The sequence below is a fragment of the Stenotrophomonas sp. YJH_SMC_43 genome (assembly GCF_059372535.1).
Window position 1 is genome coordinate 114,268 of sequence record NZ_JCAFVQ010000003.1, and the last position, 56,220, is coordinate 170,487.

General features: G+C 65.2%; 51 protein-coding genes, 1 tRNA gene and 1 pseudogene (1 of these 53 only partly in view). 24 read left to right on the plus strand and 29 right to left on the minus strand.

The window, feature by feature from the left end:
* Positions 1–222, minus strand: partial view of a 23S rRNA pseudouridine(1911/1915/1917) synthase RluD gene (gene rluD / locus AC5QAH_RS12740; protein WP_010481528.1) — the start only. It extends 768 nt beyond the left edge of the window; 222 of the gene's 990 nt are visible here — the first part of the coding sequence; it begins with the start codon at positions 220–222; its stop codon lies beyond the left edge, outside the window.
* A gap of 114 nt (positions 223–336) precedes the next feature.
* Here rluD and AC5QAH_RS12745 point away from each other — a divergent pair, with 114 nt between their 5' ends.
* Positions 337–1,224: an outer membrane protein assembly factor BamD gene (locus AC5QAH_RS12745; protein ID WP_029379759.1), complete on the plus strand. Its 888-nt coding sequence runs from the start codon at positions 337–339 to the stop codon at positions 1,222–1,224.
* Between the two features lie 190 nt (positions 1,225–1,414).
* Entirely contained in the window at positions 1,415–2,617 is a 1,203-nt protein-coding gene (locus AC5QAH_RS12750; protein ID WP_019660165.1) for a lipase family protein, read from the plus strand.
* Positions 2,618–2,737: 120 nt separating this feature from the next.
* Here AC5QAH_RS12750 and AC5QAH_RS12755 read toward each other — a convergent pair whose 3' ends face one another.
* From AC5QAH_RS12755 to sucC, 3 genes are all read right to left on the minus strand, one after another.
* Positions 2,738–4,372 carry an NAD+ synthase gene (locus AC5QAH_RS12755; RefSeq protein ID WP_019660166.1) on the minus strand — a complete coding sequence of 545 codons (1,635 nt, stop codon included), beginning with the start codon at positions 4,370–4,372 and terminating at the stop codon, positions 2,738–2,740.
* A gap of 224 nt (positions 4,373–4,596) precedes the next feature.
* On the minus strand, positions 4,597–5,472 hold the full coding sequence (gene sucD / locus AC5QAH_RS12760) for a succinate--CoA ligase subunit alpha (protein WP_005410793.1): 876 nt from the start codon (positions 5,470–5,472) through the stop codon (positions 4,597–4,599).
* A gap of 20 nt (positions 5,473–5,492) precedes the next feature.
* Entirely contained in the window at positions 5,493–6,662 is a 1,170-nt protein-coding gene (sucC, locus tag AC5QAH_RS12765; protein ID WP_004154430.1) for an ADP-forming succinate--CoA ligase subunit beta, read from the minus strand.
* 405 nt (positions 6,663–7,067) lie between these two features.
* On the opposite strand from sucC, the gene AC5QAH_RS12770 reads away from it, so the two are divergent.
* Both AC5QAH_RS12770 and AC5QAH_RS12775 read left to right on the plus strand, forming a co-directional pair.
* Positions 7,068–8,681: a sensor histidine kinase gene (locus AC5QAH_RS12770; RefSeq protein WP_019336430.1), complete on the plus strand. Its 1,614-nt coding sequence runs from the start codon at positions 7,068–7,070 to the stop codon at positions 8,679–8,681.
* Positions 8,682–8,741: 60 nt separating this feature from the next.
* Complete coding sequence (locus AC5QAH_RS12775; RefSeq protein WP_049454795.1) at positions 8,742–10,115, plus strand: sigma 54-interacting transcriptional regulator; 1,374 nt, start codon at positions 8,742–8,744, stop codon at positions 10,113–10,115.
* A 185-nt stretch (positions 10,116–10,300) separates the two neighbouring features.
* Here AC5QAH_RS12775 and pilB read toward each other — a convergent pair whose 3' ends face one another.
* The 3 genes from pilB to AC5QAH_RS12790 all read right to left on the minus strand — a co-directional run bounded on the left by pilB (position 10,301) and on the right by AC5QAH_RS12790 (position 13,883).
* Positions 10,301–12,028, minus strand: coding sequence for a type IV-A pilus assembly ATPase PilB (pilB, locus tag AC5QAH_RS12780; protein WP_049454793.1), 1,728 nt, complete (start codon positions 12,026–12,028; stop codon positions 10,301–10,303).
* Between the two features lie 112 nt (positions 12,029–12,140).
* Complete coding sequence (locus tag AC5QAH_RS12785) at positions 12,141–13,325, minus strand: isoprenylcysteine carboxylmethyltransferase family protein (protein ID WP_160314090.1); 1,185 nt, start codon at positions 13,323–13,325, stop codon at positions 12,141–12,143.
* 90 nt (positions 13,326–13,415) lie between these two features.
* Positions 13,416–13,883 carry a pilin gene (locus AC5QAH_RS12790; RefSeq protein ID WP_049454791.1) on the minus strand — a complete coding sequence of 156 codons (468 nt, stop codon included), beginning with the start codon at positions 13,881–13,883 and terminating at the stop codon, positions 13,416–13,418.
* Positions 13,884–14,243: 360 nt separating this feature from the next.
* On the opposite strand from AC5QAH_RS12790, the gene AC5QAH_RS12795 reads away from it, so the two are divergent.
* Genes AC5QAH_RS12795 through coaE form a run of 3 tightly spaced genes read left to right on the plus strand, consistent with a single transcriptional unit; the run spans position 14,244 to position 16,998 of the window.
* Positions 14,244–15,503 carry a type II secretion system F family protein gene (locus tag AC5QAH_RS12795; RefSeq protein WP_049454789.1) on the plus strand — a complete coding sequence of 420 codons (1,260 nt, stop codon included), beginning with the start codon at positions 14,244–14,246 and terminating at the stop codon, positions 15,501–15,503.
* A gap of 8 nt (positions 15,504–15,511) precedes the next feature.
* Entirely contained in the window at positions 15,512–16,375 is an 864-nt protein-coding gene (locus tag AC5QAH_RS12800) for a prepilin peptidase (RefSeq protein WP_032128827.1), read from the plus strand.
* A gap of 11 nt (positions 16,376–16,386) precedes the next feature.
* Positions 16,387–16,998, plus strand: coding sequence for a dephospho-CoA kinase (gene coaE / locus AC5QAH_RS12805; protein WP_049454787.1), 612 nt, complete (start codon positions 16,387–16,389; stop codon positions 16,996–16,998).
* Between the two features lie 156 nt (positions 16,999–17,154).
* On the opposite strand, the gene AC5QAH_RS12810 is transcribed toward coaE, so the two are convergent.
* From AC5QAH_RS12810 to rimK, 6 genes are all read right to left on the minus strand, one after another.
* On the minus strand, positions 17,155–17,541 hold the full coding sequence (locus AC5QAH_RS12810) for a hypothetical protein (RefSeq protein WP_071306348.1): 387 nt from the start codon (positions 17,539–17,541) through the stop codon (positions 17,155–17,157).
* A gap of 482 nt (positions 17,542–18,023) precedes the next feature.
* Positions 18,024–19,391 carry a sensor histidine kinase gene (locus AC5QAH_RS12815; RefSeq protein ID WP_032952284.1) on the minus strand — a complete coding sequence of 456 codons (1,368 nt, stop codon included), beginning with the start codon at positions 19,389–19,391 and terminating at the stop codon, positions 18,024–18,026.
* Positions 19,354–20,031, minus strand: a complete 678-nt coding sequence (locus tag AC5QAH_RS12820) for a response regulator transcription factor (RefSeq protein ID WP_005410804.1) — start codon at positions 20,029–20,031, stop codon at positions 19,354–19,356. Before AC5QAH_RS12820 ends, AC5QAH_RS12815 begins: the two co-directional genes overlap by 38 nt.
* A gap of 8 nt (positions 20,032–20,039) precedes the next feature.
* Positions 20,040–20,513 (minus strand): hypothetical protein, encoded by a 474-nt coding sequence (locus AC5QAH_RS12825; protein WP_019336437.1) that lies wholly within the window; start codon positions 20,511–20,513, stop codon positions 20,040–20,042.
* 89 nt (positions 20,514–20,602) lie between these two features.
* Positions 20,603–21,079, minus strand: coding sequence for a hypothetical protein (locus AC5QAH_RS12830; protein WP_010481495.1), 477 nt, complete (start codon positions 21,077–21,079; stop codon positions 20,603–20,605).
* 246 nt (positions 21,080–21,325) lie between these two features.
* On the minus strand, positions 21,326–22,204 hold the full coding sequence (rimK, locus tag AC5QAH_RS12835) for a 30S ribosomal protein S6--L-glutamate ligase (protein ID WP_005410807.1): 879 nt from the start codon (positions 22,202–22,204) through the stop codon (positions 21,326–21,328).
* 167 nt (positions 22,205–22,371) lie between these two features.
* Here rimK and AC5QAH_RS12840 point away from each other — a divergent pair, with 167 nt between their 5' ends.
* A complete protein-coding gene (locus AC5QAH_RS12840; RefSeq protein ID WP_239682767.1) occupies positions 22,372–22,737 on the plus strand; it encodes a hypothetical protein in 366 nt (121 codons plus the stop codon).
* 64 nt (positions 22,738–22,801) lie between these two features.
* On the opposite strand, the gene AC5QAH_RS12845 is transcribed toward AC5QAH_RS12840, so the two are convergent.
* Positions 22,802–23,986 carry a hypothetical protein gene (locus tag AC5QAH_RS12845; RefSeq protein WP_239682766.1) on the minus strand — a complete coding sequence of 395 codons (1,185 nt, stop codon included), beginning with the start codon at positions 23,984–23,986 and terminating at the stop codon, positions 22,802–22,804.
* Between the two features lie 106 nt (positions 23,987–24,092).
* Between AC5QAH_RS12845 and AC5QAH_RS12850 the strand changes: the two genes are divergently transcribed.
* The gene (locus AC5QAH_RS12850) at positions 24,093–24,959 is read left to right on the plus strand and encodes a PoNe immunity protein domain-containing protein (RefSeq protein WP_495232385.1); all 867 of its coding nucleotides are present in this window, start codon (positions 24,093–24,095) and stop codon (positions 24,957–24,959) included.
* Position 24,960: 1 nt separating this feature from the next.
* Here AC5QAH_RS12850 and AC5QAH_RS12855 read toward each other — a convergent pair whose 3' ends face one another.
* The gene (locus tag AC5QAH_RS12855) at positions 24,961–25,365 is read right to left on the minus strand and encodes a DUF805 domain-containing protein (protein ID WP_019336442.1); all 405 of its coding nucleotides are present in this window, start codon (positions 25,363–25,365) and stop codon (positions 24,961–24,963) included.
* Between the two features lie 286 nt (positions 25,366–25,651).
* On the opposite strand from AC5QAH_RS12855, the gene AC5QAH_RS12860 reads away from it, so the two are divergent.
* Positions 25,652–26,389, plus strand: a complete 738-nt coding sequence (locus AC5QAH_RS12860) for a hypothetical protein (protein WP_049401607.1) — start codon at positions 25,652–25,654, stop codon at positions 26,387–26,389.
* Between the two features lie 305 nt (positions 26,390–26,694).
* Here the strand turns inward: AC5QAH_RS12860 and AC5QAH_RS12865 are convergent, their stop codons facing one another.
* Together AC5QAH_RS12865 and AC5QAH_RS12870 are read right to left on the minus strand one after the other, a co-directional pair.
* Complete coding sequence (locus tag AC5QAH_RS12865; RefSeq protein WP_049454776.1) at positions 26,695–27,195, minus strand: hypothetical protein; 501 nt, start codon at positions 27,193–27,195, stop codon at positions 26,695–26,697.
* A 99-nt stretch (positions 27,196–27,294) separates the two neighbouring features.
* The gene (locus tag AC5QAH_RS12870; RefSeq protein WP_049454807.1) at positions 27,295–27,768 is read right to left on the minus strand and encodes a hypothetical protein; all 474 of its coding nucleotides are present in this window, start codon (positions 27,766–27,768) and stop codon (positions 27,295–27,297) included.
* Positions 27,769–27,979: 211 nt separating this feature from the next.
* Here AC5QAH_RS12870 and AC5QAH_RS12875 point away from each other — a divergent pair, with 211 nt between their 5' ends.
* The gene (locus AC5QAH_RS12875; RefSeq protein ID WP_049454774.1) at positions 27,980–28,201 is read left to right on the plus strand and encodes a hypothetical protein; all 222 of its coding nucleotides are present in this window, start codon (positions 27,980–27,982) and stop codon (positions 28,199–28,201) included.
* Between the two features lie 989 nt (positions 28,202–29,190).
* On the opposite strand, the gene AC5QAH_RS12880 is transcribed toward AC5QAH_RS12875, so the two are convergent.
* Positions 29,191–29,553: a hypothetical protein gene (locus AC5QAH_RS12880; protein ID WP_152906419.1), complete on the minus strand. Its 363-nt coding sequence runs from the start codon at positions 29,551–29,553 to the stop codon at positions 29,191–29,193.
* Between the two features lie 322 nt (positions 29,554–29,875).
* On the opposite strand from AC5QAH_RS12880, the gene AC5QAH_RS12885 reads away from it, so the two are divergent.
* The 4 genes and pseudogenes from AC5QAH_RS12885 to AC5QAH_RS12900 all read left to right on the plus strand — a co-directional run bounded on the left by AC5QAH_RS12885 (position 29,876) and on the right by AC5QAH_RS12900 (position 33,102).
* Positions 29,876–30,688, plus strand: coding sequence for a hypothetical protein (locus tag AC5QAH_RS12885; RefSeq protein WP_152906418.1), 813 nt, complete (start codon positions 29,876–29,878; stop codon positions 30,686–30,688).
* Between the two features lie 13 nt (positions 30,689–30,701).
* Positions 30,702–31,211, plus strand: coding sequence for a hypothetical protein (locus AC5QAH_RS12890; protein WP_152906417.1), 510 nt, complete (start codon positions 30,702–30,704; stop codon positions 31,209–31,211).
* A gap of 720 nt (positions 31,212–31,931) precedes the next feature.
* A pseudogene (locus AC5QAH_RS12895) lies at positions 31,932–32,147 on the plus strand (tyrosine-type recombinase/integrase); the annotation flags it as partial.
* Positions 32,148–32,364: 217 nt separating this feature from the next.
* Complete coding sequence (locus AC5QAH_RS12900; RefSeq protein ID WP_160314089.1) at positions 32,365–33,102, plus strand: DUF2971 domain-containing protein; 738 nt, start codon at positions 32,365–32,367, stop codon at positions 33,100–33,102.
* A 77-nt stretch (positions 33,103–33,179) separates the two neighbouring features.
* On the opposite strand, the gene AC5QAH_RS12905 is transcribed toward AC5QAH_RS12900, so the two are convergent.
* Both AC5QAH_RS12905 and AC5QAH_RS12910 read right to left on the minus strand, forming a co-directional pair.
* Positions 33,180–33,253 (minus strand) — tRNA-Gly (locus tag AC5QAH_RS12905).
* Between the two features lie 128 nt (positions 33,254–33,381).
* Positions 33,382–35,235, minus strand: coding sequence for an autotransporter domain-containing esterase (locus AC5QAH_RS12910; RefSeq protein ID WP_049454768.1), 1,854 nt, complete (start codon positions 35,233–35,235; stop codon positions 33,382–33,384).
* Between the two features lie 207 nt (positions 35,236–35,442).
* Here AC5QAH_RS12910 and thiS point away from each other — a divergent pair, with 207 nt between their 5' ends.
* The 4 genes from thiS to AC5QAH_RS12930 all read left to right on the plus strand — a co-directional run bounded on the left by thiS (position 35,443) and on the right by AC5QAH_RS12930 (position 39,127).
* Positions 35,443–35,643, plus strand: coding sequence for a sulfur carrier protein ThiS (gene thiS, locus AC5QAH_RS12915; protein WP_049454766.1), 201 nt, complete (start codon positions 35,443–35,445; stop codon positions 35,641–35,643).
* Between the two features lie 80 nt (positions 35,644–35,723).
* Positions 35,724–36,518, plus strand: a complete 795-nt coding sequence (locus tag AC5QAH_RS12920) for a thiazole synthase (protein WP_010481470.1) — start codon at positions 35,724–35,726, stop codon at positions 36,516–36,518.
* A complete protein-coding gene (gene trmB, locus AC5QAH_RS12925; RefSeq protein ID WP_010481468.1) occupies positions 36,518–37,252 on the plus strand; it encodes a tRNA (guanosine(46)-N7)-methyltransferase TrmB in 735 nt (244 codons plus the stop codon). The genes AC5QAH_RS12920 and trmB overlap by 1 nt, the downstream gene beginning before the upstream one ends.
* A gap of 27 nt (positions 37,253–37,279) precedes the next feature.
* A complete protein-coding gene (locus AC5QAH_RS12930; protein ID WP_010481466.1) occupies positions 37,280–39,127 on the plus strand; it encodes an SLC13 family permease in 1,848 nt (615 codons plus the stop codon).
* Positions 39,128–39,464: 337 nt separating this feature from the next.
* On the opposite strand, the gene AC5QAH_RS12935 is transcribed toward AC5QAH_RS12930, so the two are convergent.
* Positions 39,465–39,800 carry a Rieske (2Fe-2S) protein gene (locus tag AC5QAH_RS12935; protein WP_010481464.1) on the minus strand — a complete coding sequence of 112 codons (336 nt, stop codon included), beginning with the start codon at positions 39,798–39,800 and terminating at the stop codon, positions 39,465–39,467.
* Between the two features lie 178 nt (positions 39,801–39,978).
* On the opposite strand from AC5QAH_RS12935, the gene AC5QAH_RS12940 reads away from it, so the two are divergent.
* The 4 genes from AC5QAH_RS12940 (at position 39,979) to AC5QAH_RS12955 (ending at position 43,174) form a co-directional block, all read left to right on the plus strand.
* Positions 39,979–40,260 carry a hypothetical protein gene (locus AC5QAH_RS12940; RefSeq protein WP_010481462.1) on the plus strand — a complete coding sequence of 94 codons (282 nt, stop codon included), beginning with the start codon at positions 39,979–39,981 and terminating at the stop codon, positions 40,258–40,260.
* Between the two features lie 75 nt (positions 40,261–40,335).
* Positions 40,336–41,052 carry a fumarylacetoacetate hydrolase family protein gene (locus AC5QAH_RS12945; protein WP_019660190.1) on the plus strand — a complete coding sequence of 239 codons (717 nt, stop codon included), beginning with the start codon at positions 40,336–40,338 and terminating at the stop codon, positions 41,050–41,052.
* A 55-nt stretch (positions 41,053–41,107) separates the two neighbouring features.
* Entirely contained in the window at positions 41,108–41,512 is a 405-nt protein-coding gene (gene mscL / locus AC5QAH_RS12950) for a large-conductance mechanosensitive channel protein MscL (RefSeq protein WP_010481458.1), read from the plus strand.
* 240 nt (positions 41,513–41,752) lie between these two features.
* Positions 41,753–43,174 carry a M28 family peptidase gene (locus tag AC5QAH_RS12955; protein ID WP_049454765.1) on the plus strand — a complete coding sequence of 474 codons (1,422 nt, stop codon included), beginning with the start codon at positions 41,753–41,755 and terminating at the stop codon, positions 43,172–43,174.
* Between the two features lie 100 nt (positions 43,175–43,274).
* On the opposite strand, the gene AC5QAH_RS12960 is transcribed toward AC5QAH_RS12955, so the two are convergent.
* The 8 genes from AC5QAH_RS12960 to AC5QAH_RS12995 all read right to left on the minus strand — a co-directional run bounded on the left by AC5QAH_RS12960 (position 43,275) and on the right by AC5QAH_RS12995 (position 54,965).
* The gene (locus AC5QAH_RS12960) at positions 43,275–44,108 is read right to left on the minus strand and encodes a TrmH family RNA methyltransferase (RefSeq protein WP_049454763.1); all 834 of its coding nucleotides are present in this window, start codon (positions 44,106–44,108) and stop codon (positions 43,275–43,277) included.
* On the minus strand, positions 44,101–45,618 hold the full coding sequence (locus AC5QAH_RS12965; RefSeq protein WP_049454761.1) for an alanine/glycine:cation symporter family protein: 1,518 nt from the start codon (positions 45,616–45,618) through the stop codon (positions 44,101–44,103). The genes AC5QAH_RS12960 and AC5QAH_RS12965 overlap by 8 nt, the downstream gene beginning before the upstream one ends.
* Before the next feature lie 180 nt (positions 45,619–45,798).
* Entirely contained in the window at positions 45,799–46,338 is a 540-nt protein-coding gene (locus AC5QAH_RS12970; protein WP_029379754.1) for a GNAT family N-acetyltransferase, read from the minus strand.
* On the minus strand, positions 46,331–49,456 hold the full coding sequence (locus AC5QAH_RS12975) for an efflux RND transporter permease subunit (protein ID WP_349744328.1): 3,126 nt from the start codon (positions 49,454–49,456) through the stop codon (positions 46,331–46,333). The genes AC5QAH_RS12970 and AC5QAH_RS12975 overlap by 8 nt, the downstream gene beginning before the upstream one ends.
* Entirely contained in the window at positions 49,453–50,559 is a 1,107-nt protein-coding gene (locus tag AC5QAH_RS12980; RefSeq protein ID WP_010481451.1) for an efflux RND transporter periplasmic adaptor subunit, read from the minus strand. The genes AC5QAH_RS12975 and AC5QAH_RS12980 overlap by 4 nt, the downstream gene beginning before the upstream one ends.
* Positions 50,560–50,832: 273 nt before the next feature.
* Positions 50,833–52,896, minus strand: a complete 2,064-nt coding sequence (locus tag AC5QAH_RS12985; RefSeq protein WP_495232386.1) for a TonB-dependent copper receptor — start codon at positions 52,894–52,896, stop codon at positions 50,833–50,835.
* Positions 52,897–52,967: 71 nt separating this feature from the next.
* Complete coding sequence (locus AC5QAH_RS12990; protein WP_495232387.1) at positions 52,968–53,399, minus strand: DUF2946 domain-containing protein; 432 nt, start codon at positions 53,397–53,399, stop codon at positions 52,968–52,970.
* Between the two features lie 582 nt (positions 53,400–53,981).
* Entirely contained in the window at positions 53,982–54,965 is a 984-nt protein-coding gene (locus AC5QAH_RS12995) for a LysR family transcriptional regulator (RefSeq protein ID WP_010481448.1), read from the minus strand.
* Positions 54,966–55,172: 207 nt separating this feature from the next.
* Here AC5QAH_RS12995 and cysK point away from each other — a divergent pair, with 207 nt between their 5' ends.
* Positions 55,173–56,132, plus strand: a complete 960-nt coding sequence (cysK, locus tag AC5QAH_RS13000) for a cysteine synthase A (RefSeq protein WP_010481445.1) — start codon at positions 55,173–55,175, stop codon at positions 56,130–56,132.
* Positions 56,133–56,220 lie beyond the last annotated feature (88 nt).

Genomic DNA, 56,220 nt, shown 5'->3' on the forward strand with positions numbered 1-56,220 from the left:
TTCCAGCACCACGTTGAGGGTCACCACCTCGCCGCCGCGCAGCGGATCGCGCGGACGCACCTGGGCGCCGTCCAGCAGGACCTCACCGGCTTTGATCCACTCGGTCAGGCGCGACCGCGAGTATTCGGGGAACAGTTCGGCCACGACGGCGTCGAAACGGCGGCCGGCAGCGGTGTCGGGGACGATGGCCTGGCGGGCCGATTCAGAGGGTTGTTCAGACATGGCAGGGGGGCATTCTTTGAAATTTTGGGGTCCCGGCGGCCGGTTTCAGTCGCTGGACAGGACACTAGGCTATCATCGACCCTTCGTATTCCAGCCGCGTCCCGCCTCGACCCCATGATCCGACGCTCCGCCATGCTCTCCGCGCCCGTCCGCCTCACCGCCCTGCTGCTGGTGCTGGTCATCGCCGCCACCGGCTGCCACCGTGGTGCCAAGAAGGGCGATCGCCCCGATGAAGGGACGCCGGTCGAACAGTTGTACGAGAAGAGCCACAAGCTGATGCAGGGTGGCAACTGGAGCGGCGCCGAAGCCAGCTTCCGCCGCCTGGTGGCCCAGTATCCGTACGGCCCGTACACCGAGCAGGCGATGATCGAGACCGCCTACGCCCAGTACAAGGCCGGCAAGCACGATGACGCGGTGTCCAGCATCGACCGCTTCATCCGTACCTACCCGACCCATCGCAACATCGCGTACCTGTACTACCTGCGCGGCCTGGCCAACTCCAATCGCAGTACGGTTTTCCTTCGTCGCGTATGGTCGCTGGATGCCAGCCGGCGCGATCTGTCCACGCCGCACCAGGCGTATTCGGACTTCAACATCGTGGTGGACCGCTACCCGAACAGCCGGTACGCCGCCGATGCGCGCCAGCGCATGCTGGAGCTGCGTGACGTGTTCGCCCAGCACGAGCTCGACAACGCCCTGTACTACATGCGCCGCGGCGCCTGGGTCTCGGCCGCCGGCCGCGCCAACTACCTGCTGGAAACCTACCCGCAGAGCGCGTTCCAGTACGACGCCGTCGCCGTCCTGGCCGATTCCTACACCCACCTGGGCAACAAGACCCTGGCCGACGACGCCCGCCGCGTCCTGCAGCTGAACCAGCCGGACCACCCGTGGCTGGAAGGCAAGTGGCCGAAGTACCCGTGGATGATCCGCAAGCTGAACCCGTTCGCTGGCGAGAAGTCCGCCAGCACCGGCCAGCGCAACGCGCGACTGGAAAAGAAATAAGAAAAAGGCCCCGCAAGGGGCCTTTTCTTTGTCGGTTATCCACGCCATGCGTGGAGGGTTCGTGCGCCCATGGACCACGACACTAGGAATTCTACGAATCCCCGGCGGATGCGACGCCGGTCCCAATCGGCGCGGGCGAGCCCCTCCACACTGCGGCGCAACGGCCATCCCGGCCGTGAAGGAGCGCCTCATGACCCCACCGCCACGCCATTTCCGCCCCCGCGCCTGCCTCCTCGCCACTGCCCTGCTGGCGCTGTCCCCGGGCCCCCTGGCCGCCGCACCGGTTGCACCGGGCGACCTGCTGTCTGCTGCCCCCTATCGCGCGTCATGGGTGCCGTCCAAGGCCGCGCAGGCCTACAAGCTGCACTACCGCACCCCGGATCATCGCGGCCAGCTGGCCGAAGGCACCGGCCTGCTGTATCTGCCCGCCGGCGCGGCGCCTGCAGGCGGCTGGCCGGTGGTGTCCTGGGCACATGGCACCCAGGGCATCGCAGATCGCTGTGCGCCCTCGGTGTCCGGCCCCTACCAACCCCAACGCGACGGGCGCTTCCTCGATCAGTTCCTGGCACAGGGCTATGCGGTGGTCGCCGCGGACTACCAAGGCCTCGGCAGTCCAGGTGACCATGCCTATCTGCATGTGCGCACTGCCGCGCGCAACGCCATCGACCTCGTCAAAGCCAGCCGCCAGTACCTGGGCAACGCAGCGCTGTCGCCGCGCTGGGTCTCGGTCGGCCATTCGCAGGGTGGCGCCGCCGCGCTCACCGCAGGCCACATCGCCCCCACCTATGGAGGGCCGGCGTTGCACTACCGCGGCAGCTTCACCACCGGTACGCCCACGGCAGTGGAGTTGACCGCGCTGGTGATGAAACCGGACAACCGCACCGCCAATCCAGGTGCAGTCAACGCGTATCACGCGTATCTGCTCGATGGCCTGCTGCAGGTCGCGCCGCAGATCGACCGCGTCCTCAGCGACACCGGCCGCGCCCGCGTGGCAGTGGCACGTGAGCAGTGCCTGGGCGAACTGGCCGCCACCCTGGACGGTGCGGATACCGGCAGCATGTTCACTGCACCGCTGACCAGCGTGCCGGGCATCTGGGCGGTGCTGTACGACTATCTCGGCGTACCGCGCCGCGGCTTCAGCCAACCACTGATGCTGGGCCATGGCAGCGCGGACCGCGATGTGCCCTATCTGACCACGCTGCTGTACGCCGCAGGACTGGCCCTGCGAGGCGAGCCGGTCGCGTTTCGACGCTACCCGGTCGACCACCGCGGCACGCTGGATGCGGCGGCGGCGGATGGCCTGGCATTTGTGCGTGCACGGCTTGAGGGCGGCCACTTCAGCGACGCTGCGGAAACCGCCGGCCTTGAACAGCTGCTCGGCGAAGCCCGGTAGATCCACGCCATGCGTGGATGATCTTCGACCATCGTGCGGACCAGGGTCCGCACCCACCGGAGAGGGCCAACGGGTTGCCGGCCATCGGACGGCACTCCCTGTCGTCTGCTGGACCGGGCCTCAGCCCTTGTAGCCGTTGCTGATCGGGTAACGACGCTCACGGCCGAACGCCCGGCGCGAGACCTTCGGCCCGGGCGCGGCCTGATGCCGCTTCCACTCGCTGATGCGCACCAGGCGAAGCACGCGGTCGACCACGGTCGCGTCGTAACCGGCCGCCACGATCTCCGTGCGCGACTGCTCCTGATCGATGTAGCGGTACAGGATGCCATCCAGCACGTCATAGGCCGGCAGCGAATCCTGGTCCAGCTGGTTCTCGCGCAGCTCGGCCGATGGCGGGCGGCTGATCACCGCCGGCGGAATCACAGGCGCGCCGCCCACGGTATTGCGCCATTTGGACAGGCCGAACACCTCGGTCTTGTACAGGTCCTTCAACGGCGCATAGCCACCGCACATGTCGCCGTAGATGGTGGCGTAGCCGACGGCGTACTCGCTCTTGTTGCCGGTGGTCAGCAACAGGCCGCCGAACTTGTTGGCCAGTGCCATCAGGATCACCCCGCGGCTGCGCGACTGCAGGTTCTCTTCGGTCACGTCCGGCGCGGTGCCTTCGAACATCGGCGCCAGCGATTCCATCAGGCCCTTGAACGCCGGCTCGATCGAGACCGCTTCCAGCTTCACGCCCAGTGCCTGGCACTGCTCGGCGGCCAGGTCGTTGGACATGCCGGCGGTATAGCGCGACGGCAGGCGCACGGCGGTAACGTTCTCAGCGCCGAGCGCGTCGACCGCCAGCGCCAGTACCAGCGCCGAATCAATGCCACCGGACAGCCCCAGCCACACCTTCTTGAAGCCGTTCTTGCGGCAGTAGTCCTGGATGCCACGGGTCACGGCACGCCAGGCCAGCGCGTCCATGCTCTCGTCGCCATCGTCCATCCACACGTGCGGCATGAAGCGGCGGGTCTCACCGTCGTACTCCACCACCAGCCACTGGTCGACGAAGGCAGCGGCAGCCGGGTGTACCGTGCCGTCACCATCGGCCACCACCGACGCGCCATCGAACACCAGCGCATCCTGGCCACCGACCACGTTGAGATAGGCGATGGCCGCCCCGCTCTCGCGGGTGCGTGCGGCCAGCACCGCGTCGCGCTGGGCGTGCTTGCCCCGCTCGTACGGCGAAGCATTGGGCACTACCACCAGTTGCGCCCCCGCGCGCACGGTGTCGGCCAGCGGCTCGGCGAACCAAAGGTCCTCGCAGATCAGCAAACCCACCGGAATGCCATTGACCTCGAACACACAGCTGCCGCCGTCCGGATCGACATCGAAGTAGCGACGCTCGTCGAACACCGCGTAGTTGGGCAGCTCGCGCTTGCGGTAGGTCTGCTCCAGCAGGCCATCGCGCAGCACGCTGGCGGCGTTGTAGACCACCGCACCAGCCGCCTGCGGCCAGCCGACCACGGCGGTGATGCCACGGCAGGCAGCAGCGATACGGCCCATCGCCTGCTCGCATTCGTACAGGAAGCCGGGACGCAGCAGCAGGTCCTCCGGCGGATAACCGCTCACTGCCAGCTCGGGGAACATCACCAGCTCGGCGCCATACTCGTCGCGCGCCTGTCCGATCATCTCGATGATGCGCTCGGTGTTGCCGGCGACATCGCCGACCGGGAAATCGAACTGCGCCATCGCGATGCGGATCGAAGCCATGGGAATCCAGCCTGTGGTTGCAATGCGCCCATTGTAGCGCCGCGTCGTGCGCGCGCCGGGGGCGTTCACTGCGTGGACAGCCCTGGCTCAGTAGATCCCCACCATGCGTGGATGGGCCGACCAGGCGGCCGCCAGACGCAGAAAAGCCGCCCGAGGGCGGCTTTTCCAAAGCAAGCCGAGCGTGGGCTCGGCTCTACAGAATCGGCTGCCAGAGGCAGTCGTTCTTATTTCACCAGCTTGGCGATGGCGGCGCCCAGGTCGCCCGGCGAACGGACGGTGACGACGCCAGCAGCTTCCATGGCGGCGAACTTGCCTTCGGCCGTGCCCTTGCCGCCCGAGGCGATCGCACCGGCGTGGCCCATGCGCTTGCCGGCCGGAGCCGACGCACCGGCGATGAAACCGACGACCGGCTTCTTCACGTGGTTCTTGATGTACTCGGCACCGGCTTCCTCGGCGTCACCGCCGATTTCGCCGACCATGATGATGCCTTCGGTCTGCGGGTCTTCGTTGAACAGCTTCAGGCAGTCGACGAAGTTCAGGCCGTTGATCGGGTCACCACCGATGCCGATGCAGGTGGACTGGCCCAGGCCGACTTCGGTGGTCTGCTTGACCGCTTCATAGGTCAGGGTGCCCGAACGCGACACGATGCCGATCTTGCCCGGCTGGTGGATGTGGCCCGGCATGATGCCGATCTTGCACTCACCCGGGGTGATGACGCCCGGGCAGTTCGGCCCGATCAGCACGGTGTCCGGATGCGAACGGGTCAGCACGTTCTTGACGCGCAGCATGTCCAGCACCGGGATGCCTTCGGTGATGCAGACGATGACCTTGATGCCGGCAGCAGCGGCTTCCAGGATCGCGTCGGCCGCGTACGGCGGCGGCACGTAGATGACCGAAGCGTTGGCGCCGGTGCTCTGCACGGCGTCGGCAACGGTGTTGAAGACCGGCAGGTCGATGTGGGTGGTGCCACCCTTGCCCGGGGTCACGCCGCCAACAACCTGGGTGCCGTACTCGATCATCTGAGTGGCGTGGAAGGTGCCCTGCTGGCCGGTGAAGCCCTGCACGATCACCTTGGTGTTCTTGTTAATCAAAACAGACATGGGAATTCCTTGGTGTCGAATCAGGCAGCGTTCTTGACAGCTTCAACGATCTTCTTGGCGCCATCGTTGATGTTGTCAGCCGGGATGATGGCCATGCCGCTGTCGCGCAGCAGCTGCTTGCCTTCTTCCACGTTGGTGCCTTCCAGGCGCACCACGACCGGAACCTTGACGCCCACTTCCTTCACGGCGGCGATGATGCCTTCGGCAATCATGTCGCAGCGGACGATGCCGCCGAAGATGTTGACGAAGATGCCTTCAACCTTGTCCGAGGACAGGATCAGCTTGAACGCTTCGATGACGCGCTGCTTGTTGGCACCGCCGCCCACGTCCAGGAAGTTCGCCGGCTCGCCGCCGTTGAGCTTGATGACGTCCATGGTGGCCATGGCCAGGCCGGCGCCGTTCACCATGCAGCCGATGTTGCCGTCCATGGTGACGTAGTTGATGTCCAGCTCCGAAGCGATCACTTCGGTCGGATCTTCCTGGGTCTTGTCGCGCATGGCGACCAGGGCCTTCTGGCGGAACGCGGCGTTGTCGTCGCTGTCGAACTTGCCGTCCAGCGCGTACAGGTTGCCGTCGTCCAGGATGGCCAGCGGGTTGATTTCAACCAGGGCCAGGTCCTTTTCGTTGAACAGGCGGTACAGGTTCACCATGATGCTGGCGAACTGGCCGGCCTGCTTGGCGGTCAGGCCCAGCTTGAAGCCGAAATCACGGCCGTGGTAACCCTGCACGCCTTCGACGAAGTCGACGTTCAGCGAGTGGATCAGCTCCGGGGTTTCAGCGGCGACCTGCTCGATCTCCACGCCGCCTTCCGAAGAGGCGATGTAGGTGATGGTCTTGGTGCCACGGTCGACCAGCACCGACAGGTACAGTTCCTTGACGATCTCGCCGGCGGTGGTCACCAGCACCAGGTTGACCGGCAGTTCAACGCCTGCGGTCTGGTAGGTGGCCATCTTGGTGCCGAGCATCTTGGCCGCAGCGGCCTTCACGTCGTCGGTGGTCTTGCAGAACTTGACGCCGCCAGCCTTGCCGCGGCCGCCAGCGTGGATCTGCGCCTTGACCATCCAGGGGCCCTGGCCCAGGGAGTTGGCAGCGGCAACCGCTTCGTCCGGGGTCGCAGCGACCTTGCCGGCCGGGACCGGGATGCCGTACTCGGCAAGCAGTTGTTTTGACTGGTATTCGTGGAAATTCATGCGTCACCGTGGGAATAGGAACGACCGCACGCAATTCCTCAGGGCCCCGGCGGGGCGCCGGCATGGACCGCGGCGGGCCCACTATTGTGGCCGAGCCAGCGCCGGGGCGCAAAGAAGTCTGTACAAAACGCCAGACCCGGCCAGATTTCCACCGTCATTCAGGCAGTTGCGCCCGGGCCGCCGTTGGCCACCGGTATCCACGGCGGGCCAAATGCGCGATCCGGGCGGCTCCGGCGGCGCCCTGCCGGGGGCCCTATACTGGTCAACCAAGGTGTGTAGTGCCGGGCCTGCCCGGCTGCTTCCACCGCAGGCCACAGAGAAGCGACGTACCCGCCCGGCTTCAGGGGATGCCAGGCAGGACCGCCGCAGATTCCAGACCCAGGCAGCCAGAAGGGGAGTTCCGGCGTGTCACCCAGTGCTTCATTGATCGACCGCATCGAATCGATTCCGCGGCGTGAGCTGTACTTCTTCGCGCTGTACCGGGTGCTGATCGCCGCGGTCATCGCCGGCCTGCTCTACAGCCCCCTGTCCGGCATGGTCGGCGAGGCCCATCACCCGCGCCTGGCCGATACCGTCGCGGCCATCTATCTGCTGCTGTCGCTGCTGGCCCTGGCGATCGGCCGCAACGAACGCTGGCTGCGCCCGATCGTGGTCAGCAGCGTGCTGGTGGACATCATCGCCGCCACCCTGCTGGCGCATGCCCTGCCCGGTGCCAGCGCCGGCATCTCGATGTCGCTGCTGTTCAACATCGCCGCTGCCGCCACCCTGCTGCCATTGAGCTGGGGCCTGGGCCTGGCAATCGTCGCCAGCCTGGCCACCGGTACCGAATACCTCTGGAAGGTGCTCGAAGGCGGCGACCCCACCCGCACGCTGGCCGAGCTGGCCATGTTCGCCACCAGCTACCTGGCGCTGGCCTTCATCAGCTACCAGGTGGGCAACCGCGCGCGCCGCAACCAGCAGCTGGCCAACCAGCGCGGCGACGAAGTGGCCAACCTGTTCCAGATCAACGAACTGATCATCCGCCGCATGCGCACCGGCGTGCTGGTGGTGGACGCCGACAACCGCATCACCCTGGCCAATGAAGCGGCCTCGATGCTGCTCGGCGACAACGACGGCATCGGTGAGACAGGACGCCTGGATCTGGCCAGCGCCGCGCCGGAACTGGCGCGCCGCCTGCAGCGCTGGCGCAACGGCTGGGCGCAGGACGAACTGCCGCTGCAGCTCAACCCCGACCAGCCGGAAGTGCAACCGCGCTTCGCCCGCCTGCTGGCCGGCAGCGAGCTGGCCCTGGTGTTCCTGGACGATTCCAGCGTGGTCTCCCGGCGCGCCGAATCGCTCACCCTGTCGGCAATGGGCCGCTTCTCGGCCAGCCTCGCCCATGAAATCCGCAACCCGCTGGCGGCAATCAACTACGCCGTGCAGCTGCTGGAGGAAGGCACCGGTTTCAACGAAAGCGACCGCCGCCTGCTGCAGATCATCCGCCAGCAATGCCAGCGCACCAACGGCATCGTCGAGAGCGTGCTGGGGCTGGCACGGCGCGAACGCGCCACGCCCGAGAACGTGGACCTGGTCGCCTTCGTGCGCCGCTTCGTGCTGGAGTACAAGCAGGGCCAGACGCTGGAGACCGACAGCATCGAACCGATCATCAGCGACACGGCGGTGATGGCGCAGGTCGATACCAAGCACCTGTACCAGGTGCTCACCGTGCTGGTGCACAACGCATTGAAGTACGGCCGCATCGGCCAGCAGCCGGCGCGGGTGCGCCTGCGCGTGGCACAACACGAACGCAGCGCGGTGATCGACGTGATGGACCGTGGCCCCGGCATTCCCGAGAGCGTGGCCGCACAGCTGTTCCGTCCGTTCTTCACCACCTCCGAGCACGGCACTGGCTTGGGCCTGTATATCGCCCGCGAGTTGTGCCGCGCCAACCAGGCACGGCTCGACTACATCCCGGTGCCGGCAGGCGGCTCCTGCTTCCGCCTGGTGCTGCCCGGCCCGCACACGCTGCTGCCCACCTGATCCCAAATCTGTGCGTCAAACATTTGTCGCTTCCAGCCCCCTCGTTTATCTTTCACGCCCATGAACGAAACCCGCAGCGCCCTCGTCGTCGACGATGAACGCGACATCCGCGAACTGCTGGTACTGACCCTCGGCCGCATGGGGCTGCGCATCAGTACCGCCGCCAACCTGGCCGAAGCACGCGAGCTGCTGGCCAGCAATCCGTACGACCTGTGCATCACCGACATGCGCCTTCCGGATGGCAACGGCATTGAGCTGGTCAGCGAAATCGCCCAGCACTACCCGCGCACGCCAGTGGCGATGATCACCGCGTTCGGCAGCATGGACCTGGCCGTGGAAGCGCTGAAAGCCGGCGCCTTCGACTTCGTCAGCAAGCCGGTGGACATCTCGGTGCTGCGTGGCCTGGTCAAGCACGCGCTGGAGCTCAACAACACCGAACGCCCTGCGCCCGGCCCCGCCACCGAACAGGCTGCACGCCTGCTGGGCGCTTCGCCGGCCATGGACGTGTTGCGCACCACCATCGGCAAGGTCGCGCGCAGCCAGGCGCCGGTCTACATCCTCGGTGAATCCGGGGTTGGCAAGGAACTGGTCGCTCGCACCATCCACGCCCAGGGCGCGCGTGCGGCCGGCCCGTTCGTGCCGGTCAACTGCGGCGCCATTCCCGGCGAGCTGATGGAGAGCGAATTCTTTGGCCACCGCAAAGGCAGCTTCAGCGGCGCGCATGCCGACAAGCCCGGCCTGTTCCAAGCCGCGCACGGCGGCACCCTGTTCCTGGACGAAGTGGCCGAACTGCCGTTGCAGATGCAGGTCAAGCTGCTGCGCGCGATCCAGGAAAAGTCGGTGCGCGCGGTCGGTGCGCCCAACGAAGAGCCGGTGGACGTGCGCATTCTCTCGGCCACGCACCGTGACCTGGCCGAACTGGTCGAGGACGGGCGCTTCCGCCACGACCTGTACTACCGCATCAACGTGATCGAACTGAAGGTGCCGCCGCTGCGCGAGCGCCGCCAGGACCTGCCGGAGCTGGCGGCCGCCGTGCTGGCGCGGCTGGCCCGCAGCCACGGCCGTGCCACCCCGCTGCTGGCGCCGTCGGCGCTGGAGGCGCTGGCCCACTATGCGTTCCCGGGCAATGTGCGCGAGCTGGAGAACATTCTGGAACGCGCGCTGGCACTGGCCGAAGAAGACCGCATCGGTGCCGACGACCTGCGCCTGCCGCAGCACGCCCCGCGTGCGCCCGGCGGCGCAGCTCCCGCCGAAGCCGTGGCCGACCTGCAGCCGGGCGGCGCCGCCCTGCCCTCGTACATCGAGCAACTGGAACGCAGCGCCATCCAGCGCGCGCTGGAAGAGAACCGCTGGAACAAGACCCGCACCGCCGCGCAGCTGGGCATCACCTTCCGCGCGCTGCGCTACAAGCTGAAGAAGCTGGGAATGGAGTAAGGGCTGAACGGCCCTGGCAGGCGCCAACCTTGGTTGGCGCTGCGCCGCCGCGCCATCCGCGCATGGCTTGGATCTATTATGGGATCCGTGGCCGATCATCCACGCATGGCGTGGATCTACTGTAGAGCCGAGCCCACGCTCGGCTGCTCTTCGGGCCATCAGCCGAGCATAGGCTCGGCTCTACCTCAATCCTTGGTCACGCGATTGATCTCGGCCAGGCTGGTCACGCCCGCGGCGGCCTTCTTCAACGCCGACTGCCGCAGGTCATTCACCCCGATCTGCTGCGCCGCCTCGGCAATCTGCAGCGCATTGCCACCGGCCAGCACGATCGTGGCGATCTCATCGGTCATCGGCATCACCTGGTAGATACCGGTTCGGCCCTTGTAGCCCTCGGTGCACTCATCGCAGCCCACCGCCTCGTACAGCTGGATGCCCGCATCCAGCTGCGCCTGGGTGAAGCCCTCGGCCAGCAGCGCATGCTCCGGCAGGTTGGCCGGGCGCTTGCAGTTGCCGCACAACCGGCGTGCCAGGCGCTGCGCGATCACCAGCGTCACCGAGCTGGTGATGTTGTACGGGGCGATACCCATGTTCATCAGGCGCGCGATGGTCTGCGGCGCATCGTTGGTATGCAGCGTGGACAGCACCATGTGGCCGGTCTGCGCCGCCTTGATCGCAATCTCGGCCGTCTCCAGGTCGCGGATTTCGCCGACCATGATGATGTCCGGATCCTGTCGCAGGAACGAGCGCAGTGCCGCGGCGAAGGTCATGCCGCGCTTGTTGTTCTGCTGCACCTGGTTGACACCGGGCAGTCGGATTTCCACCGGGTCTTCGGCGGTGGAAATGTTGCGCGTCTCATCGTTGAGGATGCCCAGCGCGGTATACAGCGACACGGTCTTGCCCGAACCGGTCGGGCCGGTCACCAGCACCATGCCGTACGGCTTGTGGATGGCGTCGTGGAACAGCTTCTGCTGGTCCGGTTCGTAGCCCAGCTTGTCGATGCCCAGCTTGGCCGCGCTGCCATCGAGGATACGAAGCACCACCTTTTCACCGAACAGGGTCGGCAGCGTGCTCACGCGGAAGTCGATCTGCTTGGTCTTGGACAGGTTCAGCTTGATGCGACCGTCCTGCGGCACGCGCTTCTCGGCGATGTCCAGCTGCGCCATCACCTTCAGGCGCGCAGCGATGCGCTGGTTCAACTTCACCGGCGCACGCGCCACCATCTTCAGCAGGCCGTCGATGCGCAGGCGCACGCGGTAATCGTCTTCGTAGGGCTCGAAGTGGATGTCTGATGCGCCCTTGCGGATGGCATCGACCAGCACCTTGTTGACGAACTTCACCACCGGGGTGTCGTCGCCCTTGGCGTCGATGCCGGAGTCGCCACCCGCGTTGTCTTCGTCGCCCAGGCCAACGTCGAGGTTGGCCATGCCCTCGTCGTCGCCGCTCAGCGCGTCGCCGATGGTGTCATGGCTGGCGTGCCATTGCTCCAACGTGCGGCGGATCTGGTCTTCATCGACCAGGATCGGCTCCACCACCAGATTGGTGTGGAACTTGATCTCATCCAGCGCATGGGTCGGGTTGCTGGTGCCCACGAACAGCTTGCCGCCGCGTTTGAACAGCGGCAGCACGTTGTGTTTGCGCAGCAGCTCTTCGCTGACCAGGCTCATCGCGTTCTGGCTGGCATCGAAGGTGGACACGTCGAACAGGGGCATGCCGAACTCGACCGCATTGGCGGCAGCGAGCTGCGAGGCGCTGACCAGCTTGTTCTGCGCGAACCACGTGGGCAGCGGCTGACGGGCCGCCGTGGCCTTGGCCATGGCGTCGCGGGCAGAGGCCTCATCCAGGGCACCGTCCTGGACCAAGCGGCGGGCCAGGCCTGTGATGCCGACGAGATTGGGGGTGACAGTTGCATTCATGATCAGGACCTTGGAACAAACAGGGAACGATACCTCGGCATCTTCTGCCTCGCCCTTTGCACTTGGAAGGGTCAGGGTAGCCGCCAGAGGTCGCTAGCCGCCAAGCCTTTACTCAGGACTGAGATCGAATCATTTTCAAGCCACATCGTCGCAGAATTGACACGATCCCGTTGTCATCAATCCACTCTGCATAGCGCCTGTAGTCGGCATCCATCAACAAGTGGCGTTCTTCTGTACGAGCACGGACCCAGTAAATTGCATTGACCGCCAGCATAGCCAGACAAGACAACAGAACCCCAGCTGCCCCTCCATTTGAGATGAAAGGCACTGAAACAAGCCACCAGGACAGATTCTTACACATATAGGCTGGATGCTTGGTCCAACGATAAGGCCCATGCGTGATGATTCCGCGGTGGGTCAAATTGGAGAAGCGAGTCCCAAACACAACAGTGGACCATGTGTAGACAGATGTCAGCAGAAGAATGGAAATCGCCCAAATAACCGCAAGCGGACTCCCCTCGGAGAGCCAATTCTTCCAATCATTTGCGTTCCGCGCAATCAACCAAGTATCCAGAACCAGCGCACTCAACGGCGGATAGCATGCCAGTGCCGACAACCATCCAAGCATCGTCGAGTCAACCGATCGAATCTCTCCCCCAAGATGCTTAGAGGTTGAAACATATCCGATTACTCCGAATGCAGTATCGATGGCATAAAGGGCAATCATTCCCAGGGCATACCAGCGAAGTGATCCTGTGGACGGAAGTGCGTACTCAAGACTCGCTAGCCATGTCCATGACCACGCAAGCATCAAGGGCAAGAAAAAGCACTTTACACACCACCCCAAGAGAGCATTTCGCTGAGAATTGTTCGGCCTACCTCCATCAAACCACGCTCGGACAGCATTTCCTGCGTCAGGAATCGTCGAGCCCAACAAGCTTGGGCGGAGTAATCCCAATAGAAGCAAGATGCTACCGGCGACGAGCAAGAAGGGCAGAGCCAGTACAACAGCAGCTCCACTATCTCCCCCAAAAAGGAACTGCAGAAGCAAAATTGCAACCTGCAAAATCGAAATCGTGAATATCCCCCACAGCGCACTTCTTCGATCATGCATCAGTAGCGCATGCGGCAACCGTCTCCATTCGAGCAGCCACATAGGAATCGCTGCACCCAGAACCAGTAGCAACCACAACGTATAGCTACTGCATTCAAGTGATCTGCCAAGTACAAATCCCAACAACGCACCCAAAGCTCCCCAGCTTCCGACGCGCGCCCGCACTGCAGACTCGGGACGCATGCTCATAAAGTCCAGCCTCCCCAGAAAACAAAACGGGGGACCGCACTGGCCCCCCGCTTAATCAAACCCTAAGCACTAAACTAAGCGCAATTAGGTGCCACTCGTGCCGCCACCGCTGGTGCCGCCGCCGCTGGTCGAGGCAGCGCCCTGGCAGGAACCCGGACGGAACTTGGTATTGATGGAGCCCTCGCAGGTCCAGCTCGGAATCACGCCGTTGCTGCCGTTCCCTTCCGGAGTCAGCGTGATCGTCTGACCGTCGATCAGAGTGTCGCCAATAGCGCGAGCAGTAGCGACAATCTTGCCATCCTTCCATTCCAACTTTTCAACGTACTTCGTCGGCTGGAAATCCGGCTTCCAGTCGTTGCCCGGCAGCTTGTTGTTGCTAGCCGCGTACTCCGACACGTCGGTACGCAGCGAAGAAGCCGCAAGGATCACTTCCGAGACCTTGGCCTTCTTGGTGTAGTTCGAGTATGCCGGCAGCGCAATGGCAGCCAGGATGGCGATGATCGCAACAACGATCATCAGTTCGATCAGGGTGAAGCCCTTCTGGTTCTTCATGGTGGTACATCCCCAAGATAAGTGGTGGTTGATGTCGGGGTGGTGGCCGGCCGGTCAGATGACCGGATGAGCAGGCTGCCCGTCCCCGCGGGTGGATCAACGCAGGTTACGTGCCAATCTCCCATGGCAGCGTCTCCCCGATTTCCCCGCGCCAATGATGGCAGCAATTTCGCGGATGGGAACCCCCCAGAAGCGAATCTGCGATGGACGCGGCAATGTGACGCGGTACGTCACCTTTCGTCTCGCCAGGTCGAAAACCCTGCGCGGCGTCACGCCAGCAGGCTCCCCGGACGGCCCTGAACCGGCTACCATCGCCGGTCAGGATGCCCGCCTGGGGATGGCGGGCCTTGGGGAGCCAACATGTCTGTCAGTCGCAGTGCGATCAAGAAAGAGCCCGTGGCGCGTAGCACCATGGAGCTGCAGCCGTTTGTCTGGGAGGGGACCGACAAGCGGGGTATCAAGATGAAGGGCGAGCAGTTGGCCAAGAACGCCAATATGCTGCGCGCCGAACTGCGCAAGCAGGGAATCAACCCCGGCCAGGTCAAGCCGAAGCCGAAGCCGCTGTTCGGCGCAGCCGGCAAGCCGGTGAATGCCAAGGACATCGCCTTCTTCAGCCGGCAGATGGCGACGATGATGAAGTCCGGCGTGCCGATCGTCTCGGCACTGGAGATCATCGGCAGCGGGCACAAGAACCCGCGCATGAAGAAAATGGTGGACGGGATCCGCGCCGACATCGAGGGCGGCTCTTCGCTACATGAAGCGATCAGTCGGCATCCGGTGCAGTTCGACGAGCTCTACCGCAACCTGGTGCGCGCCGGTGAAAGCGCCGGTGTGCTGGAAACGGTGCTGGACACGATCGCCTCCTACAAGGAGAACATCGAAGCACTGAAGGGCAAGATCAAGAAGGCCCTGTTCTACCCGGCCATGGTGCTGGTGGTGGCTTTCCTGGTCAGCACTGTCCTACTGGTCTGGGTAGTGCCGCAGTTCGAGGAGGTCTTCAAGAGCTTCGGTGCGGACCTGCCTGCCTTCACCCAGATGGTGGTGAACCTGTCCCGGTTCATGGTGTCCTGGTGGTGGCTGATGGCCATCGTCATGATCGGATCGGTGGTGGCCATCGCCATGGCCTACCGGCGCTCGGAGAAGATGCAGCATACGGTCGACCGGCTGGTGCTGAAGGTGCCCGTGATCGGCCAGATCATGCATAACAGCGCTATCGCCCGTTTCTCCCGGACCACGGCGGTGACCTTCAAGGCCGGCGTGCCGCTGGTGGAGGCGCTGGGCATCGTGGCTGGCGCAACCGGCAACAAGGTCTATGGCGAGGCTGTGCTGCGGATGCGCGACGACGTCTCGGTGGGCTACCCGGTCAACATGGCCATGAAGCAGCTGAACCTGTTCCCGCACATGGTCATCCAGATGACCGGCATCGGCGAAGAGGCGGGCGCCCTGGACGCCATGCTGTTCAAGGTAGCTGAATACTACGAGCAGGAAGTGAACAATGCCGTGGATGCCTTGAGCAGCCTGCTGGAACCGATGATCATGGTGTTCATTGGTACCATTGTCGGTGGCTTGGTCATCGCGATGTACCTGCCCATCTTCAAACTCGGCGCCGTCGTCGGCTAAAGGTATCAATGGCATTTCTCGACCAGCACCCCGGCCTCGGCTACCCCGCCGCGGCCGCCCTGGGACTGCTGCTGGGCAGTTTCCTGAACGTGGTCATCCTGCGACTGCCCAAGCGGCTGGAGTGGCAGTGGAAGCGCGATGCGCGCGAAGTCCTGGAGGAACCGGACTTCTACGAGCCCCCGCCACCGGGGATCGTGGTGGAGCCGTCGCACTGCCCCCACTGCAAGCACAAGCTGAGCTGGTACGAGAACATCCCGCTGTTCAGCTGGATCATCCAGGGCGGCAAGTGCCGCCACTGCAAGGCGCCGATCTCGCTGCAGTACCCGCTGGTGGAGGCGCTGACCTCGGTACTGGTGCTGGCCTGCGTCTGGCAGTTCGGTTTCGGCTGGCAGGGCTTTGGCGCCATCGTGCTGACCTGCTTCCTGATCGCTTTGTCCGGTATCGACCTGCGCACGCAGCTGCTCCCCGACCAGCTCACCCTGCCGCTGATGTGGCTGGGGCTGATAGGCAGCATCGACAACCTGTACATGCCGGCCAAGCCCGCCCTGGTGGGTGCGGCGGTGGGTTACCTGTCGCTGTGGACGGTCTGGTGGCTGTTCAAGCAGCTGACCGGCAAGGAAGGCATGGGCCACGGCGACTTCAAGCTGCTGGCGGCGCTGGGCGCCTGGTGCGGGCTGAAGGGCATCCTGCCGATCATCCTGTTGTCGTCGGTGCTGGGCGCCATCATCGGCTCGATCTGGCTGTACAGCCGCGGTCGTGACCGGGCCACGCCCATCCCGTTTGGCCCCTATCTGGCCATCGCCGGCTGGCTGTACTTCATGTGGGGTGCGCCGCTGGTGGAGCAGTACCTGGTGATGAGCGGGCTGCGCTGAGGGGAGTCCCCATGAGCCGCTATGTGGTTGGCCTGACCGGGGGCATCGCCTCGGGCAAGAGTGAGGTGACCCGGCGCTTCGAGGCGCTGGGGATCGTGGTGGCCGACGCCGATCTGGCCGCACGGGCCGTGGTGGCCGCCGGCAGCCCCGCCCTGGCCCGCATTGCCGAGCGCTTCGGCGCCGACATGCTGCTGGCCGACGGCAGCCTTGACCGGGGCCGCCTGCGCGCTCACGTGTTCGCCGCCCCGGCCGAGCGGACGGCGCTGGAAGCGATCACCCACCCGGCTATCCGCCTGCTGATGCAGCAGCAGTGCGAGCAGGCCACCAGCGCCTATGCGATTGCGGCCATTCCGCTGCTGACCGAGGTGGGCGGGCGGAAGGCCTACCCATGGCTGGACCGGGTGTTGCTGGTGGATGCGCCCGAAGCCGTGCAGCACGCCCGGCTGATGCAGCGCGATGGTATCGACGCTGCGCTGGCCGACCGGATGATTGCTGCCCAGGCCAGCCGCGCGCAGCGGTTGGCGTTGGCCGATGACGTGGTGGTCAATGATGGGCAGCCGGAGGACCTGCAGGTGCAGGTGGAACAGCTGCATGCGCGGTATCTGGGGTTGGCCGGGGGTTGAGGCCGGGTTGCCGGCCAGCGGCCGGCACTACCAAAGCGTATCCACGCGTGGATCTGGGGATCTGCTGTAGAGCCGAGCCCATGCTCGGCTGCGACCATCAAAGCCGAGCATCGGCTCAGCTCCACAAAGCGCTCTGCATCCACACGTGGCGCGGATCTAGTCCAGCTGCAGGCGGGCGTAGCGGGCGAGTTCACGGGCGCCGAGCAGCAGGCCGTCGACCACATCGGGATTGAGTTGCTGGCGGGCACCGCCCTGCTCCCGCGCGAGTTCGGCGGCGTGCAGCAGCTGGATCAGGGTATGCAGACCGGCAAGCGTGCGGCTGAGGCCGGCCATCATGGCTGCCTGCGCCGGGCTGGCCCCCTGCACGTCCAGCGGCTGGCCGTCGGCGGCGTCGCGGCCATCCATGCGCGCCAGCAGCGCGGGCAGCAGGTCCTTGGGGTCATCCAGCAGAACTTCGACACGCTCGGCGACGTCGGCAGGCAGCAGGTTGGCCGCATCGCCGATCAGGGCGTGCAGCTGGGGGAACAGCGGGCGGTTGGACACGGTGGAACTCCTCGCAGTCGGCAGGCCACCTGCAGATGCAAGGTGGCGGACGGTGCGGGTTGGCGTACCGGAGACCCAACAATCAGCAAAAAGACTCCAGCGGATTCTGACGAATCCCCACGCACCGCCCGCCGAAACAAGGCACGCGGTGCATTTTCCACGACAGGCCGACGCCAGCCGGAAGTTTGCTGAATGTTGGTTTTTTTCAGGACGCCAATCCCGGCCAAGGCACCTGCCCCGGCCAGGTCATCAGGCCATCGCCGCACGCGGCGATCTGTAAGGAAATTCCCAAGTGCGGCGCGGGCTTGCCAATGCGTGCGCTGGAACACGCGCGGGGCGCGGCAGCGATCACGGTGGTGTCGTGTTGGGCCTGAGGCCCGATCATCGCGCGAGGGGAATTCGGTGGCACAAACGACACAGCGCGCGATGCAAGGTCGGCAGGGTTCGTGCCGACCGAGGTCGGCACCACCAAAGCAGGGCCCTTACAACGGCTTCGGCGAGAACGTCAGGGTGGCGATCACGCCACGCTGGCCGCCGGGGCGCACGCTCACCTGCCAGCCGTACAGATCGCACAGGCGGCTGACGATCGACAGGCCGATGCCGCCGCCCTGCGAATGGCCGGCGTGGGTGCCACGGTAGCCACGCTGGAACAGCTTGGCTGCGTCTTCCTCGCTCAGGCCCGGGCCGCTGTCGGTCACCGACACCGAATTGGTGCCGACGAACACGCGTACCTCGCCGTCCTGCGAGTACTTCACGGCATTGCCGATCAGGTTGCCCAGTGCCACCGACAGCGCCGCCTCGGGCGCATCGATCACCAGGTTGCGCTCACCTTCCAGCAGCAGTTCCAGCGGCTTGCCACCCAGCTGCGCACGATGCGCGTCCAGCAGTTGCTCGGCCACGCGGGCGACGTTGCTGGTGCCCTGCCCGCGCTCGTTGCGCGACAGCAGCAGCAGTGCGCCGATCAGGTCGCTGCACTGCTGTTCGGCACGCTGGATGCGCTGCAGGCGCTGCAGCACCTTCTCGTCTAGGCCGGGCCGGGTCAGCAGCAGCTCGGTGGCGCCACGGATCACCGCCAGCGGCGTGCGCAGCTCATGGCTGACGTCTGCATTGAATTCACGGTCGCGCTGCACCACTTCGGTCAGTCGCGAGGAATAGTCGTCCAGCGCCTGTGCCAACTGCCCCACTTCGTCGTCGGGGAAGCGTGGCGCCAGCGGTTCGGGATCGCTGGTGCCGCCGCGATAGGCACGCAGCCGCGCAGCCAGATCCGACACCGGCTTCATCACCTTCGACGCCGACCACCAGCCCAGCACCAGCGACAGCACGCTGAACACCAGCACCGACAGCACCAGCGCGCGGTTGAGCTGCTTGCCGCCGCGCACGCTGTCGGTCATGTCATAGGCAAGGAAGAACCAGGCGTCGGGCGTCTTGCGCACGGCCAGCTTGTAGGAGTACGGCTCGCCGTGCTCGTCACCGCTGACGCTGTGGATGCCATCGGAGAAGCCCGCCCACTGCGCGCGTTCTTCGCGCACCCGGTCGAACTTGTCCTTCGAATAGGCATAGGCCCTGATCTGCAGCACCGGCGCGTCCGGGTTATGCCCGGGGTGCTCGTAATAGCGGCGCGCATACTCGTCGATGTTGCGGTTCATCAGCTCTTCCACCAGCTGGTTTTCCACGCGCAGGCGGGCCCAGTTGGTGGCGAACGCGAACAGTGTCGTCAGGCAGAAGCCCAACAACACGAACGAAACGATGATGCGGCTGCGCAGGCGCCGCCGATAAGGCGTGCGCCGGCGCTCCCCCTTGGTTGCCACCGAATCAGGCTTCCGGGGTGGCGATGCGGTATCCGATGCCATGGCGGGTCTGGATCAGCGGCACTTCAAACGGCTTGTCGACCACCGCACGCAGGCCATGGATGTGCACGCGCAGGGAATCGGAATCGGGCAGTTCTTCGCCCCACACACGGGTTTCCAGTTCCTGGCGGGTCACCACGGCCGGGGCCGCTTCCATCAGCGCCTGCAGGATCTTCAGTGCGGTCGGGTTGAGCTGCAGCAGCTTGCCCTGGCGGCGCACTTCCAGCGTATCCAGGTTGTATTCCAGATCGCCGGTTTCCAGCACGCGGGTCTGCACGCCCTTGCCGCGCCGCGACAGGGCGTTCAGACGCACTTCCACTTCCTGCAGCGCGAACGGCTTGATCAGGTAGTCGTCCGCGCCGGAATCGAAGCCCGCCAGCTTGTTGTCCAGCGAGTCGCGGGCGGTGAGCATCAGTACCGGGGTCTGCTTGCGCGCTTCATTGCGCAACTTGCGGCAGACCTCGATGCCGTCCATGCCTGGCAGATTGAGATCCAGCACGATCGCGTCGAACTCGTGCACCACGGCCAGGTGCAGACCGGTAACCCCGTCAGCCGCGAAGTCCACGGTGTGGCCCCGGTCCTCCAGGTAGTCGCCCAGGTTGGCCGCAATGTCGCTGTTGTCTTCGATTACCAGGATTCTCACTGTCACCTCTAATTGACGAATTTGCCGACGCGCTGGGCCTGGCCCATATCACGCTGTGCCTTGTCCTTCCGCCGGGCGCGCTCGGCAACGGTAGTGCACTGCGTCGTGGCCCGGTTCGAACCCGTGGCCTTTTCACGTTGGCATATTAGACGACTATCTTCACGTGCCTGTGTCAAAACCGTGTTCACGATCTGCTGGTCGTTGAAGACATCGGTTCGTACCTGTTCAGGCATGGAATCGCGGTCAGGGTGCTGCTCGACGGCCGTACGCATGCGCACCAGCGCCTCGCGCACGCGGCTGCGGTCGGTCTGCTTCAGTTCGCTGTAGGTCTCGCCATCGTTGAGTTCGATTTCGATGCGCTCGATCTGCTGTTGCAGCGGCTTGCCGGGGATAAAGACCTCACCGGCCTGGTTCGATGCAGAGGCGGCGGTGGCCAGGGTCAGGCCCGAGACCAGGACCGCCGACATCAGGAGGGACTTCATGACAAACGAATCCTTGTTTGAGTTGAGTGCTGACTGTATTCGCACCACCTTCACGCCAGCAAGTGCCATGCGCAGGGGCATCGGACGGCCTAGTGGTTGGTGGCAGGGTTGAAGTTGTTGAAGGTGCGCTGGTCGTTGAGCAGGGCCTTGCCCTTCTCCTCGATCCGGCGGCGCTCAGCCACGGTCAGGCAGCGGCTTTTAGGCATGTTGCTGCCGGTGGTGCGGGTGTGCTGGCAGATCTGGCGGCTGTCTTCATGGGCGCGGACAAGAACCGTGTTGATCCGCTCCTGGTCGTTGAAGACCTCCGCCTGGACCTGCGGCGGGAGCTCCTGAAGCGTGCGGTGGTCACCCATGCGCTGGGTGATGCGCGCCAGTGCCTGCTGCACCTGGGCACGGTCGTCAGCGGAAATCTCGCTGTATTCGCCGTCATCGAGGGCCTTTTCAACCCGCCGGACCTGCTCGGCCACCGGTGCCTGCCCGTCCATCTGAATGGCGGTTTTCTCCGGCTTGGCGGAGACAGCACCAGACAGCCCCAGCAACAACGCGATCATCGTGATGCGGTACATCGCCAGCCTCCGGATCCATCCAGGAACGATGGGCGCCACTCTACGGCCGTCACGTTGCCTCCACAAGGGACCTGCGGCTGGCATAAAAAAGACCCAGGCGGTGCCCCGCCTGGGTCTGAAGTCGTATCCCGATACCGATCCTGCTGAGAGGCAGAGCTGCGGTTCGCTGAAGGCTACGCCGGCGCCGATTAAAGGCATGTTAAAGCCGGCCTCATTTGCCCATGAGAATTTCAAGCCATTGATTGATCATGGCTTTTTGAGCTTCTCGACGTGCTCGATGATGCGCGTGGCCACATCTACCCCGCAGGCGGCTTCGATGCCCTCCAGCCCTGGCGTGGAGTTGACCTCCAGCACCAGCGGGCCGCGCGCGGAGCGGATCAGGTCCACGCCACAGACCGACAGGCCCAGCGCCTTGGCCGAGCGCACCGCCACCTGCTGTTCGGCGCGGCTGGCCTTGGCCGCCACCGCGGTGCCGCCGGCATGCAGGTTGGAGCGGAAGTCCCCTTCCGGCGCCTGGCGCTGCATCGACGCCACCACCTGGTCACCGACCACGAAGCAGCGCAGGTCGGCGCCCTTGGCTTCGCCGATGAACTCCTGCATCAGGAAGTTGGCGTACAGGCCCCGCAGGGCCTCGACGATGCCACGCGACGCACTGGCCTTCTCGGTGAGGATCACCCCCCGTCCCTGGGTACCTTCGTTGAGCTTCACCACGTGTGGCGGCGGGCCGAGCATGGACAGCAGGTCGACGGTGTCATCCGGGTTGTCGCCGAACACGGTGACCGGCATGTCGATGCCCTTGGCGGCCAGCAGCTGGTGCGCACGCAGCTTGTCGCGCGAACGCAGGATCGCGTCGGAGGGGTTGGGCGTACGCGCCCCCATCAGCTCGAACTGGCGCAGCACGGCGGTGCCATAGCGGGTGATCGAGGCACCGATGCGCGGAATGACCATGTCCACGCCGGTCATCGGCCGGCCCTTGTAGTGCATCGAGAAGCCATCGGCGGCGATGCGCATGTAGCAGCGCAGCGGGTCGAGGATGCGTACGGTGTGGCCGCGCGCGCGGGCCGCCTCGACCAGCCGGCGGGTGGAGTACAGGGAGCTGTTGCGGGACAGGATGGCGAGCTTCATCGCGGCAGGATCGGACGGCAGGCGCGCAGCATAGCGCGGGCGGGTGGCGGGTGGATGATGCCCAGCAGGCCGCCGCATCTGCGTGCCTGCCGGGGCTGTGCGAAGATGCCTTTCGCCGGCTGATGGACAGGACACGACCGGCTTACACACCCCAAGGAGAACCACAGATGCGAATGGGAATTCCGCTGTTGTTGCTGTTTGGCCTGGTGGGAGGTGCCGCAGACGTACAGGCTGCGCCGACCCATGCAGTCTCCCGGCTCTACTTCGATGCCAACAACACGCTGATCGGCCAGGGCCTGCGCTACTGCACAGGCAAGACACAGCACCAGGGCGTTGCCTCACACGCCAATACCCGCTGGATCGATGTTTCCTACGCCTGCCAGGGCGACTCGACCAACGTTTCCTACGGCAGCTGGGTGCCTGCGCAACTTCGGCAGGACTTCTGCACGCTGTATGACGCCTGCACGTCACTGATGCCATGGCCGGAACCCGGCCTGCCCGGCACCCTCGGCAACGGCTTCTACTCTGACTGACGCCCGGTAGCCGCTGCACCGTCTCCGGCGATGGCCGCACCGTCGCCGGGGACATCCTCATGGCTCATCCAAGGGATGCGTGGCGCCGCCGAACCGCGCGGGGCAGGCGCAACGAGAAGTGCCCATCGCGGACACGCACGGCCAGTGCGGTTTCCCGCCATTCCACAGGCAAGGCGAGTGCCGTGTGTGGCGTGGGGATGCGTGTGATCGCGTCGAACGACCAGTGTTCCTCATAGGCGTCGCAGCGAAGCGTACCGTCATCGCCGGCCTCGATCACATCGATCCAGGCCGCACTGCGGGCCTTGCCGCTGCCGCCCGTCGCACGGCGGCCAATGGCCTGCCAACGCCCCTGCCAGTGGACGAGCCATACGCCCTCGATGGGACGCAGATCCCCATCAAGCACGCTGCCCGCCACCACCACGCATTGTCCGGACGGGCTGGTGATCACCGTCTCCAGATCGCAGGCGTGACGGTCACTGGGCTCGCCATCGAGACAGAGCGCGTACGGGCAGATGCGCGCGAACAGGGTCGGATGGGCGGTCAGGCGCAGATCGTCGGGAAGCAGCGGGATGGCCTGCAGCACCCGGGCATCCGGCAGGACATGCCGCAATGCCTGCGGCAACCCGGCGGCCAGCGCCGGATGCTCCGGTTCCAGCCATAGACCCCGGCAGGGGCGCAGCGTGGTCGATCGGCAGGGAAGATCCCGCAACCACATCGCGGCTTCGGCATCCCCGCCAAGCTGCCGGCGCTCGTGCAGTTCCTGCCAGAACAGGCTGGGAACAATCGCCAGCAGGTGCATCACCCTCTTGTCCGCTTCGTCGTAGACAATCACGGCCTCGCTGCGATCAATGTAGCCACTGGCCACACGCAGCGCGCTTCCCGCCAGCGTCTGCCACTCGCCACTGGCATCGCGGCTGCCTCCGGTGGATACGCCCTCGACAATGGCGCCATCGCGCAGCATCTGGGTGCCGTAGGCCGGCCCTCCCATGCCCAACTCGCCCCAATCCAACAGGATGTCATGCGTGGGCGGCCGTGTGGCAAAGGGCAGTGTCGCCCGCGAGCGCAGCAGTGCGCCGCCTACGGCATCGCCGACCAGATCGAAGCGCTGCAGCACGCCACCCACTGCAAGGCACGCGGCCAGGGCGACAACCACGCCCAGCGGCGACCACCAGGCCACGCAGATGGCGACCAGGACCAGGAACGGCAGCCACTGGGTGAAACGGCGGAGGGCGATTCGATCAACGGTCATGCGGGCATGGTGACTGCGATTGCGCACCATTCAAACCTTCAACGCGGTGCCAGGCAATGGGGGTCGAACCGGCATTGCCGCTAGACTTTCCCTGATGATGGAACCGATGACTGCCGTGAACCGCCGGAATCTGCTGCTGGACGTACTACCGCGATGGAGAGCACTGGCCAAGGATCCGGGAGTACCGCGCCGCATGCTTCGCCTGCCGGACTGGCAGGCGGACTGGAACGCGGGCATGGCCCTGCTTGCGCGTCATGCGCGCAATGGCGGTGAACCTGCGGAGGAGCCGCTGCAGGGGTATACGGCGCTGGAACATGCCTACGGCTGGGAAGCGGTTGCCCAGACCGGCAGCAACCTGCTGCTGAAAGGCATCGACCGCGGCTTCGCCCCCACGGCATTGCAGCAGATGCAGGCCGACGTGACAGAGCTGTGGCTGGAACACGCACGTTTGCTGGCGTTAGCCCGGGACAGCCTGCAACAGCAAGGCCACGACATCGCGCTGGCCGCGTCGTTGCAACCGCGTACAACGCAGCACTACGAATACGCACTACAGTTGTTGTCACTGGGCGTGCTGCTGGATGCGCAGGATCGTCTTCCGGCGCTGGTGGAGCAGGTGCTCTGCTTCGAAACCGACCGCGTGCTGGACTACCTCAGCGCGCCGGAACTCGGCCTTGCCGAAGCCAGCGATGCGATATTCCATCCGCGCCCGTTCGCCGAGCTGTTCGCGCCATTGCGCGACGGTGAAGCGTTCGACCCTTCACTGCTGGCCGGCTACCTGCAGGTGCAGTACCGCGACTTCTTCCTGCTGTCGCCCAAAGCTCAGAAGCGGACCCGACGCCTGACCGGACCGAATGCCTGGGGTTACTGGGCGCTTGAGGTAGCAGCGCTGGTGGTCCTGTATGGCGGAGACGATGCCGCGCTGCGCACCTGCCCGCACTACCCTTCCGACCTGGTGGACTTCGCCCGGCGCTGAGTCAGGCGCCCGGCAGACCGGATATGCCGCCGAATCGATTCTCCTCCTCGTTGCCCGGCAGCAGCATGACCGGGAAGAGGACGAATACGCCCAACGGGATGAAGGCGATCACGACGTACCAGCCAGACTCGTCGATGTCATGCAGTCGTCGAACGGCCAGGGCCAGCATCGGCGGAAGGAGGACGATGACCGCGCAGACCGTCATGCCCCACCCCAGCATCCGGAACGGCTCGAAGGCCTCGCCATCGAGCAGCACGGTGCCCGTCAGCCAGTATCCGCCGTCCATCAAGGTGTAGCTCGCTGCCACCACAAGCGCAGCAGACAGGGAGTACGACCAGAACTCTTTCCGGTTGGATCGCCCTGAAAAATCAAAGCAACGCCTGAGGGGCAAAAGTGCGGGGATCATTCGCGCTCCGGGCAGCGGACGATGGGTCGACGGTTAACGATCTTTTAGCATCCCCAAGCCCAGCACCAACTGAACCCTGCGGCCCGACGGGCCCGGCAGACAGCGGAGGTTGCCCCGGGGCGGCCACGCAACCGCAAACAAGGTGCGAACTGCCGCACATTTCCATGGCCGTGAGCATTTTGAATCGAGTCGCTGGCTCGCCGAAGTGACGAACGGGTTCAATTCCCGCTTTCCAGACTCATGCCTCTGCTAGCGTCACGACTCACTCATGGATTCGAGGTTTTGAATGGCTGCGATTTCTTTTTCGCTGATGCTTGCACTGCTTTCCGCGCAGGCCCCGATGGCCGCAAACGCGGAACGTGATTACACCGGACCGGCAGGGGCATCCTCGATCGGGCCGGGCATCTGCGACCCCGGCATGGACATGCTGCCGAACGGCGGAGGCGTGGTGATCCGGCGCTGCGGCAAGAACGGTACGGTCGCGGGCGTTGGCAGCAATATCGATGCTGCGACGGCCAACACCAATGGCTTCCTGGCCGTCGCCGAGGAAGGCCCCGTATGCAGTGTTTTCGCACGCGATCCCTATGTCAGCATCCCGGCACCGGGTGTGGGCATCAAAGGAGAGTGCAGTTCCACTCCGATTTCCGCCTATGGCATGACGACCACCACTGCGGGACAGAACCTGCTTGAGCTGGCCATCACCCTGGCGGCGACGCAGGCGCGGTGCAATGTCGACTACTACTATGGGTCGGCACATGGCTATAAGTATCCCTACAGCTGCACTCGCCCGGGCCAATCCTGGAGCGTTGCCGGCCTTGGCTCCAGCGTCGACGATTCAAACGCGATGGCAATGCGGCTTGTGAAGAAATCATCCAAGACCGGTACGCACTGCTATTTTGACAACGCCGAGTTGAATGGCGTCGTCTTCCGCGCATACCTGCACTGCAACGGATCGACCTATACCGGTTTCGGGAGTTCCGTCACTGCCGCAGCCAAGGACGCGGCTGCGCAAGCGGGCGCATAAGCCACTCGGGCTGTGGTTCGAAGGAGCCACAGCCCGACGCATTGAAGAATGAGGTTTCGGCGCTGCCCCACACACTGGACTCCGGTGTGGTTCAAGGAGTGCGCCGCGTCTGCCTGGGGTGAATACCCTGGAGACATGGAGCGGGCGATGGGAATCGAACCCACGTCAGTAGCTTGGGAAGCTCACAAAGAAATCCTTTCAAATCAACAGCATTATACGGATTTCCGCTCCGCAATCGGCGAACCATCCGCATCGATTTTCGCAGGATTTTTCGCCTTGTTTCAGCAATTGCGGAGCGCTTTTGGCTACAGAATGCGTGGGAGGTAACCGAGCAATACCATCCAGAATAGGACCGTCAGGATCGCCGCAGCGCTCGCGCAAAACCCACTTACCACCATGAGCCACATTACCTGCCGCCCCCTATTATTGACGCCGAGCCGGCATCCCAACCATTGCCAGGCCCGCACTGGCCATGGGGTGGCCCTAGCTAGTGCCGCATCGAAGGCCAGTGGATCTGGCAATTGATCCAGCTTCACCAGCCGATCCAAGGTAGTCATTGACGACTCAATCGCGCCCGCATAGGTGCAGATCAACCCTCCGAGGAACTTCGAGGCGAGCACGAATCCCAACACCGCTAGGAGCAATGGAAGCGCCGCCTTGATGCCAGGCAATGTGACCAATCCCTGCAATCGGTCTAGGTTGGCAGCAGCCAAGCCCAGGGCAGCCGCTGTACCAGTCACGAACCATGTAACAAAGACATCCAGCGACCTAAAGCCGCGGTCCGCGCCGCTGGCGAGCAGGGCCATGACGACTACATCGGCATATCTCGCTTTCGCATCATCCGCCACGGTATCCCCCTCCCTTCGCGCTGCCCAACATCCTCGCAGAATGCTACCCCTGAGCCATCAAACGCGCCGTAGCTGCTGCAGCCCTGCCCTCACCCACGCCTTGCGGGTGTCCTTCAGGCGGGGCTTGGTCTCCTTCGGCGGTCGGCGCGGTTCCAGCGCTTCCTTGATTCGCACCAATTCCACAGCCCCGGCCTCGGCCAGACGCCGGACCTGTTGCTGCTGCTCTCGGGTAGGCGGTAGGCCGGGCAGCGGTTCGAGCGGTTCGCTCGGCTTGGCGTCCCAAAGCCAGGCCTCAGCCGCGCACCAGCGTTCGGCGTAGCGCTTGCCTTGGGCGATGCTGGCGGCGCGCTCGTCCTTGGTCTGCCACATCTTCCGGGCATCGAGGTGAACACGCACGTCACGGTCCTTGGCCGGCATGACCTGGGCAATCTGTCGTCCACTCCACCACAGTACCCAGCTCTCCCCCATCTGGACCCAGCCAGAGGGTGGCGGTGCTGCGCGGAAGCCTTGGTAGCCGTGCGAGGGAAGCATGGCGGAGAGCATACGGCTGGACGCCCCAATCGCTGCGATTCGCTCAATGGTCGGTCTTAACCGCTCAGATTCCCCCTGCCACTCCCCTATACGCCGCTCCATAGGTAAATCCCTACATGCCAGCGAGCGGTTTTCCTATTGCGAGCATCCAAGTCCGTTGAGACTTTCCTGCTGCCCACCGGGCATTTATCAACTTGACAATGGAGTGATCATGAAGATCCAAAGTGTCTTGCTTGGTTTGATCGTTGCGGCTGCCGGAGCAGCCAGTGCTGTAGGTGTCATTCCCACTGCCAATGCCGCATCGTTCCACACGTCTTGTGTCCCGATCGGCGGCGGCGTCGCCCAGTGCACTCAGACCTTCTGCCATGAAGGGCAATGCTGGGTCACCGACACCTGGACGCAGCCCGTACGCGAAGCATTGGTCCTGCAGTAAGGCCCTTGGCGCAGCGGCGTCTGCCGCTGCGACCTTTGGCATGGCATGGACCCCATAAGTCCCGTGTCAGAGAACCCCGAGATCCTTCACGACCGCTTGCCCCTGCTGGAGGAGCCCAATCAGCAGACGGCCGCCGGCGACCTGCCGCCCATCTGCTCGTTGAGGTAGTTCGCCTGAAGCCTTGCCGCAGCCAAGATGTCCTCCCACGCAAAACTGTCTGGACGGCCTCTTAGAAGTTCACCTGGCGAAGCGAGGCCCCCATCGAGCTGCTGCACGACCGCGACAATCGCGCTGTCGTTCTTGGCCTAGGCCGTCGCCAGCATCCGTCCACTCTTCGGCGACCAATCGCCAAGCACAAGCTCCGTACCCAAGCTCTGCTTCGGGAGGCCCGCATCTATGGCAGCGCGCTCATAACTCGGCCGCAGCTTGTCGATCACAAGCCCTAGCTCTTTCGTCAGCTGCTCCATTGTGAAATCTGCCCGGAAGCTCGCTTGGATGGCGAGTTCGTAGATGCGAAGAAAGAACTGAGTGGACCCGCGTGCCGCCAACACCAAGTTGTGCTGCGGGATCAAGAGCACCTTTGCGCCGGACGAATGGGCCCCGGTTAGCGCGTCTTCTGCGAGGGTATCAACCGCAACAAGGAGCTGGTCAGGGCGCAGCAGAACGTTGAGGATGCTTATAGCGGGCTCGTCTAGGCGTCCGCGAACTATCGCCGCCCCCGCCCCACCTGTCGAGACCACAATGAGCGCCGAGATCAATGAAATCCTGGACCGCCTACAAGCATGCGAGGCCGGCCTCGAAATGCACCGCGGTTACCTCAAGGCAATGGAGCATGCACTTCGATGATGCGAAAAGTCACAGCAACCTATTGTTCTTAAAGGAGGTCTAATGGGATTAGTGCCTTCCGTACCAACACCAATACCAACTATTTCAGGCGCCGCGTACCAACACATTGCGTCGGCAAGCCTACTTCCGGCCGTGCCCCAATGCTACCGACGGGAGGGCAGCTGGGCCACGAAGTAATCAGGCCTCCCCGCCGCCGCCCATTGACGGACCGCCTTGCAAACGAACTCTTTTGCGTCCATGGCATCCACCGGGGAGGTGTCGCTGTGAACGTAGTAGTCCACCCATCCGTATTCGTCCACGGGTTCCACATCACAGGACAGGTGTAGCAGGAACTTTGCATCCTCCTGCTCATCATCAACAGGCTCGATCCCGAGCTCTTCCCGCAACTCCTGGGCTAGCCGCTTGGCATGCGACCTGACAGTGTCAACGACGACAATCCCATGAGCCATTACGTCCTCAGCAATCAAGGACGTTGAACGCGAGGTGCTAATAACAGGGATTCTCATGCGACCGCCAGTGCTGGAGATGAGGATGGATCGTGCCGCGATCCTATCGCACCCACTGAGACACAGCAGGCAGGCGTCATCAGGGCCGTCCCGACAGGCTTAATCGCCCCGAGTCGAGTCATAGTCGACCCTGAGCCGGCGCGGCGCTACTCGGCTCTTAGCCAGCTGCTGATTTCGCCTAGGTATCCCGTGATAGCATCTTTGGAATCAGGCACAGCTGGGGAAGGCGATGTCTCAAGGAAGAATCGTAGCGTGGCTTTCTATAGCCGCAATCGCCGGAATAACGGCTTGGTATGGGATCACCTCTGTCCGAAATGACACAGTGTCCAACAGCTCAAATGCAGAGCCCCTTGGCCCACAGCACCTACCGATCTCGCCAGTAGCGAGAGAAAGTACACCCGGCGCACTTGACTCGCAGCTTTGGAGCAATGCCGACTCCCAATCGGTGGCGGCACATTTCAACACCCTGCGCTCACGTGCAGAAGTCGGCGATATGGTGGCGCAACGAGAACTGGCAAAGCTGTACCAACAGTGCTCGGTATTCAGTCTGTCTCCAGCGAATATGTATTCGACCTTGGATGCATATGCGGCTGTTCGTGGCGTCCCTCAAAGCACCTACGACGGAATCAAGAAGCGCTTCTCGACCATTTGTTCCGCAGTAGATGGTGGCCAAGTAATACCGCAAGATGCATACACCAACTGGTTCGAGCGAGCTGCGAACCAAGGTGACGCGTACTCCAAGGTTGCGGTGGCGTCCAAGAACTGGGCAGCGCTAAAAGCAGATGACTATCTATCGCTAGCGCGCGACGTGATCCACTCGGGTGACCCGGAAGCCATCTTCTCTCTCGGTGATCTTCTTGCGCTCGCTCCAGATTCTGGAGATTTCGCAGAGTTCAAGCGCGCCACAACAGGACCATATGCCAATTACGCATGGAGCATAGTGGCATGCCGATTGGGCGCAGATTGCGGCCCCGGATCCTATCGATTGGATTCGCTCTGCATCAATACAGGCATATGTGGAGCAGGAGATTTTGAAGACGCCATTAGGAACAATGTGGTTCCTGCTGGACAGCAAGAATCGCTGGACAGAGCGATAGTAGAAGTACAGAGAGCAGTTGGGAAGAAGCCATCTTAAAAAGGACAACTTCGTGAATCGAATCTCCAGAAAGATGAAGTGGAGCACCGCCGGGCTGGTTTTCTTGGCGTTTGCCGCCATCGCTGCAACAGTATCGATCAATGCCAGCTCGTATCCGTACAACCAAGTTGTGGCAGCGCAAAACATGTCGGCCTACGAAATGGCGGAGCTACGAATCGCCGGTCTTGCCGGTTTGGCGGGCATGTACCGAGTCACGCATGGCATTGCTTCTTTGCCTGTCGGCAGCAGGATCAAGGTGACTTGGGGTGATGGGTCGGTCGAAGAAGCCGCTGTTACTTGCCTCAGTGGAATTCCTTGCGTCCAGCCTCTGCCGGGAACTCAGAAACCGCCGAGTGGCGGCGGTGGTGGTGGTGGCGGCATGGAGGACGGCGGGCCGGGTGGTGGGTTTGGTGGGCCTGATTGCTCTGTCAGGCCCCGTACCGGGACTGCATGTACTGAGGCTAACGGCATCCGCAGATGCGAGACCTTCGACGACACGATGGTGGACTGCGGATTCGGCTGATCCATAGCTCCCACCGACAGCAGTTTTGCCCCCTTGGTTCAAGGGGGCATTTTCTTGCCTGTCGCTCTTGGCGTCCCAGCTTCTCATAGGCGGCGGTGATCTGGGCGGAATAGCACATGGCGCGATCTGACACGCCCCGCCGTTCATTCGCCGTGACGCCGCAGCTTAGTGGCCGGTCACGTCGATCAGCACGAAATGGCCAGATGCGCTGAACTGCGTCGCATTGTCGGACTGGGGGATCAAAGCGGCAGCGCCGGCATAGTAAGTAGAAGCGCCCCGAACCCGCTGCACCCGTCCCATCCCCCTGCGGCCCGGTCAGGCGGGTGTCCACACCACGCTCAATCCACTGGCACGAACGAGACGAGATAACCGCGTAGCGCCGACCGGCCGGCACCTGCATATAGGCGCCCTCTGCCGCCCCGAACGGGGCAGTCGTTACGCCCATGATGCGTAGGGGCTTCGCCCAGGAGGCGAATGCCAGCTCGCCGGTGTGCTCTCGGTAGATCTCGATTCCGGTCTTGCCCGGCGTTCCAGTCACAACCGAGTCGTATACCCACACCGTACCGAAGACAAGCGACGAGCCCGTGTAGGCTGACACCCGCCAGTTGTTGCCGCCGAGATTGGTCAGAATAACGCTGAGTCCGAAGTTGTTGTTCGGACCGGTGACCGCTACCTCGGGGCTTTTGGCCTGGAAGTCACGCGTGACGTATCGCCCGGGCAGCGCTCCGCTACAGGTTCGACAAGGTCAGAGAGGCGGCCGGTATTGCAAAGAGGGAATTCCAGTTCCGAGACCTCCGCGCCAAGGCTGGTACGGACAAGGCCGATTCGGCAAAGGACATTCGCGAAGCGCAGGCGCAGTTGGGGCATTCGTCGGTCATTACAACCGAGATCTACGTGCGGGAAAAGAGAGGATCGAAGGCAACCCCGACTCGATAGCCCTTTAGATTACGGCTGTACCCGGCGCCTGACACATTGCAGAATCGCCGGCGCTTTTACAGAATACGGCCGCCACATCTACTGAACGGAATGAGCAATGACGCTACCGAGGGAGTACCGCCCGAGGACCGACGAACTTCTCTACCACTATTGTTCGCCGGAAACATTCTTGGCGATCTGCAGTGGCAAGAAGATTCGTTTTTGCGACATATTCTCGATGAACGACTATCTCGAGATGCATTGGGGTTACAGCATGTGGCAGGAAGCCGCTACTCAGCTCGCAGACAGCTTAGGACAGGAATTTCTAGATCGAGTGGACGCCGTCATAAGTGGCTCAGGATTTGCCGCCCTTCCACTTGCCTCCTGCTTTTCCACCAATGGCGACACGCTCAGCCAATGGAGAGCATACGCAAGCGATGGCCTCGGCTTCTCTATTGGCTTTGATGCAAGGCGGATTCTTGGGCTACCTGCAAATCCTCTCGCGGTCAGCTACAGCGAAGAGCAACAGGTCTTCGAGATCGCTCAGTACGTCAAAGTCGCTCACTTGGTGATGCAGAAAGAACCAGAGAACGATATAAAGCTGTTCGAGCTTGCGTTCCGGCTGGCAATGGATCTGAGCTCCTACAAAAACCCCGCTTTCGCCGAGGAGAGCGAGGTGCGTCTGGTCCACTTGGCCCGATATGAAGAATCGGCAAACGGCCGAAAATTGATCGATTTCCAGGGAACAGCATTCGGCGAGGAATACGCTCCGCAGCCGATCAAATTCTTCATGAAACAAGGATCGCCAGTGGCATACATCGACCTAGACTTCATTGGACCGGATGGCGAGAACCCCATCCGCAGCGTCATAGTCGGCCCCAAGAATCAAAGCCTGACCACTTCAATTTCTGTCATGCTGGAGACGCTTGGACTGCCTGGAGTAGATGTGGTGAAGTCCAAGGCGTCTTATCGATGACGCCCTCGCCCGCGCGAATTGCGGAGCGGCCAAGATATTGCGGAGCGCTTACATATACCGCAAACCCTTGGGAGACATGGAGCGGGCGATGGGAATCGAACCCACGTCAGTAGCTTGGGAAGCTACAGCTCTACCATTGAGCTACGCCCGCATTACGGGTGAAAGTCTATGCGGAGCGGCCGGTGTTGCGCAATGGTGGCCGCCGCACCCGCCGGGCATCGCCGGGCGCTGCCGTGCAGGCATCCCAGGCACCTTGCGGTGCCCGGGATGTTGCATTCATCAGAAGCTGCCACCCACGGTGGCGAAGATCGTCGCGTCACGGGCACGCTTCTGCGCGGCCGTGGTGCTCAGGCCAACGTTGCCCTGCAGGCCGAACAGGTCCATGCGCGCACCCAGAACAGCGGTGGCGTAGTTCTTGTCGAAGTCCAGGCCCGGCACGCGGTAGCTGCCCAGTTCCGGCAGAGTCTGCAGCCAGGCGCTGGCCTGCTTGGTGTCCTCGAACTCGTGGTCGTAGGTCACCTGCACGTACGGCTTGACGGTGCCGCCATCGAAGCGGGCCTGCCAGCCGACGCGGCCGACGGTCGAGTCGACGTTCTGGCGGTCGTAACCCAGCGCCGTGGCCATGGTGCCAGCGGTGGCGCTTTCGGTGTAGCCGTCGATCTTCACCTTCTGCCAGATCACCGAAGCAATCGGGCCGTGGCGGAAACCACCTTCGGTGCCGAACTCGTAACCGGCATTCAGTGCGGCGGTCAGGTTGCTGCCATCCGGCGAACCACCATGCTCACGGGTGGCCGGACCCAGCTGGACCTTGCGGTTCACGTCATACGACAACCAGGTGTAGCTGACCTGGCCGTTGACCCAGACGCGGTCGCCATACCAGGCAGCGAACAGGCCGGCGGTGGTGTCCTTCTGGGTGAAGTCGCCACGGCTGTTGCCGAAGTCGGCACTCATGCGGCCGAAGCCGGCGAAGCCGCCGACCACCACGCCGTTACGTGCCCAGTCGACACCGAACAGGCCGGCCGGCGCCACGCCGTCGTACAGGTCGGCGTGGTCATAGCGCTGCATGTCACCGCGCACGCCACCCCACCACGACAGGCCATCGGCCGGACGGGCGCCCAGGTGGTTGCTGACCTGGTCGGCACGCGAACGGCCGACCGTCTGTGCCGAGTGGCTCAGCACCTGCTGCAGGCGCGGAGCCTCCAGCACCGAGACGGCGTACTGGCCCAGCAACTGGTGACCGGTCACGGTGGGATGCACGCCATCGGCGAACAGATAGGTCTGGTACGCATCGGGGCTGACGTAGGTCGTCGGGTTGCAGCCGATGATGCTGCCCGTGGTGTTGGCCGGGTTGATCTTGCAGGCGGTGCCGGTGACGTTGGTGAAGCCGTACATGCCCGGGTTGGCGGTTACTTCACGCAGGATGCTGAAGGTATCGAGCGGAATGAACTCGATGCCCGCCTGCTTCAGGCCGCCGTACAGTGCCTTGTTGTAGCCCACCGACATGGCGGTGGCGGCTGCCGCGTTGGGGCCGCGGAACTGCGGGGTGATGCCCACGTCCGGCAGGTTCGGCACCAGCACGTACTGGGCACCGGCCTGCTTCAGGGCGCCGACCAGCGCGATCTGGTCGGTGACCGCCGCGCCGATGATGCCCTGCACCTGGGCCGGCGACGCACCCGCGCCGGCAGCACCGGCCGCGGCGAACAGGTCGTTGGCGCCGCCCCAGACGGTATACAGGGCATTACGATCAGCCTTGCCGCCGTTTGCGGCCAGGTAACGGGCCGCCTGCGACTTCAACGACGGGATCGCGCCAAGGGCACCACCGCCTTCGACCGACACGCGGGCACCGCCGACAGCGTAGTTGTCGCCGTTCTGGCCGTTGCCGTTGGGGTCCTTGTTGAGGCCGTAGTAGTTGGCGACCTGCTGCGACCACACCCAGCCCGGGTTGGTGGTGAACTGGCCGGAGAGCCCCTGGGTGGCCTCAGGCAGCAGCGGGCGGAAATAGCCGGCGTCGGTGAGGCTGTCGCCGAAGAACACCGCCTTGGAATACGGACTTTCGCCTGCCATGGCCGGCAGCGCGGCGAGTGCGATCGCAGCCGCCATCAGGGAGCGGATCGGGTGTTTGCTGAGCTGCATCTAGGAACTCCTGTGGGGTAAATAGGTTGGAATCCGGCGCACGTACGCCGGCGCACGGTCAATGGTTTCACCGCGCCGCCGTTTGCTCACGCTGCGCCGCCGCATGGATTGTCGCCTGATCACGCCGGAACCCGCTGTGCTGGAGCTGGCGCCCGGTTCAAATTGCAAACGTTCCGATCTCGACGGGCTATCAGCGACAATGCAGGGATGAACATCCAGCTCAACGGCGAACCCCGCACCCTGCCCGCCTCGGCGACCCTCCACGACCTGCTCGAGGCCGAGCAGCTGCTGCAGCGCCGGGTGGCGGTGGAGGTCAACGGCGAGATCATCAGCCGCAGCCGCCATGGCGAGCACGTCCTGGCCGAAGGCGACATCGTGGAGATCGTGCACGCGCTGGGCGGGGGCTGAGACCTGCGCGGGTTTGCCGGCCAGCGGCCGGCACGCCATTGCGTGATCCCATCTTCAGGCGGATAGGCGATAATCGCGCCATGAACGTTCATGTCTCCCCCGATTCGCTGGTGATCGCCGGCAAGACCTATGGCTCGCGGCTGCTCACCGGCACCGGCAAGTTCAAGGATCTGGAAGAAACCCGCCTGGCCACCGAGGCTGCAGGCGCCCAGATCGTCACCGTGGCCATCCGCCGCACCAACATCGGGCAGAACCCGGGCGAGCCCAACCTGCTCGACGTGCTGCCGCCGGAGCGCTACACCATCCTGCCCAACACCGCCGGCTGCTACACCGCCGAAGACGCGGTGCGTACCTGCCGGCTGGCACGTGAGCTGCTGGACGGCCACAACCTGACCAAGCTGGAAGTGCTGGGCGACCAGAAGTCGCTGTACCCGGACGTGGTGCAGACCCTCAAGGCCGCCGAACAGCTGGTCAAGGACGGCTTCGAGGTGATGGTCTACACCTCCGACGACCCGATCCTGGCCAAGCGCCTGGAAGAGATCGGCTGCGCTGCGGTGATGCCGCTGGCCGCACCGATCGGTTCGGGCCTGGGCATCCAGAACAAGTACAACCTGCTGCAGATCATCGAAGACGCCAAGGTGCCGATCATCGTCGACGCCGGCGTGGGCACCGCCTCGGACGCGGCAATCGCGATGGAGCTGGGCTGCGACGGCGTGCTGATGAACACCGCCATTGCCGGTGCACGCAGCCCCGTGCTGATGGCCAGTGCGATGCGCAAGGCGGTCGAGGCCGGCCGCGAGGCGTTCCTGGCCGGGCGCATCCCGCGCAAGCGCTACGCCAGCGCCTCCTCTCCGGTGGATGGGCTGATCGGCTGATGACCAATCCTTTCGACAGCGCCGGTTCCAAGGCTCCGCCCAAGCCCTTCACCGTCAGCGAAGGCCGCCGCGAGGTGCGCAGCTTCGTGCTGCGCCAGGGTCGCTTCACCCCCGCCCAGCAGCGCGCGTTCGACGAACGCTGGCCGCGCTTCGGCATCGATTACAACGGCCAGCCGCGTGACCTGGACGCCACCTTCGGCCGCCCGGCGCACAAGGTGCTGGAAATCGGCTTCGGCAACGGTGCCGCGCTGCGCTTTGCCGCCCAGCACGACCCCTCGCGCGACTACATCGGCATCGAAGTGCACGCGCCCGGCGTGGGTCGCCTGCTGAACGCGCTGGCCGACGACAACGCCGACCACGTGCGCCTGTACCACCACGATGCGGTGGAAGTGCTGCAGAACGAGATCGCCGATGGCGCGCTGGATGAAGTGCGCATCTACTTCCCGGACCCGTGGCACAAGAAGCGCCACAACAAACGCCGCCTGCTGCAGCCGGCGTTCGCCGAGCTGCTGGTGCGCAAGCTGCGCCCGGGTGGCCGCCTGCACTGCGCCACCGACTGGGAAGACTACGCCGAGCAGATGTGGGACGTGCTCGATGCCACCGCCGGCCTGGTCAACCGCGCCGGCCCGCGTGGCAGCGTGCCGCGCCCGGACTGGCGCCCGCAGACGCACTTCGAGACCCGCGGCCAGAAGCTCGGCCACGGCGTCTGGGACCTGCTGTACGACCGCACCTGACGATCGCCTGAGGACGCCGCGCCCCACATGGATACCGCGCTGACGCTGACCAACGACATGAAGCTCGTGCTCGGGCTGGTCGGCTTCACGATGGCGATGTTCCTGTTCGAGCGCATCCGCGCCGACGTGGTCGCGCTGGTGGTGCTGGTGGTGCTGGGTGTCACCGGCCTGATCGCGCCGGAGGAAATCTTCGGCGGTTTCTCCGGTAACGCGGTGATGAGCATCATCGCCACCACCATCCTCGGTGCGGGCCTGGACCGCACCGGGGCGCTGAACCGGCTGGCGGCCTGGCTGCTGCGGCGCGGCCATGGCGTCGAGCAGCGCTTGCTGATGATGACCACGGCCATCGCCGGCCTGAACTCGTCCTTCATGCAGAACCCGTCGGTGATGGCGCTGTACCTGCCGGTCGCCTCGCGACTGGCAGCACGCACCGGCCTGACCCTGCAGCGCCTGCTGCTGCCGATCTCGGCGGCGATCGTGATGGGCGGCGCGCTGACCATGGTCGGCAACTCGCCGCTGATCCTGCTGAACGATCTGCTGGCCTCGGCCAACAACAACCTGCCCTCCGGCCTGGCCACCATCGAGCCGCTGCGCATGTTCGCACCGCTGCCGATCGGCGTGGCCCTGCTGATCGCCTCGCTGCTGTATTTCCGCTACTACGGCGACCGCAAGCTGATCGAGGAAGAGAACCTGGTCAACGACGGGGTCACGCCCGCACGCACCGAGAGCTACTTCGCCAAGACCTACGGCATCGAAGGCGATGTGTTCGAGCTGGTGGTCAGTGCCGAAAGCCCGCTGGTGGGCATGACCCTGGGCGAGGCCGAGAACCTGCACGATGCCCCGCTGCTGCTGGCCCTGAAAACCGGCAACGACACCCGCCTGGCGCCGCCAGCGGAAATGCGCATCTGGGTCGGCAGCGTGCTCGGTGCGATGGGCCCGCGCGAGCAGATCAACGATTTCGCGCAGAACCAGTTCCTGCGCATGTCTTCGCGCCTGAAGCACCTGGGCGACCTGTTCAACCCGAGCCGTGCCGGTATTTCCGAGGCGGTGGTGCCGCCGACCTCCAACGTGATCGGCAAGAGCGCCGCCGACCTGCGCCTGCGCAAGGAGCGCGGCATCAGCCTGCTGGCGATCAACCGCGACAAGCAGGTGATCCGCGAGGACGTGCGCGACGTACAGCTGCGCGCCGGCGACATGCTGGTCTTCCACAGCATCTGGACCGATCTGGCGCAGGCCGCGCGCAGCCGTGACTTCGTGGTGGTGACCGACTACCCGACCGGCGAGCAGCGCCCGCACAAGTTCAAGATCGCGATGGCGATCTTCGCGCTGACCATCCTGATCGCGCTGACCAGCAAGCTGCCGGTGGCGCTGACGCTGATGACCGGTGTGGCCGGCATGCTGCTGACCGGCGTGCTGCGCATGGACGAGGCCTATGCCTCGATCAACTGGAAGACGGTGTTCATGATGGCCGGGCTGATTCCACTCGGCTGGGCAATGGATTCCAGTGGTGCGGCGGCATGGGTGGCCGGCCATACCATCGACAAGCTGCCGACCGGCATCCCTGTGTGGGTGCTGGAGGTGGCGCTGGCGCTGCTGACCACGGCGTTCTCGCTGGTGATCAGCCATGTGGGCGCAACCATCGTGATGGTGCCCATTGCGGTGAACCTGGCACTGGCGGCGGGTGGCAACCCGACGGCGTTCGCGCTGATCGTGGCGCTGTCGGCGTCCAACAACCTGATGACGGCCTCCAACCCGGTGATTTCGATGATCACCGGTCCGGCCAACTACACCCCGCGCGAAATGTGGCGGGTCGGCGGACCGTTGTCGCTGATCTACACCTGTGTGGTGGTGTTGATGATCAACCTGATGTTCTGAGGGTTGGGTTTGTTGGCAGGGCTGCGCCCTGCACCCGCCGAAGCCGAAGCAACAGCAACAGCAACAGCAACAGCGTGCATTCCGTGGGATGGCGGGGTGGGTCCGGTTGCGGGGGACGCTGCAAGTACGTCCCTGTAAGCTCGGTCGCCGCATCCATGCGGCTCACGCCCCCGCAACCGGACCCACCCCGCCTTCGACAGTTTTCCGCGAGCTGTCGGCGTTCTGCTCTGGTGGGTGTCGACCTTGGTCGACACGGTGGATCCAAGCCATGCGTGGATGAATCTCTGGATCCCCATTGATCCTGTGAGTGCGAACCTTGGTTCGCGCACCGGTTACATCAGGCCAGGTAAACCTGCCCGTCGCGCACGTCCACCGGTACGGCGCGCAGGCGGTCGCCCTTGCACGGGCCGGCAATGCAGTCGCCGCTGTCCAGCGCGAACGAGGCGCCATGCGCGGCGCACACCAGGTGGCCTTCGCGGCTCTTCAGGAACTGGCCCGGGGCCCAGTCCAGGCGTCGGCCGGCGTGCGGGCAGATGTTCAGGAAGGCACGCACCTGCGCGCCGTCGCGGTACAGCACCAGCGATTCGGCATCGCCATCCACCACCGCTTCGACCTCGGCAAACGCGCCATCGGCAATGGCATCAAGGGCGATCAGGGAAGCAGCGGCAGTCATGGCGAAGGCTCGGACAGTAAACCCGCATTGTCGCATGCCCACTCAGGTGACTGGCTGCGACATGAACACAAGTCATTGATCCGTAATAAGCACAGGCTATATTTAACGAGTTTTTCACTCAATGACAGTGGCGCGTCCCGATACTCTGTTTTCGCTGATCCCAGCCTATCGAGCCGCCATGTTCAATCGCGCATCCGCCTTCAACCAGTTCCGCACCCTGTTCGCGCCGCGCAAGCCGCGTCACCCGCTGGTGCGCGTTGCCGTGGGCCTGCTTGGCCTGGCGATCCTGGCCGCGATGGTGTTCATCGGCGTGTTTGTTGGTGCGGCGATGATCATGGTCGGCCTGGCGTGGAAGCTGCTGGCCTCGCGCAAGCCGGGTGCCGCGCGTCCGGTCGACCCGACCGTGGTCGAGGGCGAGTACCGCGTGGTGCGCAAGCCGGTGTTGCCGGTCTCGCGCTGACTTACGCCATCCGCGCCCGCTGACGGCGGGCGCCATGCGTTCTAGACTGCGGGCACGCCCTTCCTGGATGCCCGCATGTCCGACGTCTCCGATGTGATCCCTGCCGTAGCCCTGCCGCGTGTGCCGGTAGCCGGTGGCGGCAGTTTCCCCGTGCACCGCATCTACTGCGTCGGCCGCAACTTCGCCGACCACGCCCGCGAAATGGGCGCAGCGGTGCCGGCGGCCGATGATCGCGGCCGCCCGATGTTCTTCAGCAAGCCGGCCGATGCGATCGTGGTCGGCCACGACGATGCCATCCCCTACCCGCCGGCGACTGCCAACCTGCACCACGAAGTGGAACTGGTGGTGGCGATCGGCCGCGATGCACCTGCCGGTGAGCTGGCCGTGGCCGATGCCGACGCACTGGTCTACGGCTACGCCGTGGGCCTGGACCTGACCCGCCGCGACCTGCAGGCCGCCGCCAAGGACAAGGGCCACCCGTGGGACGCCGCCAAGGGCTTCGATGCCTCCGCGCCGATCAGCGAAATCGTCCACGCCGAGGAAGTGGGCGACTTGGCCGCGCTGAACCTGTCGCTGGAGGTCAACGGCGAGGTGCGCCAGCAGGCGCTGCTGGACCAGATGATCTGGAATGTGCCGGAGATCCTGCACGAGCTGTCCAAGCTGTGGCAGCTGCGTGCCGGCGACCTGGTGTTCATGGGCACCCCGTCCGGTGTGGCCGCACTGAAGCCCGGCGACCGCTTCAGTGCCCGCCTGGAAAACGTGGCCGAGCGCCACGGTGTGATCGCCGGCTGACATCACCTGCGCTACCCTGCGCGCTGTCCACTTCCCCCACCGGAGAAAAACAACAATGGGAATGCTCACCGAGTTCAAGGAATTCGCGATGCGCGGCAACGTCATCGACCTCGCCGTCGGCGTGGTGATCGGCGCGGCCTTCGGCAAGATCGTGACGGCGCTGGTCGAGAAGATCATCATGCCGCCGCTGGGCATGCTGATCGGCAAGGTGGATTTCTCGCAGCTGGCGTGGACGTTGTCGCCGGCCCGCATCGGGCCGGACGGCAAGGAGATTCCGGCGGTGGTGATCGGCTACGGCGACTTCATCAATACGCTGATCCAGTTCGTGATCGTGGCCTTCGCCATTTTCCTGGTGATCAAGGTGATCAACCGCCTGTCGCGCAAGAAGGAAGCGGCACCGGCAGCGCCGGCCGAGGAAGTGGTGCTGCTGCGGGAGATCCGCGACAGCCTGAAGAAATAAGGGCACCGGGCGCCATCGGCGCCCCTCCCACCTGTAGAGCCGAGCCCACGCTCGGCTGATCTGCAAGGCAGCCGAGCATGGGCTCGGCTCTACAGAAGCAGGCGAAAGCCCCGCTCCGGCGGGGCTTTCGCTTTGCCGGACGTGGCGGAAAACAGCGTTCGCGCCAGCCATGACCTCCCGCCCATGCGCGGGCCTGAACGACTGTTAAGCTCCAAGGCTTGGTCCCTTCCGGAGTTGCCCATGCGTCGCCGCGTCCTTGCCATCGCATCGTCCCTTGCCCTGCTGGCCGCTCCGGCCTTTGCGGCACCGCACACCACCACCCTGCCCCCGGCCTCGCTGGCCACGGCCGCGCAGCTGCGCGACCAGGCGCTGGCCGACGACACCGGCTGGAAGGTAGTCGAATCGCTTACCACCGAAATCGGTCCGCGCATTGCCGGCAGCGAAGCCGACGCCCGTGCGGTGGCCTGGGCCGAAGCCAAGTTCAAGGCGCTGGGCTTCGACAAGGTGTGGAAAGAACCGGTGACCTTCCCGAAGTGGGAGCGCCGCAGTGAACACGCCGCTGTGACCGGCAGGAACCCGCAGCCGCTGCAGATCACCGCACTGGGCGGCAGCCCGGGCGGCACGGTGGAAGCGGAAGTGGTGCGCTTCGCCGACCTGGCCGCACTGCAGGCCGCACCGGCCGGTTCGCTGAAGGGCAAGATTGCCTTCGTCGATTACCAGATGCTGCCGTTCCGCGATGGCCGCGACTATGGCCGTGGCGGCGCGATCCGCAGCAAGGGCCCGTCCGAAGCGATCCGCAAGGGCGCAGTCGGTTTCCTGATGCGCTCGGCCGGTACCGACTCGCACCGCGTGCCGCACACCGGCATCACCCGTTTCGATGACGGCCTGACGCCGGTGCCGTCGGCGGCGCTGTCGGTGCCCGATGCCGACCAGCTGGCGCGCCTGCTGGCCCGTGGCAGCACTACGGTGAAGGTCGCGCTGGACTGCGGCTGGGATGGCACCGCCACCTCGTACAACGTGATCGGTGAGATCACTGGCCGCAGCCTGCCAAAGGAAGTGGTGGTGATCGGTGGTCACCTGGATTCATGGGACCTGGGCACCGGCGCGGTGGATGACGGCGCGGGCGTGGGCATCACCATGGCCGCGGGCCACCTGATCGGCCTGCTCAAGCAGGCACCGAAGCGCACCATCCGCGTGATCGCCTTCGCCAACGAAGAACAGGGCCTGTACGGCGGCAAGGCCTACGCCGAAGCGCACGCCAAGGACGTGGCCCTGCACCAGCTGGCTGCGGAGAGCGACTTCGGCGCCGGCCGCATCTACGCCTTCAATACCGGTTCGCCGAACCCGGAAGGCTCGCGCGAAGCGACGAAGCAGATTGCCGAGGTGATGAAGCCGCTGGGCATCGAGTACCAGGCCGACAAGGGTGGCCCGGGCCCGGACGTCGGCCCGTTGGCCGCCAAGGGCGGCGCGTGGGCTTGGCTGGCGCAGGATGGCTCGGACTACTTCCACCTGCACCACACCGCCGACGACACGCTGGACAAGATCGATCCGAAGGCGCTGGCGCAGAACGTGGCTGCGTATACCGTGTTCGCGTACCTGGCGGCGGAGGCTGATGGCAACTTCGGCAGCGAAGCCAAGGCGACCACGCCACCGAACGAGTGATGCGGTAGCGCCGGGCCATGCCCGGCGAGCGCAGTGGCGGGAGCGGTGCGAACCAAGGTTCGCACCCACCAAGGTAGATTTCGCACCCACCGGGCGCCACTCAGCTGCGGCGGTTTGCCCACTGTGCCAGCAAAACCGCCGTGGCCGAGGCCACGTTGAGGCTTTCCACCGCACCACTGCCGGGAATCGAGACCTGCAGATCGCACTGGCTCGCCAGGCCACGGTCCATGCCTTCGCCTTCGGCGCCCATCACGTACACAAGCCGTTCCGGCAGGGACGCACGGAACACGTCGTCGCCACCATCAACGAGGGTCGCGGCCAGCCCGAAGCCGGCCGCACGCAGCTGTGCCATCGCCTCCGCGGTCTCCGGCAGCTGCACCAGCGGCACCGATTCCGCACCACCTTCTGCCACGCGTGCAGCAGCACCGGACAGCGCCAGCGTGCTGCCGGCCGGCAGCAGCAGCGCCTTGACCCCGAAGTGTGCGGCCGAGCGCAGGATCGCGCCGAAGTTGTGCGGGTTGCCGACACCATCCAGCCACAACGCCAGCGCCGGACCTTCGCCCAGATCCGCCAGCCACTGCGCCAGCGGCACGACCGGCGCGCGCAGCACGTCGGCCACCAGGCCTTCGTGGTGCGTGGTAGCGGCCAGCTTGTTGAGATCGCCCTCTTCCACCACGCGATAGCCCACGCGGTTGGCCACGCACCACTTCAGCACCGGCTGCATGCGCGGAATCAGCGCGTCCACCAGGTACAGCTTGCGCAGCGCCTGCGGGCGCTTGGCGAACAGGGCCTGCACGGCGTTCCAGCCATACAGGCGCAGTTCGTCGTTGCCACGCCCCGGCGGTGGCGGGGTGCCGCCCTCACGCGGTGGCAGCGGGGTGGCCCGCGGCGGTCGCGACGACGGGCGGCGGGCGTTCTTCCAGGGATCATTCACTACGGGACAACTCCAGCTTGCGTTGACGCCAGAAATCGGCGTTCTTGATGCCCAGGGCATCGGGGTCGAAGATCGGATCGAGGCCGAGCTTCTTCTGTCGTTCGTAATCACGCAGGGCCAGCATGGCCGGCTTCTGGATGATGAGGATGGCAATGATGTTCAGCCAGGCCATCAGGCCCACGCCGATGTCACCCAGCGCCCAGGCCAGGGTGGCGTTATGGAACGCGCCGAACACCACCATGCCGATGATGCCCAGGCGCAGCAGCAGCACGGTCAGCGGGCGCTTCTTGTTGTGGTTCACATAGCTGAGGTTGGTCTCGGCCATGTAGTAGTACGCCATGATGGTGGTGAAGGCGAAGAAGAAGATGGCGATGGACACGAACGCCGAGCCCCAGCCCGGCAGCACTGCTTCCACACCGGCCTGCGCGTAACCCGCGCCTTCCGGGATGCCGGCCAGGCCCTGGAAGATCGGCGCGGCGCCGGCCACAGGCGAGTACACGTTGTAGGTGCCACTGGCCAGGATCAGGAACGCGGTGGCGGTGCACACCATCATGGTGTCGAAGTAGATGGCGAAGGCCTGCACGTAGCCCTGCTTGGCCGGGTGCGAGACTTCCGAGGCGGCTGCAGCATGCGGGCCCGAGCCCTGGCCGGCTTCGTTGGCGTAGATGCCGCGCTTGATGCCCCACTCCACTGCCAGGCCCATCATCGCGCCGAACGCGGCGTGGGTGCCGAAGGCGCTCTTGAAGATGATGCCGAACATTTCCGGCACGCGGTCGTAGTTGATGATCATGATGACGATGGCCATCAGGATGAAGCCGGCGGCCATGAACGGCACCACCACTTCGGCGAAGTTGGCGATGCGCTTGACGCCACCGAAGATCACCACGCCCAGCAGCAGCGCGACCACGATGCCGATGCCCAGCTTCAGCGCCTGCACCGACTCCATGCCGAAAGCCTGGCCATCGAGCGGACCGCACAGCGCGGTGCCACGGCAGGCGTTGATGATGCTGTCGGCGATGGCATTGGCCTGCACGCCCGGCATCAGGAAGCCGGCAGCGATGATCGTGGCGATGGCGAAGGCCAGCGCGTACCACTTCAGGCCCATGGCCTTTTCGATGTAATACGCCGGGCCACCGCGGTAGCGGCCTTCGGCGTCCTTGGTCTTGTAGATCTGCGCCAGGGTGCATTCCACATACGACGTGGACGCGCCGAGGAAGCCCATCACCCACATCCAGAAGATGGCACCGGGGCCGCCGAAGGCGATGGCGGTGGCCACGCCGGCGATGTTGCCGATGCCCATGCGGCCGGCCATCGACATGGCCAGGGCCTGGAACGAGGACACGCCGGCGTCGGATTTCTCACCCTTGACGGTGAGGCGGCACATCTCGACGAAACCACGGATCTGCATGAAGCGCGTGCGCAGGCTGAAAAACAGGCCGGCGGCCAGGCACATGAAGATCAGCGCCTTGCTCCAGATGATGCTGTTGATGAAATGTACGGTAGCTTCCACGCGCGCTCTCTCCAGTCGGCGGGTTGTAAGGACGTCCCGTCGGCTGGAGGGGACCGGTCGATTCTCCCTGATCGAAGGCCGCTGCGGTAGCGCTGTTTTGCAGGGCCAAGCCCATCCTCGGCCGCCGTCAGGGGCCCAAGCCGAGCATGGGATCGGCTCTACAGCGGCCAGCCCGCGTGTTCAGGGCAGCTGCGTGCGCACCCGGGCGAAGCGGCGCAGGTCGTGCAGCTCACCCCGCTTGTAGATCGCGCAGCGATCCACGCCCTCTTCCTGGAAGCCGTTCTTTTCCAGCACCCGTGCCGAGCCGAGGTTGAAGTCGACCACCCCGGCCTGCAGCCTGAACAGGCGCAGTTCGTCCATCACCCACGGCGCGAACAGGCCGACCACGCGGGTCATCAGGCCCTGGCCCCAGTAGGCCTGGCCCAGCCAGTAGCCAAGTTCAGCCATATGACCGCGCTCGGCCACGCCCTGCTGGGCGCCGACACTGCCGCAGGCCTGGCCGTCGATCTCGATGGCCAGGTTCAGGGTGCCGGGGGCCAGTACGCGGCCGGCGAGGAAGGCCTCGCCATCCTCGCGCGTGTACGGGTACGGGAAGCGATCACGCAGGCCCCGCGACACCTCGGCGTCGTTGGCATGGCGCAGCAGCGATTCCAGATCATCCGCGCGCCAGGGGCGCAGCTGGAAGCCATCGCCCCGCAGCAACGTGGTCGGATCAGGCATGGCCACCCACCGAGGGCGATTCCGCTTCCTGCTTCTCCAGCTCGCGTTTCACCGCTTCCGGCGAACGGGTGTACGGGGCCAGCCGCGCGTAGAACGCCGGCACCACGAACAGCGACAGGAAGGTCGAAAGGGTCACGCCGAAGATGATCACGATGCCGATCGTGCCACGGCTGGCCGAACCGGGGCCACCGGCCACCACCAGCGGGATCGCGCCGACCACGGTGGCGATCGAGGTCATCAGGATCGGGCGCAGGCGCACCATCGCCGATTCGATGATCGCCTCGCGCACGGTTCTTCCGTCGTCGCGCAGCTGGTTGGCGAATTCGACGATGAGGATGCCGTTCTTCGCGGCCAGGCCGACCAGCATGACGATGCCGATCTGGCTGAACAGGTTCACCGTGCCGCCACTCACCCACAGGCCGACCAGCGCACCGAGCACACCCAGCGGCACGGTCAGCATGATGGTGAGCGGGTGGATGAAGCTTTCGAACTGCGCGGCCAGCACCAGGTACACCACCAGCAGGGCCATCGCGAAGGTCAGCAGCACCGCGCCACCGGCGCTCTGGTACTCGCGCGATTCGCCCTTCCAGTTCACCTGCGCGTACTGCGGCAGCTCTTCGCGGGCCACGTTCTGCGCCCAGGCAATGGCCTCGCCCAGCGGATAGCCCGGCGCCAGGCCGGCGGTGATGGTGATCGAGCGCAGGCGGTTGAAGCGGTTCAGGGTGCCGGCCTCGGCCACTTCGCTCAGCGTGACCAGGTTGGACAGCGGCACCAGCTCACCGGAGGTGGCACGCACGCGGATCGCGGCCAGGTCGGCCGGGCTGGCGCGTCCATCGCGACCGGCCTGCACGAGCACGTCGTACTCCTCGCCGTTGTCGACGAAGGTGGTGACGCGGCGCGAACCCATCATGGTTTCCAGCGCCGATCCGATCGCGGTGACCGGCACGCCGAGGTCGGCCGCGCGCTGGCGGTCGATGTTGACCCGCATCTGCGGCCGCGTTTCCTTGTAGTCCGAGTCCGGACCGACCAGGCCGGGATTGTCGGCCATGCGCAGCAGGATGCGGTCGCGCCACTGCGCGATCTCGGCGTACTCCGGCCCGCCCAGCACGATCTGGAACGGCTGCCCGCCGCTGCGCACCAGGCCACCACCGACCTGGGTACGCACGCGCACGCCGCGGATGGTGTCCAGTTCCTTCTGCAGCTCATTGGCCACATCCGGCGTGCCCTCGCTACGCTGGCGCCACGGCTGCAGGAAGATGCTGACGCGGCCGGTGTGCATTTCCTCGCTGGCGCCCCAGCCGCCCGGCACGCGCGGGTTGGCACGCACGATGGGTTTGTCCGGGCCGACATGCGGTGCCAGCATCGCTTCCACCTGCTGCACCTGCTGCACGGTGTAGTCGTAGCCGGCGCCCTCCGGGCCGTCGATCATGATCTGGAACGAACCGCGGTCTTCGGCTGGCGCCAGCTCCGACGGCAGCAGCTTGAGCAGGCCCCAGCTGGCAGCCAGTGCGGCCACCATCACCAGCAGGTAGATCCAGGTGCGGTCGACATGGTGGTCGAGCACGCGGCCATAGCCCGAGGCCAGGCGCTCCAGATTGCGGTTGATGAAGCCATGCAGGCCACGTGGTGCCTGCCCGGTGTGCGGCTTGAGCAGCTTGGACGCCATCATCGGCGTCAGCGTCAGCGCTACGAATGCGGACAGCGCCACCGCCGCCGCCAGCGCCACCGCCAGTTCGCGGAACAGGCGCCCGGTATTGCCTTCCAGGAAACCGACCGGCAGGAACACCGCCACCAGCACGGCGGTGGTGGCGATCACCGCGAAGGCAACCTGCGTGGTACCGCGTTTGGAGGCCACCAGTGGGGGCTCGCCCAGGTCGATGCGGCGCTGCACGTTTTCCACCACCACGATCGCATCGTCCACCACCAGGCCGATGCACAGCACCAGTGCCAACAGGGTCAGCAGGTTGATCGAGAAGTCGAACGCATACAGTGCGATGAACGCAGCCACCAGGCAGACCGGCACGGTCACCGCCGGAATCAGTGCGGCACGGAAGCTGCCGAGGAACAGCCAGATCACCGCCAGCACCAGGATCATCGCCTCCACCAGCGTGGCGTAGACGCGGTCCACGGCGGCTTCGATGAAGGTGGTGTTGTCGAACGCAACAAAGATCTGCGTGCCCTTGGGCAGCGACAGCGCCACCCGCTCGGCTTCAGCGCGCGCGGTGCGCGCCACGTCCAGCGAGTTGGCGGTGGAGGTCTTGACGATACCCAGGCCGATGCCCGGCTCGCCGTTACTGCGGTAGTAGGCGCGGCGCTCGGCCGAGGCCAGTTCGATCTTCGCCACGTCGCCCATGCGCACCACATAGCCGTCGCGGCCCTTGCCCAGCGGGATGGTCGCGAAGTCTTCCGGCTTGATGTAGTTGCGCTCCACGCGCAGGGTGAAATCGCGGTCGGTCGACTCGATGCGGCCGGCCGGCAGTTCCACGTTCTCGTTGCGCAGCGCGGTTTCCACGTCGCCGGTGGTCAGCCCGCGCGCGGCCAGCTGGTCACGGTCCAGCCAGATGCGCATCGCGTAGCGCTGGCGGCCGCCGATGCGGACCTGGGCCACGCCGTCGAGGCTGGAGAAGCGATCGACCACGTAGCGGTCGGCGTAATCGCTCAGCTCCAGCGTGTCCATGGTCGAGGAGACCATGTTGAACCAGATGATCGGGTCGGCATCGCTTTCGACCTTGGCGATTTCCGGTGGCCGCGCTTCTTCCGGCATGCGATCGGCGACACGGCTGACCGCATCGCGCACGTCATTGGCCGCCGCTTCGATATCGCGGTTGGAAGTGAACTCGATGCTGACCTGCGAGCGGCCGTTGGTGCTGCGCGCATTGATCGTATCGATGCCTTCGATGCCAGCCAGTGCATCTTCCAGAACCTGGGTGATGCGGCTTTCGATGACCGCCGCCGAGGCGCCGGTGTAGTCCACCGACACCGACACGATCGGCGGATCGATGGCGGGCAGTTCGCGCAGGGTCAGGCGGGTGAAGGACATCACGCCCAGCACCAGCAACAGCAGGCTTATCACCACGGCGAACACCGGCCGCTGGATGGAGATGTCGGACAGCTTCATCCGCCGTGGCCCTCGGCCGCGACCGGCGCCGGCGCGTCAGCCGGCTTCGCACCGCTGGCCGGTGCCGCATCCTTGGCCGCGACCTTCAGGCCCGGGCGCAGCTTGCCGGTGCCATCGACCACGATGCGCTGGCCCGCTTCCAGGCCCTGCTTGATCTCGACCACGCCGGCACGGCGTGCGCCGGTGATCACGTCCACGCGCTCGACGCTGTCGTCGGCGGTGATGCGGTACACGAAGGTATCGCGACCGACCTGCACCACGGCGATTTCCGGAATCACCAGCGCCGGGCGCTCGGGGTGGAACAGGCGCACATCCAGCAGCATGCCCGGGCGCAGGGCATGGTCACCGTTGGCGAAGTCGGCGCGCACGGTCACCGCGCGGGTGGCCGGATCGATGCGTGCGTCGATGGTGCTGACCACGCCCTCGAAAGTACGGCCCGGCCACGCCACGCTGGTGGCACTGACCTTGTCACCGACGCCCAGCGCGGCCAGCTCCACTTCCGGCACCTGGAAATCGATATGCATGTGCTCGATGTCATCGAGCGTGGCGATCACCGTGGTCGGCGTCAGCAGCGTGCCCGGGCTGACCTGGCGGATGCCGAGCACACCGGCGAACGGCGCACGCACGCGACGGTCACCGATGTCCGACTGCATCTGCGCCACACGCGCCTCGGCGGCATCGCGGATCGACTTCTGCGTATCCAGCGTGGCGCTGGACACCAGCCGCTGCGCGGCCAGCTCGCGCTGGCGCTTGTACAGCTGGTCGGCCTCATGGAAGGTGGCCTGCGCCTGCACCAGCGCGGCCTCCTGGGCCTGCCCGCGCAGGGTTACGATCGGCGCACCGGCAGCAACATGCTGGCCGCTTTCGAAGTGCACCTTCTCGACGATCTCGCTGACCTTGGCGGTGACGCTGATGGATTCGCGCGCCTTGGCCGTACCCAGTGCCTGCAGCGTGTCGTTCCACTGCGTGGACTGCACGACCTGCGCGGTGACCGGCACCGCTTCTCCCTGCCGACGGGCGGCGGCCTCCTGTTTGCCCGCGCACCCGGCCAGCACGGCCAGGCAGAGGCCAAGGGCCAGGGTCGAAGCGATGCGAGCCAACATGAACGGTCCTGAGTGATCCACGGCCGCCGAGTGTAGGCAAGCGCCCACAGAAGCGATATGTGCCAAGCGTTTACCGGCGTGGAACCGGCGTCGCGATAGCGCCGTGAACCCGTTCCGTGCAAGGCTGGCAGCAGCGGTGTCGGCATGTGTCGAGGTGTATCCAGCCGTGCACCGCAGGCGTTGCCATCGTAGAGTCGAAGCTGCCCGGCAGAGGGCGTCGGGCGGGGACGGATCCTGGCGGGGATCCGGCCCCGGTTTTTTTCACCCGGCGGATCAGTACCGGTAGTTCACCTTCATCCACAGGCTGCGGCCCGGCTCGTTGATGCGCACCGGGTCGGCCGGGAAACCGAAGTCGGCGCTGCCGGCCAGGTTCAGGTGCTCGCTGTAGGCGCGGTCGAACAGGTTGTCGACGCCCGCACTGAGCTGCAGCTGCGAACTGAAGCGGTAGGCTGCGTTGAGCCCGAAGGTGGCGAAGCCGGCACTCGGCCCCAGGTCCTGCGCGACCACATTGCCCTGGCCATCGGCGACGCGATGCTGGTGGGTCACCGCGCGCAGCAGCGCACCGGCACTCCAGCGCTCGCCTTCCCAGTTCGCGCTCAGGCGTGCTTCCAGCGGTGGCATCTGCGGCAACGGACGCTGCTGGTCGCGGTTCTCGCCCCAGGCATAAGCCAGCGTGCCACCCAGCTTCCACTGCTCGGCCAGGCTCACTTCCAGCCCGGCTTCGGCACCGGCGATGCGCGCATCGACGTTGCGGGCCTGGCTCATGCCCATCATGCCGCTGCCGTGGTAGGTGAACAGGATGTAGTCCTGGATCTGCCCGGCGTACGCCGAAACCCACGCCTGCACGCGCGGCCCCTTGTACTGCAGGCCGACGTCGAGCTGGGTGGTGCGCTCGGGCTGCACGCCGGTGAACGCGTTCACTGCACCGGCCGGGCCATGGTTGGGCGAGAACAGCTCCCAGTAGTCGGGCATGCGCTCACTGTGACCGAGGCCGGCGTACCAGGTCAGGCCATCGGCCAGGTCCTGCTCGTAACGCAGAAAACCGCTGCCGAGCCATTCCTTGCGCGTCTGCCCTGCGCTTGGATTGGGCCGGTTGCCCATCATGCCGCGGATCGATTGCCGCTCATCGCGGGCGCTGGCACGGTCGATGCGCAGGCCACTGATCCAGCGCTGGTCGGTGCCGGCGCCCAGGGTCAACTCGGTGAACACGCCGTAGCGGCGGAAGTTGGCATCGGTCTCCCAGGCGGCCTGGCGGTAGGTGTCGCGGCCCATGCCCATGCGGCCACGATGGCGGCTGTCTTCGCCATCCACACCGGCCACCAGCTGCACGTCCTGCCAACGCCACTCGGAACTGACCCGGCCGCCCTGGGTACGGCGGTCCACGTTCGAGGCCATCGGCATCGGCATCATGCTGTGCGGGTTCGGCGTGCGCAGCGTGTAGTTGTCCATCACATGGTCGGCTTCGTTGTAGTACACGTTGGCCTGCAACGTATCCCACGCACCGGGCAGGTTGCGCTTCTCGAAGCGCGCGGCATAACTGGTGCGTTCGAACGCAGCACCGTCCATGCCGCGCCCGGCGTAGCGCGCAATGGCATCGCCGGCACCGGCGGAGATTTCCAGCAGCGTGTCGGCATCCGGCGTCCAGCCGATGGCCACGTCGCCATTCCACTTGCGCCACTTCGATGGCACCACATCACCGTGGCCGTCCTTGTAGTCATCGGCCTCGGAACGGTTGCCGCTGGCGCGCACGTAGCCGGTCGGATTGCCCAGGGTCAGGTCCAGCACCTGGTCATTGCGGTTGCGCGAACCGACCAGCGCACTGGCATCGGCACGCAGCCCCGGTTCCTCGAAGCGCGGCGTATCGCGCTCGAAGCGCACGGTGCCGGCCGAGGCACCCGCACCCCAGCGCACGCTCTGCGGCCCCTTGATGATGGTCAGCCGGTCGAAGCTCTCCGGCGCGATGTAGGACAGCGGATTGTCCATGCGCGACGGGCAGGCACCGATCAGGTTGCCGTCATTGCTGAGGATGTTCAGCCGCGAACCGAACATGCCGCGCAGCACCGGGTCACCGTTGGTGCCGCCGTTGCGGATGGCGGAGAAACCGGGGACGGTCTTCAGGTAATCGGCACCGTCGCTGGCCGGCACAGGCTGCCGCGGCAGGCGCGGATCGGTCACCCAGTGCAGCGGCGAGGACGGTGCGGCGGCGGTGACCACCATCGTGTCGAGGGTGCGTGCCTGCTCGGCAGGCGCAGCGTGGGCCAGTGACGCGGCCACGGCCAGGCCAAGGGCAACCGGCAGGCGCGCGCAGGCGCCCGCGGGGCGGGAAGTCATTTTCATCGGAACAGCTCCAAAGTACGCACGCGCGCACGGCGCCGGTCAGGCGTCGTGCGGCAGATTCGATAGGGACATCAGCGGACGATGGAGGAGCGTGGTGGTCCACGTGCGGCATGCGCCGGCCAGCGCAGTGCCGGCAGCACCTGTTGCGACCACGGGAACACCAGGCGCGGCCGCCACAGCAGCGCCAACTGCAGCACCAGCACCGCCAGCCACGGCAGCAGGCGCATGGCCAGCACGCAGTATTCGCAGACTTCGCCATGCATGGCGTGGGGGTCGGCTGGGCGGTTGGGTGCTGCCTGCGAAGCGCCATGCGGGTCGTGCCCGGCCATGGTCATGTCGTGCATGCCTTGGCCCATGGCGGCGTGGTCCATGCCCGCCATTGCGGCGTGGCCCATCTGCGGCGCCTGCAGCGCGCGGCTGACCAGCGGCGCAAGCACCATCAGCAGCGTCGCCAGGACGGCGAGCTGGAGCAGAAGGCGCTGCGGGCGGGACAGGCGGGTCACCGCGCTAGTGTAGAGGCGGGTCCAGGGTTGCCCGTGCGACGAACCGTCGCAGGAGGGGGTTCATCGGCAGGGCTGCGCCCTGCACCCGCCGAATCAACGTCAACGTCAACGTCAAAAGCGGGCAATCCGTGGGATGGCGGGGCGGGTCCGGTTGCGGGAGACGCCGTAAACCCATCCATGGGGGCTTGGCCGCGGCATCCATGCCCCGGACACTCCCGCAACCGGACCCATCCCGCCTTCGACAGATTTCTGCGATCTGTCGTAGATCCACGCTATGCGTGGATGAATCTCCATCGGAATCGAATATTTCGAATTGGAATCGAAAAGCATCCACGCATGGCGTGGATCTACCGTGTCGACCAAGGTCGACACCTACCAACAGCCATCGGAATCTGTCAGAGGTGGGGCGGTGTCGGAGTGCGGGGTGTCAGCCGCATGGATGCGGCTGCCAAGCCTACATGGACGTACTTGCGGCGTCCCCGCACTCCGACACCGCCCCGCCCCCCTGCGGATAGCCCGCTTTTGACGTTGACGTTGCTCCGGTTTGCAGCAGGTGCAGGGCGCAGCCCTGCTCGACCCACCTCACACCGTGATGGTCTGGGTCAATGACTCCCACGTCGGTGGCACCGGCCACGCCGCCGCCTGGTTGCCATCCAGCACCCGCCGCAGATCGCGCGGATCAATCTGCGGTGCCAGCACATGCACCAGCTCCAGCGCGTAATCACGCAGCACGCGGTCACGCGGCAGCACCGCCCAGGCAATGCACTCGCTGATGGGGTCCGGCGCCGGCCACGAGCGCAGGTCTTCATCGTTGGAACTGACCGCCATCTCAGCCAGCAGGCCTACGCCAAGACCCGTACGCACGTAGGTCTTGATCAGGTCCGCATCGAGCGCGGTCAGTGCCAGGTCGGGCACCAGCCCATTGGCGGCGAAGGCGCGTTGCAGCGACGAGTTCGGACGGGTCGAGGATTCGTAGCTGATCAATGGCTGGCGGGCCAGCGCGGCCAGGTCCGGGGCGCGGCCGGCGCGGTCCAGCGGGTGGCCCTTCGGCACCACCACCAGACGCCGCCAGCGGAACAGCGGCACCGCGATGCCATCGGTGGGCTCACCGCCGGCGGTGCTGATGATGGCGATATCCGCGTCACCCTGGTTCAAGCGGTCCAGCGCGTCGGCTTCGCCGGCCTGCTGCAGGTGCACGCTGACCTGCGGGTAGGCCTGCTTGATCGCTGCCACCGCCGGCGGCAGCACGAAGCGCGCCTGGGTGTGGGTGGTGGTCAGGATCAGCTGGCCCTGGCTCTCGCGGCGCTGGTTGGCCGCGTAGGTGCGGATGTTGTTGGCCTCGGCCAGCACCGCGCGGGCGCGGGCGATGACCTCGGTGCCGGCCGGGGTGACCGACTCCAGGCTGCGGCCCTTGCGCACGAACAACAGGAAGCCGAGCTCGTCTTCCAGCTGCTTGAGCTGCTTGGACAGGCCAGGCTGGGTGGCATGCACGCGCGAGGCGGCGAGCGTGATGTTCAGCTCGGCGTCGGCGATGGCAACCAGGTAGCGCAGCTGGGTCAGCGTCATGGGAGGCAGGCGGCGTGGGGCGGAAGTCCACTCTAGGGTCATTTGCCGTCACCAGCTTATAACCAAAGGTTGTTTAAGAAAGGTATCTGGTCATTTCCGGGCGTCATATGCCGGCGCTACGGTCAGCCGGCAGCCGCTGGCCTGAACAGCCAGCCCTCCCCCTTCGCCCGCCGAAGCCCGGCGCGGCCCCGTTTCCGGAGCGCTTCCATGGCCCTGTACGACTCCATCCTCGATACCGTCGGCAACACCCCCATCGTCAGGCTGCAGCGCCTGGCGCCCCCGCAGGTCAGCGTCTACGCCAAGGTCGAGTCGTTCAACCCGGGCGGCTCGGTAAAGGACCGCCTGGCGCTGGCGATCATCCTCGACGCCGAAGCGCGTGGCGTCCTCAAGCCGGGCGACACCATCGTCGAAGCCACGTCAGGCAACACCGGCGTGGCACTGGCGATGGTCGCCGCCGCGCGCGGCTACAAGTTCGTGGCGACCATGGTCGAAACCTTCTCGGTGGAGCGCCGCAAGCTGATGCGCGCCTATGGCGCCAAGGTGATCCTGACCCCGGCCGCCGAACGTGGCAGCGGCATGGTGCGCAAGGCCGCTGAATTGGCCGAACAGCACGGTTGGTTCCTGGCCAGCCAGTTCGCCAATCCGGCCAACCCGGCGTACCACCGCAACACCACCGCCGCCGAGATCCTGCGCGACTTCGCCGGCAAGCGGCTGGACTACTTCGTCAGCGGCTGGGGCACCGGCGGCACGCTTACCGGCGTCGGTGAAGTGCTGAAGGTCGCGCGCCCGCAGACCCGCATCATCGCCACCGAACCGGCCGGCGCCGCACTGTTGAAGGGCGATGACTGGAAGCCACACAAGATCCAGGGCTGGACGCCGGATTTCGTGCCGGACGTGCTCAACCGCGATGTGGTGGATGAACTGGTAACGGTGGACGATGACCGCGCGATCGCCACCGCACGCCGACTGGCTGCAGAAGAAGGCATCTTCGTCGGCATCTCCGCCGGCGCTACCGTGGCCAGCGCGCTGGACGTGGCGGCCCGTGCTGAACCGGGCGCGGTGATCCTGGCGATGCTGCCCGACACCGGTGAACGCTATTTCTCCACGCCGCTGTTCGCCGATGTGAATGAGGGTTCCGACGACGACTGGCTGGCCGGCCTGCCGTAATGCGATCCGCCGGGCATGGCCCGGCGCTACCGACGTCCGACTGCAGGTAGCGCCGGGCCGTGCCCGGCGTGCGCCCTGCTTCAGCCTG

Coding starts and splice junctions, on each gene's coding strand:
- AC5QAH_RS12790 (WP_049454791.1), bottom strand. CDS start 13,883: ATGAAGAACCAGAAGGGCTTCACCCTGATCGAACTGATGATCGTTGTT.
- AC5QAH_RS12940 (WP_010481462.1), top strand. CDS start 39,979: ATGTTCAATCGCGCATCCGCCTTCAACCAGTTCCGCACCCTGTTCGCG.
- AC5QAH_RS12840 (WP_239682767.1), top strand. CDS start 22,372: ATGCGAATGGGAATTCCGCTGTTGTTGCTGTTTGGCCTGGTGGGAGGT.
- AC5QAH_RS12980 (WP_010481451.1), bottom strand. CDS start 50,559: ATGTTGGCTCGCATCGCTTCGACCCTGGCCCTTGGCCTCTGCCTGGCC.
- AC5QAH_RS12825 (WP_019336437.1), bottom strand. CDS start 20,513: ATGAAGTCCCTCCTGATGTCGGCGGTCCTGGTCTCGGGCCTGACCCTG.
- AC5QAH_RS12745 (WP_029379759.1), top strand. CDS start 337: ATGATCCGACGCTCCGCCATGCTCTCCGCGCCCGTCCGCCTCACCGCC.
- AC5QAH_RS12930 (WP_010481466.1), top strand. CDS start 37,280: ATGGATACCGCGCTGACGCTGACCAACGACATGAAGCTCGTGCTCGGG.
- AC5QAH_RS12995 (WP_010481448.1), bottom strand. CDS start 54,965: ATGACGCTGACCCAGCTGCGCTACCTGGTTGCCATCGCCGACGCCGAG.
- AC5QAH_RS12785 (WP_160314090.1), bottom strand. CDS start 13,325: ATGCGTCCCGAGTCTGCAGTGCGGGCGCGCGTCGGAAGCTGGGGAGCT.
- AC5QAH_RS12815 (WP_032952284.1), bottom strand. CDS start 19,391: ATGGCATCGGATACCGCATCGCCACCCCGGAAGCCTGATTCGGTGGCA.
- AC5QAH_RS12750 (WP_019660165.1), top strand. CDS start 1,415: ATGACCCCACCGCCACGCCATTTCCGCCCCCGCGCCTGCCTCCTCGCC.
- AC5QAH_RS12880 (WP_152906419.1), bottom strand. CDS start 29,553: ATGAGAATCCCTGTTATTAGCACCTCGCGTTCAACGTCCTTGATTGCT.
- AC5QAH_RS12755 (WP_019660166.1), bottom strand. CDS start 4,372: ATGGCTTCGATCCGCATCGCGATGGCGCAGTTCGATTTCCCGGTCGGC.
- AC5QAH_RS12985 (WP_495232386.1), bottom strand. CDS start 52,896: ATGAAAATGACTTCCCGCCCCGCGGGCGCCTGCGCGCGCCTGCCGGTT.
- AC5QAH_RS12935 (WP_010481464.1), bottom strand. CDS start 39,800: ATGACTGCCGCTGCTTCCCTGATCGCCCTTGATGCCATTGCCGATGGC.
- AC5QAH_RS12855 (WP_019336442.1), bottom strand. CDS start 25,365: ATGATCCCCGCACTTTTGCCCCTCAGGCGTTGCTTTGATTTTTCAGGG.
- AC5QAH_RS12955 (WP_049454765.1), top strand. CDS start 41,753: ATGCGTCGCCGCGTCCTTGCCATCGCATCGTCCCTTGCCCTGCTGGCC.
- sucC (WP_004154430.1), bottom strand. CDS start 6,662: ATGAATTTCCACGAATACCAGTCAAAACAACTGCTTGCCGAGTACGGC.
- rimK (WP_005410807.1), bottom strand. CDS start 22,204: ATGAAGCTCGCCATCCTGTCCCGCAACAGCTCCCTGTACTCCACCCGC.
- AC5QAH_RS12800 (WP_032128827.1), top strand. CDS start 15,512: ATGGCATTTCTCGACCAGCACCCCGGCCTCGGCTACCCCGCCGCGGCC.
- AC5QAH_RS12860 (WP_049401607.1), top strand. CDS start 25,652: ATGGCTGCGATTTCTTTTTCGCTGATGCTTGCACTGCTTTCCGCGCAG.
- AC5QAH_RS12945 (WP_019660190.1), top strand. CDS start 40,336: ATGTCCGACGTCTCCGATGTGATCCCTGCCGTAGCCCTGCCGCGTGTG.
- trmB (WP_010481468.1), top strand. CDS start 36,518: ATGACCAATCCTTTCGACAGCGCCGGTTCCAAGGCTCCGCCCAAGCCC.
- AC5QAH_RS12850 (WP_495232385.1), top strand. CDS start 24,093: ATGACTGCCGTGAACCGCCGGAATCTGCTGCTGGACGTACTACCGCGA.
- sucD (WP_005410793.1), bottom strand. CDS start 5,472: ATGTCTGTTTTGATTAACAAGAACACCAAGGTGATCGTGCAGGGCTTC.
- AC5QAH_RS12795 (WP_049454789.1), top strand. CDS start 14,244: ATGTCTGTCAGTCGCAGTGCGATCAAGAAAGAGCCCGTGGCGCGTAGC.
- AC5QAH_RS12910 (WP_049454768.1), bottom strand. CDS start 35,235: ATGCAGCTCAGCAAACACCCGATCCGCTCCCTGATGGCGGCTGCGATC.
- pilB (WP_049454793.1), bottom strand. CDS start 12,028: ATGAATGCAACTGTCACCCCCAATCTCGTCGGCATCACAGGCCTGGCC.
- AC5QAH_RS12900 (WP_160314089.1), top strand. CDS start 32,365: ATGAACGACTATCTCGAGATGCATTGGGGTTACAGCATGTGGCAGGAA.
- cysK (WP_010481445.1), top strand. CDS start 55,173: ATGGCCCTGTACGACTCCATCCTCGATACCGTCGGCAACACCCCCATC.
- mscL (WP_010481458.1), top strand. CDS start 41,108: ATGGGAATGCTCACCGAGTTCAAGGAATTCGCGATGCGCGGCAACGTC.
- AC5QAH_RS12830 (WP_010481495.1), bottom strand. CDS start 21,079: ATGTACCGCATCACGATGATCGCGTTGTTGCTGGGGCTGTCTGGTGCT.
- coaE (WP_049454787.1), top strand. CDS start 16,387: ATGAGCCGCTATGTGGTTGGCCTGACCGGGGGCATCGCCTCGGGCAAG.
- AC5QAH_RS12870 (WP_049454807.1), bottom strand. CDS start 27,768: ATGCTTCCCTCGCACGGCTACCAAGGCTTCCGCGCAGCACCGCCACCC.
- AC5QAH_RS12775 (WP_049454795.1), top strand. CDS start 8,742: ATGAACGAAACCCGCAGCGCCCTCGTCGTCGACGATGAACGCGACATC.
- AC5QAH_RS12845 (WP_239682766.1), bottom strand. CDS start 23,986: ATGACCGTTGATCGAATCGCCCTCCGCCGTTTCACCCAGTGGCTGCCG.
- AC5QAH_RS12970 (WP_029379754.1), bottom strand. CDS start 46,338: ATGCCTGATCCGACCACGTTGCTGCGGGGCGATGGCTTCCAGCTGCGC.
- AC5QAH_RS12920 (WP_010481470.1), top strand. CDS start 35,724: ATGAACGTTCATGTCTCCCCCGATTCGCTGGTGATCGCCGGCAAGACC.
- thiS (WP_049454766.1), top strand. CDS start 35,443: ATGAACATCCAGCTCAACGGCGAACCCCGCACCCTGCCCGCCTCGGCG.
- AC5QAH_RS12875 (WP_049454774.1), top strand. CDS start 27,980: ATGAAGATCCAAAGTGTCTTGCTTGGTTTGATCGTTGCGGCTGCCGGA.
- AC5QAH_RS12975 (WP_349744328.1), bottom strand. CDS start 49,456: ATGAAGCTGTCCGACATCTCCATCCAGCGGCCGGTGTTCGCCGTGGTG.
- AC5QAH_RS12865 (WP_049454776.1), bottom strand. CDS start 27,195: ATGGCCCTGCTCGCCAGCGGCGCGGACCGCGGCTTTAGGTCGCTGGAT.